Genomic DNA, 53,025 nt, shown 5'->3' on the forward strand with positions numbered 1-53,025 from the left:
CGAGCTCACCGATGCGGATGGCGGTGGCCGGGGAGACGACCGAGTCCATGGGAGCGGCCAGGAAGGGCAGCTCGAAGCGGTAGGCGTCGATCTGCCAGGCGATCGAGACCTCCTTCGGGTCCCGCGTACGGCGGCTGGGGACGACGGCGATGTCGTCGAAGGCGTACGCCCGGCGGCCGCGCTTGCCGCGCCCGATCTCGATCTCAGTCACGATGTGTGGCCTTTCCCTGATGCGTTTCAGCGCCTTCCAGTATCCCCGACGGGTACGGCGAAGGCGGCCCCGGACCGTTCCGGGGCCGCCTCCGTCTCATCGGCGTCTCACCGCTTGGCGCTGTAGTTCGGCGCCTCGACGGTCATCTGGATGTCGTGCGGGTGGCTCTCCTTCAGGCCCGCGGAGGTGATCCGGACGAACCGGCCGCGGTCCTGGAGCTCGGGGATGGTCCGGCCGCCGACGTAGAACATCGACTGGCGCAGGCCGCCGACGAGCTGGTGGACGACCGAGGAGAGCGGGCCGCGGTAGGGCACCTGGCCCTCGATGCCCTCGGGGACGAGCTGCTCGTCGGAGGCGACGCCCTCCTGGAAGTAGCGGTCCTTGGAGAACGACTTGCGGTCGCCGCGGGACTGCATGGCGCCCAGCGAGCCCATGCCGCGGTACGACTTGAACTGCTTGCCGTTGATGAACATCAGCTCGCCCGGCGACTCCTCGCAGCCCGCGAGCAGCGAGCCCAGCATCACCGTGTCGGCGCCCGCGACCAGGGCCTTGGCGATGTCGCCGGAGTACTGGAGGCCGCCGTCGCCGATGACCGGGACGCCGGCCTCCTTGGCGGCGAGCGCGGCCTCGTAGATCGCGGTGACCTGCGGGACGCCGACGCCGGCGACGACGCGGGTGGTGCAGATGGAGCCGGGGCCGACACCGACCTTGATGCCGTCGGCGCCCGCGTCGACCAGCGCCTGGGCGCCGTCACGCGTGGCGATGTTGCCGCCGATGACGTCGACGCCGGAGGAGTTCGACTTGATCTTGGCGACCATGTCGCCGACCAGGCGGGAGTGGCCGTGGGCGGTGTCGACGACGATGAAGTCGACGCCCTTCTCGATCAGGGCCTGGGCGCGCTCGAAGGCGTCCCCGGCGACACCGACCGCGGCGCCGACCAGCAGGCGGCCCTCGGCGTCCTTGGCGGCGTTGGGGTACTTCTCCGCCTTCACGAAGTCCTTGACCGTGATCAGGCCCTTGAGGACGCCGTCGTCGTCGACGAGCGGCAGCTTCTCGATCTTGTGCTTGCGCAGCAGCTCCACGGCCTCGTGGCCGGAGATGCCGACCTTGCCGGTGACCAGCGGCATCGGCGTCATGACCTCGCGCACCCGGCGGGCGCGGTCGGTCTCGAAGGCCATGTCGCGGTTGGTGACGATGCCGAGCAGCTTGCCCGCCGGGTCGGTGACCGGGACGCCGCTGATGCGGAACCGGGCGCACAGCGCGTCGGCCTCGGCGAGGGTCGCGTCCGGGTGAATGGTGATCGGGTTGGCCACCATGCCGGACTCGGAGCGCTTGACCAGGTCGACCTGGTTGGCCTGGTCCTCGATGGACAGGTTGCGGTGCAGCACGCCGACGCCGCCCTGGCGGGCCATCGCGATCGCCATGCGCGACTCGGTGACCTTGTCCATGGCGGCGGACAGCAGCGGGATGTTCACCCGCACGTTCTTGGAGACGTACGAGGCGGTGTCGATCTCGTCGGGTGCCATGTCCGACGGGCCCGGCAGCAGCAGCACGTCGTCGTAGGTCAGCCCGAGTGTCGCGAATTTTCCGGGCACTCCGTCGACGTTGGCAGTCATGACACCTTCCCCAAATGGCCTTGATCGGTGCGGATGTCCATGCTAACGGGAAGTGGACGTGTCTCATTCCACGATCATGGACACGCATCGGTCTCGTATGTTCGTACGAGACCGGTCGCGGCGCCCGCCCGTCGGAAGGGCAGGGGCCTTGGGGCTACTGCTCGGCGAGGGCCCGCAGCCGGCTCAGCGCCCGGTGCTGGGCCACCCGGACCGCGCCGGGTGACATTCCCAACATCCGGCCGGTCTCCTCGGCCGTGAGGCCCACCGCGATGCGCAGCAGGAGCAGCTCCCGCTGACTCTCGGGCAGGTTGGCCAGGAGTTTCTTGGCCCATTCGGCGTCGCTGCTGAGCAGTGCCCGCTCCTCCGGGCCGAGGGAGTCGTCGGGCCGCTCGGGCATCTCGTCGGACGGGACGGCCGTCGAGCCGGGGTGGCGCATCGCCGAGCGCTGGAGGTCGGCGACCTTGTGGGCGGCGATGGCGAAGACGAACGCCTCGAAGGGGCGCCCGGTGTCCTTGTACCGGGGCAGGGCGAGCAGCACCGCGACACAGACCTCCTGGGCGAGGTCCTCGACGAAGTGGCGGGCGTCACCCGGCAGGCGGGACAGGCGCGTGCGGCAGTAGCGCAGCGCGAGGGGGTGGACGTGGGCGAGCAGGTCGTGCGTGGCCTGCTGGTCCCCGTCGACGGCGCGGTGGACGAGCGCACCGATGGTCCCTTCCGCGGGTACCGCATCGTCGTCGCGCATCGGTCCATGGTGCCCTGCGGCCGTCCGGTCCGCGGCACCGCGCCCGTTGTTGTGCACCGAAGCGTTATGAGCAGGTGCGCCGGAACTCATCCCCTGCGCCCTCCCCTTCCGCTCGACCGACTCGTCCCCGAGGAACTCCACACCTCAAGGATGCGGCATCGGCGCCGAAACGAGCAGCGGGCACCCGGCGGGCCCCCTTGCCGTCCCCGCCCACCGTGTGGCAGGCGGGGTTCCGGTTGCCCCCGTCAGAGCTCACGACGGGCCTAGCGGACCAGGCCCCACCGGAAGCCGAGCGCCACGGCGTGTGCCCGGTCCGAGGCGCCGAGCTTCTTGAACAGCCGCCGGGCGTGGGTCTTGACGGTGTCCTCGGAGAGGAACAGCTCGCGGCCGATCTCGGCGTTGGAGCGGCCGTGGCTCATGCCCTCCAGGACCTGGATCTCACGCGCGGTGAGCGTGGGCGCGGCGCCCATCTCGGCGGAGCGCAGCCGGCGCGGGGCGAGCCGCCAGGTCGGGTCGGCCAGGGCCTGCGTGACCGTGGCGCGCAGCTCGGCGCGCGAGGCGTCCTTGTGGAGGTAGCCCCGGGCACCGGCGGCGACCGCGAGGGCCACGCCGTCCAGGTCCTCGGCGACGGTGAGCATGATGATGCGCGCGCCGGGGTCGGCGGACAGCAGCCGCCGGACGGTCTCGACGCCGCCCAGACCGGGCATGCGTACGTCCATCAGAATCAGGTCCGAGCGGTCGGCGCCCCAGCGGCGGAGGACTTCCTCGCCGTTGGCCGCCGTCGTCACGCGCTCGACGCCGGGCACGGTCGCCACCGCGCGGCGGAGCGCCTCTCGGGCAAGCGGGGAGTCGTCGCAGACGAGGACGGATGTCATGGCCGTCCTCCGCAGCTGATGCACGTCACCTTGAGCCTCCAGGCTGGTACGAAATCGTCACCTGTGCGGTCGACCGTCTCGGACGCCCGCCCGAGCGCTTGTTCCTTCAACCGCCTCCGCACACTCAACGACGGTCACTCGAAAGAGTTACGGGGCCGTATGCCATTTTCGGCACTCTACGTGAGGGTGCGAACACGGTGCAGACATGCGCGCCAGACCCGCCACCTTTCATCACAAGCTATGCCCCATTTAGACCCTTTTCTTCCGCTTCGCCAGTGTCTGCGGCTAGATTCGCAATGAGTCATATTTTCATCTCCTTAGATCGTAGTTGTACGGTCTTGGACACCGTATCCGCCCAGATCGGCTACAAGGGGTCACGCAATGGCAGATTTCTCCCGCCTTCCCGGACCGAACGCGGACCTGTGGGACTGGCAGCTCCTGGCTGCGTGCCGCGGGGTGGACAGCTCGCTCTTCTTCCACCCGGAGGGCGAGCGCGGTGCGGCCCGAAGCGCTCGCGAGAACTCGGCCAAGGAGGTCTGCATGAGGTGCCCGGTCCGCGCCGAGTGCGCGGCGCACGCGCTGGCGGTGAGAGAGCCGTACGGCGTGTGGGGCGGGCTGACCGAGGACGAGCGCGAAGAGCTCATGGGACGGGCCCGTCACCGGCTGGTGTCGGCCTCGGCCACCGGCGGGGACGCCGCTTCGAACGACTGACCGCGACGAGTAGTTAAAGGAACGTTTCTTCAACACCCCTCGGGCACGCCCACGCGTGCCCTGATCTCTGTGCTCCCTGCGGGGAACTACCGCGCCGCCGCCCGCGCGAGCTCCTCCAGCGTCGCCGCCACCGCCGGGACCTGGGCCAGGTCGGGCAGGGTGAGCGCGACGATCTGCCGCTCGACCGCCGGCTCCAGCGCGACCGTGCACGCCCCGCGCGGCCGTACGGACTCGACGGCGAGCTGGGGCAGGACGGCCACGCCGAGACCGGCGCCGACCAGGCCGACGACGGCCGGGTAGTCGTCGGTCGCGAAGTCGATGCGGGGGGTGAAACCGGCCCCTTCGCACACCTCGACCAGCTGGCTCCGGCAGCGCGGGCAGCCCGCGATCCACGGCTCCTGGGCGAGCTCCCCGATGGCGACGGACCGCGCCCGCGCGAGACGGTGCCGCTCCGGTACGAGCGCCACGAGCCGGTCGGTCAGCAGCGGCCGTACGACGAGGTCCTCCCACTCCTCGGCGCCCGCCGCGCCCGCGTAGCGGAAGGCGAGCGCCACGTCGCAGTCGCCTTCGCGCAGCAGTTCGACGGACTTGGGGGGCTCGGCCTCCTCCAGGGAGACCCGGGTGCCGGGGTGCGCGGCGCGCAGCGCGGCGAGGGCGGTGGGGACGAGGGCGGAGCTGCCGCTGGGGAAGGAGACCAGCCGGACCCGGCCCGCCCGCAGCCCGGCGATGGCGGCGACCTCCTCCTCGGCCGCCGTCAGCCCGGCGAGAATCCCGGCGGCGTGCCGCACCAGCGCCTCGCCGGCCTGGGTCAGCCGCATCTCGCGTCCGCTGCGGACCAGCAGCGGCGTGCCCACGGATGCCTCCAGGGCCTTCATCTGCTGGCTGACGGCGGGCTGGGTGCACCCCAGTTCGCGCCCGGCCGCCGAGAAGGAGCCGGTGGCGGCGACGGCGCGCAGGACGCGGAGGTGACGGGCTTCGATCACACCCAAAGGATAAGGGAGCCTTTGGCGCGACCACGAATATTGCGTCGACGCTTTGGTACCCGGTCCCCTACCGTGCCGCCATGAAGCTTCTGACTGTGAACCTGGGCCGCCCGAAGGCCGTGCCGTACACGGATCAGCCGCAGGGCCTGACCGGGATCGACAAACGACCGGCCGACGGGCCGGTGCGGGTGGCGGCGCCGGGGCCGAAGGGCGTGGGCGCGAGCGGGCTGGCCGGGGACGCGGTGTGCGACACCCGCCATCACGGCGGCGACCACCAGGCGGTCTACGCGATGGCCCGCGAGGACCTGGACGACTGGGAGCGCGAGCTGGGCCGGACGCTGCCGAACGGATCGTTCGGCGAGAACCTCACCACCATGGGACTGGACATCTCCGGCGCGCGGATCGGCGAGCGCTGGCGCGTCGGGCCCCGGGTGGTGCTGGAGGTCACCTGCGGGCGGATTCCCTGCCGTACGTTCCAGGGCCATCTGGGTGAGAAGCAGTGGGTGAAGCGCTTCACCCGGAAGGGGGCGCCGGGCGCGTACCTGCGGGTGGTGGAGCCCGGCGAGATCCAGGCGGGCGACCCGGTCGAGATCGTGCACCGGCCGGAGCACGAGGTGACGGTGGCGTTGCAGTTCCGGGCCGTGACCACCGAGCGGGAGCTGCTGCCGCGGCTGCTCGCGGCGGGCGAGGCGCTGGACCCGGAGGCGCTGGCGGCGGCGCGCGCGTACGTGGACCGGCACGGAGCCTGACGGTCACTCAAGGGCCCTGCCTTTCACCCGTGCTTCACCGATCGGGAGGGACTGTGAGCAAACGGATGAACCCGGTCCGGGTCACTAATCTTGCGCCATGACAACGGCATTGATTACGGGATCGACGGCAGGCATCGGCGCCGCGTTCGCTCGGCGGCTGGCCGCCGACGGGCACGACCTGGTGCTGGTGGCCCGCGACACCGGCCGGCTGCGCGTGCAGGCGACCGAGCTGCACGACCGGCACGGCATCGAGGCGGAGGTCCTGACGGCCGACCTGGCGACCGACGACGGCATCGAGGCGGTGGCCACCCGGCTGGGCGACCGCAGGAACCCCGTCGACCTGCTGATCAACAACGCCGGCTTCGGCAACAAGGGCCGCTACCTCGACGTCCCCATGGCCGACGAGCTGCGGATGCTGAAGGTGCACATCGAGGCGGTACTGCGGCTGACCTCGGCGGCGGCGGAGGCGATGCGGGAGCGGGGCCGCGGCGGCGTGGTCAACGTGGCCTCCGTCGCCGCCTTCGTACCGCGCGGGACCTACGGCGCCTCCAAGGCGTGGGTCGTGCAGTTCACCCAGGGCGTGGCGCGGGACCTGGCGGGCAGCGGCGTACGGCTGATGGCGCTCTGCCCCGGCTTCGTGCGCACCGAGTTCCACCAGCGGGCCGGGATGGGCACGGACAACATCCCCGGCTGGCTGTGGCTGGACGCGGACAAGGTGGTGGCGGCGGCGCTCACCGACCTCGCCCGGGGCAGGACCGTGTCCGTCCCGGACCCGCGCTACAAGGCGCTGATGGGGGCGGCGAAGCTGGCGCCGCGCGGGCTGCTCGGCGGGATCACGTCGAAGACGGGGCGGAAGTACGGGCCGCGGTAGACGTTGCATGAGGGGCGGCCGGACGGACAGGCGTCCGGCCGCCCCTCTGCCGTGACGTCAGCGGCGCGCGGCCATCCGCACGAACGCGGACCACGACGCGGTACCGACGGAGAGGAACGCCTCCTTGGGCCGCTTGGAGTCGCGGACCAGTACGGCCGTACCGGCGTCCGCGATCTCGACGCAGTCGCCTCCGTTGCCCGCACTGTAGCTGCTCTTGAACCAGTGCAGTTCGCCGGTGGCAGGCTCGGGGCTGCTTGCCTTCATAGCTCTCCCAACAGTTTCTCGATGAAGACCAGCGACTCTCTGGGCGTCAACGCCTGCGCTCGCAGAACGCCGTACATCGCTTCGAGGGGGCTGACCTTCTTCGGCTCCGTGTACAGGGCGCTCACGTCCTGCACTTCCATGTAAGCCATCCTGCGCTGATCCTTTGAGTGGATCAATGTGATAGGCCCGGCCAGACCGGCGTGCTCCTCGCGTTCCGTCGGCATGACCTGCATCTCGACGTTGCGCTGATGCCCGTAGATCAGGAGTTGCTCCAGCTGGCCCCGCCAGACTTCCCGTCCGCCCAAGGGGCGTCGCAACACGTGTTCTTCGATGACGAAGCTCAGGAGCGGTGCCGGACGACGGGCGAAGAGCCGCTGCCGTTCGGTCCGCGCCGACACGCCTTGCTCGATCGCCTCATCGTCCAGCAGCGGGCGCCACATACGGAAGACCGCTCGCGCGTAATCCTCCGTCTGCAAGAGGCCCTTGATGACATGGGGGACGTAGGCGTGCAGCTCGATCGCCTCCGCCTCCGCCTGCACGTACCGCCGGAAGAACGACGGATACCGGGCCTTCGCCACCTCCTCCTTCATCGCCGCCAGCACGCCGCGGGCCGCCACCACCCGGTCCACCGCGTCGATCAGTTCCGGCTTCGGGATGCGCCGCCCCTGCTCCACCGCCGCGATCTGCGCCTCGCCGTACCCGACCCGCTCGCCCAGCTGCGCCTGCGTGATCCCCGCCGCCTCCCGGAGCAGTTTCATCTGACGCCCGAAGCAGCGCAGGAACTGCCCGCTGGGGTCTGGTTCCACCCCGCCCGTGCCCGAGTCCGCGCCCACGTCCATGCCGTCTCGTCCCCTTGCCGTCGGTCCAGCCACTCTCGGTGGCCGGAGCCTAGGACGCCCATGCGTCAATGGCCGCCAGGCTGGGGCAAGTTGATTCGTGTGAGTGAACGTTTTCAGCAAAAGCTTTCTTCACTCAACGCGTACGCGTGAACACGCCACGTGCGCTACCGTCGCCTCGACACCAGAACATGAATCGGCCCCCGCGACGGCTAGCACCCGTCCGCGAGGGCCTGGACCACCAGTGGAAGTCAGGAGCTCCCACAGTGATTTACCGGCACCATATCGCGCCTCCGCGCGCCTTCACCCAGCTCTCCCACGAGATCATCCGGCACCCTCGCCTCTCCTCCGACGCCGTCCGTCTGCTGACCTGGCAGCTCTCCCTCCCTCCGGGCGCGCGCGAACCCCTCTCCCGTACGGCTGAACGGGCCCGGATCGGTGCCTGCGCCTTCACCCGGGCCAAACGCCAGCTCAAGGAGGAGGGCTTCGTGCACGAGCGGCGCGTCCAGGGGCCGGGTGGGCACTGGGTCACCCAGCAGCTCGTGTCCAGTGTCCCGTTGAGCGCCGCCGAGGCCGTCAAGATCCTCGCGCGGATGCCCGTGGGGGCCGGGGACACCACCGCCGAGCGCGTATCGCCGCAGCTCGCACCGAGTGCCCGTATCCCGGCCGCCGGTGAGCCGACCGGCCCGTCCACCGGCGGTCATCCAGACAGAGATCCTGGGGAGAACACCTCCCACCAACCCCCCGAACCCCCCGCGGGGGAGCCCGGGCAGGAGCCCCCGCACCTCCTCGACGCGGCCCGCGCCCTCGTCGACGCCTTCCCCGGCCTCTCCCCCGACCTGCGCCACGTCCCCCGCGCCATGTGCGCCGAGCTGACCCGGCTCACCGCCCGCTGGCTGGCCGCCGGGCATCCGCCCGCCGCCGTCCGCACGCACATCCTGCGCGGCCTGCCCGACGACGGCACCCCCGTCCGCCGCCCCGGCGGCCTGCTGCGCCACCTGCTGCGCGAGGTGCCACCAGTGCCACCGGTGCCGACGACGCCCGTACCGTCCGTACCCGCGCCGCCTTCGGGCCCACGCCTGTCCGCCCGCCTGTCCGGCACCCGCGAGTGCACGGGCGACCACGTCCAGCCCACGCTCTTCCGGCCGGCCGGAGAGGAGACCCTGTGCCCGGACTGCATGATCCGCTCCGCCCTGCCCGCGTGAACCCGTCGGCCTTTGCCCTCGCTTCGGTCCCGGGCGCCCAGGACCGAAGCACTGATCCATGCCTGTGCTCCTCGATAGCCTCGATTCCACATGACAGATTCGGGGGAGGGGCACCAGCATGGTGGCAGGCTTCGCATACCGTGACGGCTTACGGCGAAAGCGACGGGAGGAGGCGCTGCATGCGGATTGAGCTGGCGCTGAGACTGCGCGGGCCCCATGCGGGCATGGACGCCCAGGACTCCCTCCGGACCATGCAGACCATGCTGTCCCTCCTGCGCGAGCTGGAGATCGCGGAGACCGCTCGGCCGAACGGCGAAGGTACCCGCTGGACCTTCAACGACCTGCGGCTCGGCAGCGTCGCCTGTGTGCTGGAACCACTGCGGATCGCCGAACACTCCACCTACGACGTCGTGGAACGCGTGGTACGCACCGCGGTGACAGGACTCTGCGAAGCAGAGTCCGAGGCGCGTATCCCCACCGGCTGGACCTTCCGGGCCGCGTCCCTCGGGCGGCGCATCGCCCGCTCCCTCGGAGCGTCTCCGGACGTCGGCATGTTCGTCGCGGCCAGAGGAGACGGGGAGGTGCTTCGCTCGGCGGAGGTCACTCAGCGAGCCGCACTGCATCTGGACGCCGCGACAAAGGCGCGTTTCCGCACCTTCGGTTCCCGGCGAGGACGCCTCAGCGGCTTGGAGGAGGGCAGGCGACAGCAGCATCCCCGGGCACTGCTGCGGACAGAGGTCGATGGAGAGGTGATCCCCGTTTACTTCTCCGACGATCTCGACCCCCAACTCCGGCGGGCGTGGCGGCGGGATCGTGTGGAGGTCACCGGAGAGATCACCGAGAACGCGCAGGGACAGAGCGTCCGCATGCGGGCAACCGACATCGAGCTACTGCCGACGGAGCCGCAGCTGTCGGATGACGAACTGCGGGCGGGGTTCTGGCCGGACATGACCGGCGGCCAGGACGCAGTGGATTATGTGGAGGCCCTGCGTGGGGAGAACTGACCGCCCTGACTCGGTGTACTTGGACACCAACTGCTTCATCGACTGGGCCCAGGGAACGGGGAGCGCGCGGGAGGCGGAGAGCGTGCTGCGTGCGGGCAGAGCAGGACACGTACGGCTCTACACCTCGACGCTCACCCTGGCGGAGGCCCGAGGAAGCAGTGACAGCGACCACCGGCTCCGCATCCGGACACTTCTCCAGGAGCCCTACATCACTCTCGTGGAAGTGACTCGGCGCGTCGGTCTCCTCGCGAACGACATCACGGCCGAACGACCGAAGATCAAGGGAGCCGACGCGGTACATCTGGCATGTGCGTGTTTCGTCAAGGCCGATGTCCTGATGACACGCAACTTCCGCGATTTCACGCCCGGTGACGTGTACCGGGGCGTGCTGCTGCGCATGCCCTTCGAGTTCGGGGGCGAAGGACTCTTCGCCACGTCGGACCCCACCTGACCCTGGCAGGAAACAAGGCCCGACAGCCCCCACAAGCCCCGCCCCCGCCTCCACAGAAGCCGTCCGTAGGCCCGGATTCCCTGGTCGGCGGCCCGTTCCGGCGGGATCTTCGGTACATGACCACCACTTTCACCACCGACACCTCTTTCACCCTCCGTTTCACCGCCACCCCGCGCGGCGCCCGTCTGGCCCGGCGGCTCGCCGCGCACCAGATGGACGCCTGGGGATGGCCGTACGGCTCCGTGGCCCACGACGCCGTGGAGCTGGTCGTCGCCGAGCTGGCCGCGAACGCCGTCACCCACGGGCGGGTGCCCGGACGGGACGCCGAGCTGCGGCTGATCAGGGACGGGGAGGTGCGGGTCAGGGTGGAGGTGAGCGACGTACGGGGGGAGCGGCTGCCCGGCCCCGCGCCGGAGGGAGCGCCCCTCGCGGACGGCGGGCGCGGGCTCGTCCTCGTGGCGGCGCTGGCCGAGGAGTGGGGGGTTGCCCGGCGGCCGGGGGCGCCCGGCAAGACGGTGTGGGCCGTCGTCGGCTGCCCCGTGTGAAGCGGCCATACGCGGCAGTCGTACGGAGCAAGGGCGAAGGCCCGGCACCCCAGGTGCCGGGCCTTCTGCGAGCTGCGAGCGATTCGCTCAGTGGGCGTGGCCGTGACCGTGGCCGTGGCCCGCGGCGGCCTCTTCCTCTTCCTTCTTCTCGACGACCAGGGTCTCGGTCGTGAGGAGGAGGGAGGCGATGGAGGCGGCGTTCTCCAGGGCGGAGCGGGTGACCTTGACCGGGTCGATGACGCCGGCCTTGATCAGGTCGCCGTACTCGCCGGAGGCGGCGTTGTAACCGCTGCCCTTCTCCAGCTCCTTGACCTTGGAGACGATGACGTAGCCCTCCAGGCCCGCGTTCTCCGCGATCCAGCGCAGCGGCTCGACGACGGCGCGCGCGACGACGGAGACACCGGTGGCCTCGTCGCCGGACTTGCCGAGGTTGCCCTCCAGGACCTTGGAGGCGTGGACCAGGGCGGAGCCACCACCGGAGACGATGCCCTCCTCGACCGCGGCGCGGGTCGCGGAGATGGCGTCCTCCAGACGGTGCTTGCGCTCCTTCAGCTCCACCTCGGTGGCGGCGCCGACCTTGATCACGCACACGCCGCCGGCCAGCTTCGCGAGGCGCTCCTGGAGCTTCTCGCGGTCCCAGTCGGAGTCGGTGGTCTCGATCTCGGCCTTGATCTGCGCGACGCGGCCCTGCACGTCCTCGGACTTGCCGGCGCCGTCGACGATCGTGGTGTCGTCCTTGGTGACGGTGACACGGCGGGCGGAGCCGAGCACGTCCAGGCCGACCTGGTCGAGCTTGAGGCCGACCTCCTCGGAGATGACGGTGGCGCCGGTGAGGACGGCCATGTCCTGGAGCATCGCCTTGCGGCGGTCGCCGAAGCCCGGGGCCTTCACCGCGACGGCGTTGAAGGTGCCGCGGATCTTGTTGACGACCAGGGTCGACAGGGCCTCGCCCTCGACGTCCTCGGCGATGATCAGCAGCGGCTTGGAGGAGTTGGCCTGGATGACCTTCTCCAGCAGCGGCAGCAGGTCCGCGATGGCGGAGATCTTGCCCTGGTGGATGAGGATGTACGGGTCCTCCAGGACGGCCTCCATGCGCTCCTGGTCCGTCACGAAGTACGGCGACAGGTAGCCCTTGTCGAAGGCCATGCCCTCGGTGAAGTCCAGCTCCAGGCCGAAGGTGTTGGACTCCTCGACGGTGATGACACCGTCCTTGCCGACCTTGTCCATCGCCTCGGCGATGAGCTCGCCGACCTGCTGGTCCTGGGCGGACAGCGCGGCGACGGCGGCGATGTCGGACTTCTCGTCGATCGGGCGGGCCGTGGCGAGCAGGTCGTCGGAGACGGCCTTGACCGCGGCGTCGATGCCCTTCTTCAGCAGCGCCGGGGAGGCACCGGCGGCGACGTTCTTCAGGCCCTCGCGGACCAGCGCCTGGGCCAGGACCGTGGCGGTGGTGGTGCCGTCACCAGCGATGTCGTTGGTCTTGGTCGCCACCTCCTTCACGAGCTGGGCGCCGAGGTTCTCGTACGGGTCCTCGATCTCGACCTCGCGGGCGATCGTGACACCGTCGTTGGTGATGGTGGGGGCGCCGAACTTCTTGTCGATGACGACGTTGCGGCCCTTGGGACCGATCGTCACCTTGACCGTGTCGGCAAGCTTGTTGACGCCGCGCTCGAGGGCGCGACGGGCGTCCTCGTCGAACTTCAGGATCTTCGCCATGGCAGCGGGAGCCCTCTCGGAAATCTGGGATGAAAAGCGACTGCGCCCCGGCGCCCGGCTTCGTTATCGGTCGCGGGGGGCCGGGGCGCAGCGTGAGCAGAAGTCGAGGTGAGGTCGACTTGGCGTCGACTTACTTCTCGACGATCGCGAGCACGTCGCGGGCCGAGAGGACGAGGTACTCCTCGTTGTTGTACTTCACCTCGGTGCCGCCGTACTTGCTGTAGAGCACGACGTCGCCGACCTTGACGTCGAGCGGAAGGCGGTTGCCGTCCTCGAAGCGGCCCGGGCCCACGGCCAGGACGACGCCCTCCTGGGGCTTCTCCTTGGCGGTGTCCGGAATGACCAGGCCCGAGGCCGTGGTCTGCTCGGCGTCCAGCGGCTGGACCACGATGCGGTCCTCGAGCGGCTTGATGGCAACCTTGGAGCTGGCGGTCGTCACGATCCGACCTCCCCCTTCGGAGATCTCACGGGGTTAACTGTCTGAGGTGGCGACCAGGTCGATCCGTCGTCGCGGGTGCCGGACCTGCCCGTCGCGTTGTTGGCACTCTCCCGGGGGGAGTGCCAGAGCCGAGACTATGACCGTCGTTAGCACTCGGTCAAGCGGAGTGCCAATTGCGGGCGGCGCGTCGGGGATCGCCGGGTCCTCGCCGGTGTGCGCGGGGGGTCAGAGGTAGTCCTCCAGCCGCCCCACCCGCAGGCCCCGCCGCTCGATCTCCCGCAGGACCCGTTCGGTGCGCTCGGCCAGGGAGCGGCCCGCGGGGCGGTCCGGGTCGACGGCGACGACGTCGCCGGGGTGCAGCCGGTGCGCCCCGCGGGTGTACGTCAGGTTCCCCTCGCCGTCGGCCGCCGCCCGCCACAGGACGACCGCCGCGAGACCGCAGTCGGCGGCGGCGCGCAGGGTCGCGGTGTCGTACCCGCCGTAGGGCGGGCGGAACAGGTGCGGGCGGACACCGAAGCGGGCCTTGAGCTTGCGCTGCTGGCCGCAGATCTCGGCGCGCTGCCCGGCATAGGGCAGGCCGCGCAGGGAGAGGTGGTCCAGGGTGTGGTTCTGCAGGCTCGCGCCGACCGCGCGCAGCCGCGCGAGGTGGCCGTAGCCCGGTCCGGCGACGCGGTCGGTGAGGAACAGGGTGACGGGCAGCCGCCGGGCGCGGATCAGGGCGAGGAAGCGCGGGTCGCGTTCGGCGCCGTCGTCGTAGGTGAGGAAGACGACCGGGTCGCGGGTGCGGACGTGGTCGACGACCGGCGGCAGCGGCCGGCCGTCCCGGCCGGTGCCGCGGGCCGCCTTCGCGCCCGGCCGCTGGGCGGACGGGGCGGGGTCGGCGAGGTGGGCGCAGCCGGTGAGCAGGACGGCGGTCAGGGCGGCCCCGGCCAGGCGCGCCCGCCGCCGCCTCACAGGTAGTCCTCCAGCCGGGCCACCGCGTATCCCTCGGCGGTGACCTTGTCCAGGAAGCGGCGGGCCATGTCGCGCATCGTGCCGTTCCAGTCGTCGCGGCCCCGGAAGTGGCTGAGGACGATGTCGCCGGGGTGCAGCGAGCGGTCCCACTCGCGGTACTCCCAGCGGTCGGCGAAGACCTCCTCGTTCCACAGCGGCACGTGCTTGATGCCGCAGCTCTTGGCGGCGCGCAGGGTGTCCTCGTCGTAGTTGCCGTAGGGCGGGCGGAAGACGGTGGGGCGCTTGCCGTACTGCTTGCGGATCACCCGCTGCATGCCGCAGATCTCGCGCTCCTGGCGGGCGTAGGACAGGGCGGGCAGGTAGGGGTGGTGCAGGGTGTGGTTGTTGAGGGTGACCCCCCGGTCCTGCATCTCCTTGAAGTAGCCGTAGTCCTCCTTGACCAGGTAGTCGCTGAGGAAGGCGGTGTACGGCACCTTCAGCTCGCTCATCATGCGCAGGAACGCCGGGTCCTTCTCGGCGCCGTCGTCGATGGTGAGGAAGACGATCTTCTCCTCGGTGGGGACGGTGGTGAAGACCGGCGGGAGGCCGCGTGCGGCGTGGTCGTCGACCTCGAAGCCCGCGCGGGTGGTGATCCGCGGCTTCTTCGCGGGCGGGGGCGGGGCCGTCAGCGGGACGCGTTTGAGGCCCCAGCGCCGCGCGGCGGCGGCCCGGACGGCGTGTTCCGCGTTCAGCCGGGAGGCGTAGGAGTCGAGCGCGCGGGCCGGGGGCGCCTGGAGCGGCTGCTGGCCGGAGGCGGGCCGCACCCCGAAGGCGCCCGGCGCGCAGCCCGCGGCCAGGGAGGCGACGGCGAGCACGGCGAAGCCCCCGCGGAGCCGCGTCCCCGGTGACGCCTTCCGAAACACCCCGCTTTTGTCATTTTGTACTACTACTCGCATGGTGCCGGATCCTCGCAGCCGCCGCCGTGGAACCCGGCCCGACACCGCGGCCGGAGACACACCGTCCACCGACTGGCCGACAATGGGCCGGTGAACGACCTCGACGCCCTCCTGCCCCTGCTCACCCCCGAGGGCCGCGCCCTCCTGGACGAGGTGCGCGGCACCGACCCCGCCCACGAGCTGGCGGTCGCCACCCGGCTGCGGCGCGAGCACCCCGCCGCCCTGGTGTCGGCGGCGCTCGGGCAGGCGCGGCTGCGGCAGCGGGCGGTGGCGAAGTTCGGCGCCGAGGACGCCCAGCGGATGTTCTTCACGCCGAACGGGGTGGAGCAGTCGACGCGGACGACGGTGGCTGCGTACCGGGCGGAGCGGCTGAGGGCGCTGGGGGTGACGTCCGTGGCCGACCTGTGCTGCGGGATCGGCGGGGACGCGATCGCGCTGGCCCGGGCCGGCATCCGGGTGCTGGCCGTGGACCGGGACCCGCTGACGGCGGCGGCGGCGCGGGCCAACGCCGACGCGCTCGGCCTCGCCGGCCTGATCGAGGTGCGGGAGGCGGACGTCACGGAGGTGGACACCGCCGGGTACGACGCCGTCTTCGTCGATCCGGCGCGGCGGGGCGGGCGGGGCCGCATTTTCGACCCGGAGGCGTACTCGCCGCCGCTGTCCTGGGCCGTGGCGGCCGCCCGTACGGCACCGCTCGCCGCCGCGCTGAAGGTCGCCCCCGGCATCCCCCACGAGGCCGTGCCCGACGGCGCCGAGGCCGAGTGGATCTCCGACGGCGGGGACGTGAAGGAGGCGGTGCTCTGGTTCGGCACCGAACCGGGCGCGGTGCGGGCGACGCTGCTGCCGGGGCCGCGCACCCTGCTCTCCCGGCACCTGCCCGACCCGGCGGTGCGTCCCGTGGGGCGGTACCTGTACGAGCCCGACGGCGCCGTCATCCGCGCCCATCTGGTCGCCGAGGTCGCCGAACGGGTCGGCGGCGGGCTGCTCGACGCGACCATCGCCTACGTCACGGCGGACGACCTGCGGCCCACGCCGTACGCCACCGCCTACGAGATCACCGACCACCTCCCCTTCAACGTCAAGAAGCTGAAGGCGCTGCTGCGGGAGCGGGGGGTCGGCACGCTGACCGTGAAGAAGCGCGGGTCGGCGGTGGAACCGGAGGAACTGCGCCGGAAGGTCAGGCCGCAGGGGCCGAACGCGGCGACGGTGTTCCTGACCCGGGTCGCGGGGGCGCCGGCGATGCTGGTCGGGCATCCGGTGCGCTAGACCCCGGCAGAACGGGTCAGCGCAGGGACGCCCACAGCCGTGTCGCCTCCGGCTCCTTCGCCACCACCCGGTCGGTGTCCCAGGGCGCCGGCACCACCGGCATGGTCACCGTCCGCACGGCGGTCGCCGACAGGCCCCGCAGGCTCCGGCCCAGGCCGACCAGTTCGCCGAGGGAGTCCAGGCCGGTGTCGGTGGTGAGGCTCTCGGTGGCGGCGTCGGCGACCCGGTACAGCCGGGCGGGGTCGGTGAGGAGGCCGGCGGAGGTGACCTGTTCCAGCAGCGCCGTGACCAGTTTGTGCTGGAGCTCTATGCGGGCGAGGTCGCTGCCCCCGGCGAGGCCGTGGCGGGTGCGGGCCAGGCCCAGGGCCCGGGTGCCGTCCAGGTGGTGGGTGCCCGCCGCCAGGCTCAGGTGGCTCTTGTCGTCGTCGATGTCCTCGTCGAGGGTGACCGTGACGCCGCCGAGCGCGTCCACGAGCCCGGCGAAACCGGCGAAGTCGATCTTCAGGTAGTGGTCCATGCGGAGGCCGGTGAGCGACTCGGCCGTCTTGACCGCGCACACCGGGCCGCCCACGGCGTACGCGGTGTTGAACATCACCTGGTGCGCCGCGCGCGTCGCGCCGCCGGTCGGCAGCGGGCAGGAGGGGCGCGTGACGAGCGTGTCGCGCGGGATGCTCACGACGGTGGCGCCGGTGCGGCCCGCGTCGAGGTGGACGACCATCGCGGTGTCGGAGCGGGCGCCCTCGCTGTCGCCGCCGCCCAGGCGCCGGTTCTCCTCGCCGCCGCGCGAGTCGGAGCCGAGGACGAGGATGTTCAGGGGCCCGGCCGGCAGCGGCTCGGCGGGGCCCGCGGCGGACGGCGCCGGTGCGGGCGCGGGCCGGACGGGGCGGTCGTCGCCGAGGGCGCCGTCGATGTCGACGCCGGTGATGTTGCCGCTCAGGTGCCGGTATGCCCACCCGGCCGCGGCGACGCCCAGCAGCAGCGCGCCCGCCAGGGCGAGGCCGGCGATCCTCACCACCCTCGACCGTCCGCTCATGGGCCCGTCCCCGTCCCCCCGCGTGCCGCGCGCCCCACCCGCGCGGCCCTCCCAGGCAGGAACGTACGTCCGAATTATGACGAGCGGACGTCCGGGACGGACTTTCTTGGGAATTTCTCAGACTTGCCGGTCACCCATGGCTCAGGAGGCCCCCTGGGCTCGGGAGGGACCCTGGGCTCGGGAGGGACCCTCTGCGCTCAGGAGGCCCCCTGGGCCACCGGCGGCGCTCCCGTGCTGCTGCGCACGACCAGGCTGGTCGCCAGTTCCACCCGGGTCGCCGCCGCGGAGCCGTCGCCGCGGCCGAGGTCGAGGACCAGACGGGCGGCGGCCTCGGCCATCTCGGTCAGCGGCTGCCGTACGGTCGTCAGCGGCGGCCCCACCCAGCGGGCCACCGGCAGGTCGTCGAAGCCCACCACGCTGAGGTCCTCCGGGATGCGCAGCCCCAGCTCGCGCGCGGCCTCGTACAGCCCGAGCGCCTGGAGGTCGTTGCCGGCGAAGACGGCGGTGGGCCGGTCGGGGCGGCGCAGCAGGGCGAGGCCCTCGCGGTAGCCGGCCTCGTGGTGGAAGTCGCCGGCCGTGATCAGGGCGGGGTCCACCGGCAGCCCGGCCGTCTCCAGGGCGGCCCGGTAGCCGTCGACGCGGGCGCGGGCGCACATCATCCGCGTCGGCCCGCTGATCGCGCCGATCCTGCGGTGTCCCAGCTCGATCAGGTGGCGGGTGGCCGCCAGTCCGCCCTGCCAGTTGGTGGCGCCGATCGACGGGACGTCGGCGCCCGGGTCGCCGGCCGGGTCCATCACCACGAACGGGATGGACCGGCTGGTCAGCAGGGCGCGCTGCGCCTCGTCGAGGCCGGACAGCACCAGCACCACGCCGTGCGGGCGGCGGGCGACGACCTGGTCGGCCCAGCTGCGCCCGGGGATCAGCCGTCCCGCGCTCTCGGAGAGGACGACGCTCAGTCCCGCGTCGCGCGCCACGTTCTCCACGCCCCGGATGACCTCCATCGCCCAGGCGCTCTCCAGTTCGTGGAAGACCAGGTCGATCAGGGGCGAGCGGGACGCCTCGGCCCGGCGGCGGCGGTAGCCGTGGACGCGCAGCAGCTCCTCCACCCGGCTGCGGGTGGCCGGGGCGACATCGGCACGGCCGTTGAGGACCTTCGAAACAGTCGGTGCCGACACGCCGGCCTCACGGGCGATCTCGGCGAGCGTCGCGGACTGCGCGGACCGCCCGTGCGTCCGGGTTTCAGCGGGCTGCGGGGATGTCATGGCGGCGATCGTATCCCCGCGGCCCTCGCCGATGAACCCATCGGAGGGCCACAGATTCCCGGAACATTCGATTGATCAACCGCAACATTCGGCAGTCTGCCCGCTCCGGCGGGGCGCCCGCCGTTCAGTCCGCGGCTGCGTCCACGGCCGCGTCCATGGCCCCGTCCACCGCCTCGAACCGCCACCGGTGCACCGCCCGCGTGACCAGATCCCCGTCCGGCTCGGGCAGTTCGGGGAGGTCGGCGTCGTACGGCGCGTCCCACCAGGTGATGACCAGGACCCGGTCCTGCGGGGCGCGGAAGGTCTCCCGGCGCAGCGGACGGGCCGGCAGCTCCTGCGCCCGGGCCCAGGCCAGCAGCTCCCCGCCGCGCCCGGCCGCGGCCCGCGCCTCCCACATCAGGGCCACCGTCATGAGTACAGGTTCTCCTTGCTCACCTCGTGCACGTGGTCGTGCCCGTGGCCCGGCACATGGGGGTCCGTCACCGGCAGCGAGGAGTCGGCGGACAGGTCCCAGTCGGAGGCGGCCCGGTTGCGGGCGACCATCTCCGCGCCGAGCGCCGCGACCATCGCGCCGTTGTCCGTGCACAGCTTCGGGCGCGGCACCCGCAGCCGGATGCCGGCGGCCTCGCACCGCTCCTGGGCCAGGGCGCGCAGGCGGGAGTTGGCGGCGACGCCGCCGCCGATCATCAGGTGGTCGACGCCCTCGTCCTTGCAGGCCCGCACGGCCTTGCGGGTGAGCACGTCCACGACCGCCTCCTGGAAGGAGGCCGCCACGTCCCGCACCGGCACCTCCTCGCCCGCCGCCCGCCTGGCCTCGATCCAGCGGGCCACGGCCGTCTTCAGGCCGGAGAAGGAGAAGTCGTACGCCGGGTCGCGCGGCCCGGTCAGCCCGCGCGGAAACGCGATCGCGTCCGGGTCGCCCTCGCGCGCGTACCGGTCGATGACCGGACCGCCGGGGAAGCCCAGGTTCAGCACGCGGGCGATCTTGTCGAACGCCTCGCCGGCCGCGTCGTCGATGGTGGCGCCCATGGGGCGCACGTCGGAGGTGATGTCGGCCGACAGCAGCAGGGAGGAGTGGCCGCCGGAGACCAGCAGCGCCATCGTCGGCTCGGGCAGCGGGCCGTGTTCGAGCTGGTCGACGCAGATGTGGGAGGCGAGGTGGTTGACGCCGTACAGGGGCTTGCCGAGCGCGTAGGCGTACGCCTTGGCCGCCGAGACGCCGACCAGCAGGGCGCCGGCGAGGCCGGGACCGGCGGTGACGGCGATGCCGTCCAGGTCCTTGGCGCTCACCCCCGCCTCCTTCAGCGCGCGGTCGATGGTGGGGACCATCGCCTCCAGGTGGGCGCGGCTCGCCACCTCCGGCACGACACCGCCGAAGCGGGCGTGCTCGTCGACGCTGGAGGCGACGGCGTCGGCCAGCAGGGTGGTGCCGCGGACGATGCCGACGCCGGTCTCGTCGCAGGAGGTCTCGATACCCAGGACGAGAGGCTCGTCGCGTGAGTCAGCCATTGATCTCGGTTCCTTGTACGCCGTTGAGGGAGGTTGCGGGGTCGGTCAGGCGCATCACCAGGGCATCCACGTTGCCCGGCTGGTAGTAGCCGCGTCTGAAACCGATGGGCTCGAAGCCGAAGCGCTCGTACAGCTTCTGGGCGCGGACGTTGTCGACGCGGCATTCGAGGAGCACCTCGGCACACTCGAAGGCGGTCGCGGCGCGCAGCAGTTCGGCCAGCAGCCGGCTGCCGAGTCCGGTGCCCCACTGGTCGCGGGCCACCGCGATGGTCTGGACGTCGCCGGTGTCGCCGGAGGCGGCCAGTCCCGCGTAGCCGACGATCCGGCCGTCCCGCTCGGCCACGAGGTAGCGGCGGGTGGCCCCAGGTCCGCGCGCGTGGGCCAGCTCGGACCAGAACATCCCCCGCGACCAGGCGTCCTCGGGGAACAGCTCCCGTTCCAGCTCCAGCACGGGGTCGATGTCCCACCAGCGCATCTCGCGCAGCGCGGCGGGCTCCGGCCCGGTCGTGCCTCCGGTCGTGCCTCCGGTCGTGCGTCCGGTCGTGCGTCCGGTCACTTCGGGGTGACCACCTTGTAGTTCTTGGGGACCTGGGCGTCGGGGCGGCGCAGGTACAGCGGCCGGGGCGCGGGCAGTTCCTCGCCCGCCGCGAGCCGCTCCGCGGCCAGCCGGGCCAGGGCGGCGGCCGAGACGTGCTCGGGTTCGTGGGCCCGGGGGAAGGTCTCCGGGTACAGCAGCGCGCCCGCGCCGACCGCGGGCAGGTCCCGGACCTGCTCGGCGATGTCGGCGGGCCGGTCGACGGCCGGGTCGGTGAGGCGGGTGCGGGAGTCGGCGTAGCGGGCCCAGTAGACCTCCTTGCGGCGGGCGTCGGTCGCCACGACGAAGGGGCCCGGCAGGTCGGCGGCGTACGCGAGTCCGTCCAGCGTGCACACACCGTGCACGGGCACGCCGAGCGCGAGGGAGAAGGTCTGCGCGGTCATCAGGCCGACGCGCAGGCCCGTGTACGGGCCGGGCCCGATGCCGGCGACGATGCCGGTGACGGCGTCGAGCTTCAGACCGGCCTCGGCGAGCACCCGGTCCACGGCCGGAAGCAGCAGCTCACCGTGGCGGCGCGCGTCCACCTGGCTCGACGAGGCGATGACGTCCGTACCGTCGTGCAGCGCGACGGTCACGGCGGGAGTGGCGGTATCCAGAGCGAGCAAGAGCACACGAACAGCCTACGGCTCCCTCGCCGGGCGCACGCCCGCCCCGGTCGGACGGTCACCTGCTGCTACCGTCGCCACGAAGCACGACGTACGACGACGAGGTGGTCGCCAGTGGCAAGCAGCAGCGCCGGGATCGTCGCCGGGCTCACCGCGGCGGCCCTCGCGACGGTGGGCGTCCTCGCCTACCAGGCGTCGGCCACGGTCCCGGCCGACCTGGGCAAGCCGCGGTCCGCCGCCGCTCCCGCCCCGGGGCCCGGCGCCACCGGGGCGCCCCGGGACGAGCGGGACCCCACCGCGCTGCCGGCCGATTCCGGGCAGGGCGAGCGGGTCGTGTACGCGCTGGGCGCCGACCGGGTGTGGCTGGTCGGCGCGGACAACCGGGTCCAGCGCACCTTCGAGGTCGCCCCCAGCTCGGTGGACCCGGCGCCGGGCAGCTACGCGGTCACGTCCCGCTCGAAGTCGGTCACCGGCTCCGACGGGGTCCCGGTCGAGCACGTCGTGCGCTTCACCAGCGTGGACGGCGTGGTCGTCGGCTTCAGCGCCGCCGTGGACGGCTCGATGCCGTCGCCCGACCCGGCTGTGCGCACGGGCGGCATCCGCGAGACCCGCGCGGACGGCGACGCGATGTGGCAGTTCGCGACCATCGGGCAGCGGGTCGTCGTCGTCCGCTGAGCCGGGCCGCGCGCCTCCGGCCCGCCCGCGCCGCCCGCCGGACCGGGGCCGCGAGCCGCGGCCTGCCCGTGGGGCTCAGGCGGCCTCGCGGTGCTCCCCGGCCGGCCGGGAGGCCGACACCGGAAGAGCCGGGTCCGAAAGGGCCGGGTCCGAAAGGGCCGGGTCCGAAAGGGCCGGGTCCGAAAGGGCCGGGTCCGGTAGGCGCGGCGGCGTGGAGAGGGCGGTGGCGGCGGCGCAGGCCGCCAGCAGGTCACGCATGGGCACCCCGGCCACTCCGGACACTCCGGCTGCTCCGGACGCTTCCGACGCTCCGGACACCGCGGACGCCTGTGCCTGTGACTGCGGCCGCGCGTTGGTCTCTGAAGCCGGCATGGACGCCTCCTGGGGCCGGGGGCGGACGTAGTTAGGTAGACCTAACTACGGACTGGATACCATGTGACCACGCGCGGCACGCCGAGCGCAACATCGTGCCGACACCTTGTCGGAACAATGTTCACGGGCGGGACGGAGCGCCGCCGCCGTCCGGCTCAGACGGCGAGCACGCTCAGGTCGGCCGCGGCCCAGCGCTCCCCGATGCCGGTCACCGTCACGTGCCGCACCTCGTCGGTGGTGTCGCCCACGGCCCGGTGGATGAGGATCTGGAGCCGGTCGTCGGTCAGCTCCTCGACCTTGCCCTCGCCCCACTCCACCACGACCACGGACTCGGGCAGGGAGACGTCGAGGTCGAGGTCCTCCATCTCGTCCAGGCCGCCGGACAGCCGGTAGGCGTCGACGTGGACGAGCGGCGGACCGTCGCCGAGGGAGGGGTGCACCCGGGCGATCACGAAGGTCGGGGAGGTGACGGCGCCGCGCACGCCGAGGCCCTCGCCCAGTCCGCGGGTCAACGTGGTCTTGCCGGCGCCCAGCTCCCCGGTGAGCATGACGAGGTCGCCGGCGCGCAGCAGCTTGGTGAGCCTGCGGCCCAGTTCCCGCATCTGGTCGGGGGAGGTGACGGTGATCTCGACGGCGGGCAGGGGCTCAGCCGGGCCCTGCGGTGCTGCTGGTGCTTCCATAGCCATCCACCGTAGCCCCTGCGGGCACCGCGCCCGCGCGGGCGAGCAGGTCGGCGAGGCGGTCGGTGACCTGGTCCGGGTGTTCCAGCATCACCAGGTGCCCGGCGTCCGGCACCAGGACCAGCTCGGCGTCCGGCAGCAGTCCGGCGATCGCCTCGCTGTGCTCGCTGGGCGTGACCATGTCCTGGGTGCCGGCCAGCACCAGCACCGGCAGGCCCGCGAAGTGGGCGAGCGCCTCCGTCTTGTCGTGGTCGTCGAAGGCCGGGTAGTACTCGGCGACGACGTCGATCGGCGTCGACTCGATCATCCGCTCGGCGAACCGGGCCACGGCCGGATCGACGTCCCGGGACGCGAACGAGTACCGCTTGACGATCCCGGCGAACAGGTCCGCGGTCGCCCGGCGCCCCTTCTCCACCAGTTCGGCCCGCTGCCCCAGCGCCTTCAGCACCCCCGGCAGCACCCGCCGCACCGCGTTGACCCCGGCGACGGGCAGCCCGAAGTTGACCTCGCCGAGCCGCCCGGAGGAGGTGCCGACCAGGGCGACGGCGGCGACCCGCTCCCGGATCAGCCCGGGGAACCGGTCGGCCAGCGCCATCACGGTCATGCCGCCCATGGAGTGGCCCACCAGCACGATCGGCCCCTCGGGCACGGCCGCGTCGATCACGGCCTTCAGGTCGCGGCCCAGCTCGTCGATGGTGACCGGCGCGCCGTCCTGGAGCTGCGCCACGCCCCGCCCGGACCGGCCGTGGCTGCGCTGGTCCCAGTACACGGCACGGACGACGCCCTGCAGGGCCGCCCGCTGGAAGTGCCAGGAGTCCTGGCTGAGGCAGTAGCCATGGCAGAAGACCACGGTGACCGGGGCGGGCTCCTTGCGGCCGAACAGCCGCCGGCGGCGCTGCGCCGGGCCGCCCTCGGGCTCGACGTCGTCGACCTCGTAGTACAGCTCGGTTCCGTCGTCGGCGTACGCCGTGCCGGGCGTGCCGCGCAGCGCGCCGTACGGCCCGGCCGCGTCCAGGACGAGCCGTGCCCGGCGGCGTATGGCGCGGCCGACGGTGAGCCGCTCCAGGGCGACGCCGGCCGCCGCGCCCGCCGCGACGACGCCCAGCGCGACGCCGGCGATGCCGGTGGCCCGGCGCCAGCCTCCGGCAGCCGCTTCCGTGGCGGAGGCGACGGCCGCCGCGGCGACGTCCGCGACGGCCTCCCCGCTGCTCTCGCTCACGTGCCGCTCCTCCTCGCCGGACTGGTGTCCGGCTCGTTCACCGGTGTGGGGCCTTGCCTGTGGACGGTGCCCGAAGTGCCGGGCCGCTCTTGTCGGTTACCCGGCTTGCCGCCCGTTCATCTGGGCGCCGGCCGCGGGGTCGTCGTCCACGTAGACGCGGGGGACGCGCGGGCCGATCCGGGTGACGATCTCGTACGCGATGGTGCCCGCGGCCTGCGCCCAGTCCTCGGCGGTGGGCTCGCCGTGGTCGCCGGGCCCGAACAGGACGGCCTCGGCGCCCGGTCCGGGCTCGTCCCCGCCGAGGTCGACGACGAACTGGTCCATCGCGATCCGCCCGGCGACCGTGCGCCACTTGCCGTCGACCAGGACGGGCCCGGCGGAGGAGGCGTGGCGCGGGATGCCGTCGGCGTACCCCAGCGGGACGAGGCCGAGGGTGGTCTCGCCGGGTGTGGTGTAGCGGTGCCCGTAGCTGACGCCGTGTCCGCCGGGCACGTGCTTGACCAGGGCGAGCGAGGCGGACAGCGTCATCACCGGGCGCAGCCCGAAGTCGGCGGGGGTGCCGATCTCGGGGCTGGGCGAGATGCCGTACATCGCGATGCCCGTCCGTACGAGGTCGAAGTGGGCCTCGGGCAGGGTGAGCGTGGCCGGCGAGTTGGCGATGTGCCGCACCTCGGGGCGGACGCCCTGCCGCTCGGCGTAGGCCACCATCTCCCGGAAGAGGGTGAGCTGGGCGGCGATGGAGGGGTGGCCCGGCTCGTCGGCGCAGGCGAAGTGCGACCACAGGCCGGTGATCTTCATCAGGCCCTCGCGCTCGGCCCGCAGGGCCTCCCGGACCAGTTCGGCCCAGTCCTCGCCGGGCTGGCAGCCGCCCCGTCCGAGCCCGGTGTCGGCCTTGAGCTGCACGCGCGCGGGGCGGCCCGCGAGACGGGCGGCGCCGACGACCTCCTCCAGGGCCCACAGGCCGCTGACGGACATGTCCAGGTCCGCCTCGACGCCCTCCCGCCAGGGCCCGCCCGGCGTCCACAGCCAGCACATGATCCGCACGTCGGCGGGGATGCCGTCCGCCGCCCGCAGCGCGAGCGCCTCCTGCGGTGTCGCCGCGCCCAGCCAGGTCGCGCCGGCCTCGACGGCCGCGCGGGCGCACGGGAGCGCGCCGTGGCCGTAGGCGTCGGCCTTCAGCACGGCCATGACGGCCGCGCCGCGCGCCCGCCGGCGAAGAGCGCGCACGTTGGCCCGCAGGGCGGCCAGATCGATCTCGGCGCGGGCCCGCAGGGGCGCGGTCCGCTGGGCTGCTGTCTCACTCATCGTGGCCCAGTGTCTCAGAGCGCCACGCCGGGCGGTCCGACCACACCGGCCCGGACCGCCCCCTGTGCCCCATCCGGTACGGCGCCCTGCCACGCCCCTCCCGGAACCGCCTCCGCCCCGCACTCCCCCTCACCGGCGTCCCCCGCGCCACCCGCCGGGCCTCCGCCCCGCCGCTCCCCGCACGCGGGCGACCGCCCCCGTACGGCATCCCGCCACGCCGTGCCCCTCACCCCACCACCCCGCCGGGCCTCCGCTCCGCCACTCCCCGCACGCACGGGCACCCGCCCCCGCGCCCGTACGGCATCCCGCCACGCCGTGCCCCTCACCCCACCACCCCGCCGGGCCTCCGCTCCGCCACTCCCCGCACGCACGGGCACCCGCCCCCGTACGGCATCCCGCCGGTCCCGGAGATGCGTTGATGTTTCCCGTGACCCGCACCCGCCCCCGTACGGCATCCCGCCACGCCGTGCCCCGCACACCCCCGCCGACGCCCCCCTCCCCCCCTCACCCCCTCACCCCGTCACCCAGCCCCCCTTCCCCCTCCTCGCTGCCGCTCCCCTACATCCGCTCCCGCGCCACGTCCCGCCACGCCCGCGGGATCGCCTCGGCCACGTCGTGCGCCCCCGCCGGTGCCCCGTCCGCCGCGAACCGTCCGGCCAGCCCGTGCAGGTACGCCGCCACGCTCGCCGCGTCCTGCGCCGGGAGCCCCGCCGCCAGCAGCGACCCCGCCAGCCCCGACAACACGTCCCCGCTCCCGGCCGTCGCCAGCCAGGACGTCCCCGTGGCGTTCACCCGTACCGGGCGCCCGCCCTCCGGGCCGGCCACCACCGTCGTGGAGCCCTTCAGCAGCACGGTCGCCCGGTAGCGGGCCGCCAGTTCCCGCGCCGAGGACAGCCGCGCCGCCTCGACCTCCTCGCGGCTCACGTCGAGCAGCGCGGCGGCCTCCCCGGCGTGCGGGGTCATCAGGGTCGGTGCGGTGCGGGCCCGGACGGCGTCCCGGTCGGCCAGCCGCAGCCCGTCCGCGTCGACCAGCACGGGAACGTCCGCCGCCAGCACCTCGGCCACGGTCGCCGCGTCGTCCCCGGCCCCCGGCCCGACGACCCACGCCTGCACGCGCCCCGCCCGCTTCGGCCCCTGGTCCGACACGAGCGTCTCGGGGAAGCGGGCGATCACGGCGTCCCCGGCGGGCCCGACGTACCGCACGGCCCCGGCTCCGCCCCGCAGCGCGCCGGACACGGCGAGGACGGCCGCCCCCGGATACCGCGCGGACCCGGCGGCGATGCCGACGACCCCGCGCCGGTACTTGTCGCTCTCGCTCGCCGGCACCGGCAGCAGCCGGGCCACGTCCGCGTGCTGCAACGCCTCCAGGGCGGGCTCGGCGGGCAGTCCGGGCCGCAGCCCGATGTCGACCAGCCGCACCGATCCGGCGTACTCCCGCGCGGGATCGACCAGCAGCCCCGGCTTGTGCGTCCCGAACGTCACCGTCACGTCGGCCCGTACGGCGGCCCCGTGCACCTCTCCCGTGTCGGCGTCGACGCCGCTCGGCAGGTCGACGGCGACGACGGCGGCCCGGGCCCGCCCGGCGGCGGTGGCGAGCGGCACGGCGTCCGGCCGCAGCCCGCCCTTGCCGCCGATGCCGACGATGCCGTCCACGACGAGGTCGGCCCGCTCGATCGCCCGCTCGCCCGCTCCGGCGTCCACGGCCCGCCCGCCGGCCCGGCGCAACGCGGCCAGCCCGGCGGCGTGCGCCCGCTCCGGCGCGAGGAGCACCGCCGTCACACCCGCGCCCCGCCGGGCGAGCCGCGCCCCGGCATACAGGGCGTCACCCCCGTTGTCACCGCTGCCGACGAGCAGCACGACCCGGCTGCCGTACACCCGCCCGAGCAGCTCCGCGCAGGCGGCGGCGAGCCCGGCCGCCGCCCGCTGCATCAACGCCCCGCCGGGGAGCCGCGCCATCAGCTCCCGCTCGGCCGCCCTGACCGTCTCCACGCTGTACGCAGTACGCATGCCGTCGAGTCTGCCCCGTGGGCCGCGGACCCTGCCGTATCCCGGGGAGGAAAACCCCCGCGCCTTCGCACCGGCCCCGCGACCGGCTCAGTCCGTCGCCGTACTGCTCCTGCGCGCCCGGATCGCCGACCGCGCCTCCGCCTGGGCGATGCGCGCCGGGAGCGGCCCCGTAGGGCCGGGGCCGGGCAGGGGAGGCGATACGAAGAACCCCGGCCCTGTGACACAGGACCGGGGTCTTCACCGAGCGCCGGGCAGGCCTTGCACCTGCATCTCCCCGCAGGAAGCGGGGCGTCTTTCCTTGGACCACCAACGCGGGCCGCATCGCCGCCGTCGCGGCGTGCGCTCAAGATCGATCTTACCGCATGCGGGGCGCGTCGCGCACGGCGCGTTCAGCCGGCGTCCCCCGACGGCACGGACCGCGCGAGGCGGAATCCCACGTCGTCGACCCGGAAGGACGGATGGCTGCGGCGCCGCACGGAAGCCCGGCAGCTCCAGTGCTCGTCGAACCAGCCCCCGCCGCGCAGCACCCGGTAGGTGCCGTAGACCTCGGCGTCGTAGACGTCCCAGCACCATTCCCAGACGTTGCCGAGCATGTCGTACAGCCCCCACGGGTTGGGCCGTCTGCCGCCCACCTCGTGGACCCGGCCGCCGGAGTTGCCGCGGTGCCAGGCGATCTCGTCGAGCGGCCCGTGGCGCGGACCCGAGGTCCCGGCGCGGCGGGCGTGTTCCCACTCGGCCTCGGTCGGCAGCCGGTACCCGTCGGCCGTGGTGTCCCACGCGACGTCGTCGTCCTCGTCGTCCTCGCCGTCGCCCCGGAGGAGGCAGGCAGGGCTGAGGCCCTCCTTGAGCGACAGGGCGTTGCAGAACCGGACCGCTTCCCTCCAGGAGATGCCCTCGACGGACAGCCGGCCTTCCCCGCCCCGGCCGGCCGGTCACCGGTGACCTGCACGTACCGGGCCCGGGTCACCTGATGCGCCGACAGGAGGCAGGAGGCGACGGCGTCCTCCCAACTGCGCCGCGTCCGCCGGTCCGTCAGCGTCACCCGGCCCGACGGAACGCGGACCATCCCGCTTTCCCCGCTCGTGTCCATGACCGGATGATCCCCTCACTCGTCTCGCGGTCGTCAGCCCTCCGCGACGACCACCGCGGACGCCACCCCCGCGTCATGGCTGAGCGACACGTGCCACGACCGCACCCCCAGCTCGGCCGCCCGCGCCGCCACCGTGCCGGTCACCCGCAGCCTGGGCTGCCCGCTGTCCTCGACGTACACCTCTGCGTCCGTCCAGTGCAGCCCCGCGGGCGCACCGAGCGCCTTGGCCAGGGCCTCCTTCGCCGCGAAACGGGCGGCGAGGGAGGCGACACCCCGGCGCTCCCCACTGGGCAACAGCAACTCGTCGGTGAGGAAAAGCCGTTGGGCCAGCCCGGGCGTACGCTCCAGCGACGCCGCGAACCGGTCGATCTCGGCCACGTCGATACCGACCCCGATGATGCTCATGCCCAGCACCTTACGAGGCGCCGCCCAGGGCCCCTTCCCCTTCCCCTTCCCCTTCCTCACCGACGAACAGGTCTTCCGCGCGCTCGGCCGTCACGGCCCTGGCGAGCCAGTCGTCGAGACGGTCGAGGTCCGTGCACCCGCTGATGCGGGCACGCACGTCATCGGTGACGGCCAGCCCGCGCACGTCCAGGACGCGCAGGACACCCTCGGCCTTGCCCCTGGCCTCGCCCTTGGCCTCGCCCTTGGCCTCGCCCTCCAGGTACGCCTCTTCGAAAACCGTGCCCCTGCCCGGGAAGTAACTGACGACCATTTTCTCCAGCTCTCTCCACGTCTCCTTGGCCGGAGTGTCCTCCAGGCCGATTTCCAGCAGTTCCGACCAGTACTTGGCGGTGGGCTTGTCGAACGACCGCATTCCGCGGGCCAGCACATTCAGTATGGCGGCGATTCCCTCGCTTTCGCTGTGCACGATGGCGCTGAACGTCGCCAGCGCCGGCTGCCGGGCCACCACCGCCTCATCGGTGACCTTCGGGACACTGTCCGGGCCCAGTACGAAGGGACGGGTGGTCTGGGTCGTCCAGGGGCCGACGCGGCACACGAAAGGCCCGGCCGCCCAGGCGGCGGTGGACCGGTTCCGGCAGACCGTGACGAGCAGCACCGGCAGGCCGAACTTGGCTTGCAGGTACGCCACGTAGTACGCCCAGCTGCTCCCCTTGTCCGGAGCCCGCCGGGTCTGGGCCTCGATGGCGAGCAGGAAGCTCTCCCCTTCCGAGGGCTCGACCCTCAGCACCGTGTCCACCCGGCGCTCCACGGGTTTCAGTTCCGTGGCGTCGGGCGTGACGGGCTCGATGGCCGCCTTCGCGGGAAGCGGGAGACCCAGCACCTCGAAGATCGGGGCCAGGACCTCTGGGTGATCCTGGAAGATCCGGTGCGAGGCCTCATGGGTGGATGTGACCATGCGGGCAACGTAGGCGGACGGAAAGCCGGTTCGCCCGGGAGACCGGAGAACGTTCACTCTTTCGAGAATTGAAAAGACGTTTACGCCCCCGTTCCTCCGAAGACCCGGCCGAGGAAGCCCCACCCCCGGCCGGGAACCCCATCGCTCCCTCCGGCTTCAGGAGAACCGGGGAAACCTCACTCCACCGTCACCGACTTCGCCAGGTTCCGGGGCTGGTCCACCTCGTTGCCCCGCGCCGTCGCCAGTTCGCACGCGAAGACCTGCAGCGGCACCGTCGCCACCAGCGGCTGGAGCAGCGTCGGCGTGGCGGGGATGCGGATGAGGTGGTCGGCGTAGGGGACGACCGCGTCGTCGCCCTCCTCCGCGATGACGATGGTGCGCGCGCCCCGGGCCCGGATCTCCTGGATGTTGGAGACGATCTTGTCGTGGAGGACGGACCGCCCGCGCGGCGAGGGCACCACCACGACGACCGGCAGGTCCTCCTCGATCAGCGCGATCGGCCCGTGCTTCAGCTCGCCCGCCGCGAAGCCCTCGGCGTGCATGTAGGCGAGTTCCTTGAGCTTGAGGGCGCCTTCGAGCGCGACCGGGTAGCCCACGTGCCGCCCCAGGAACAGCACGGTGTTCTTGTCGGCGAGGGAGCGCGCGAGCTCCCGTACGGGCTCCATGGTCTCCAGCACCCGCTCCACCGCGCCGCCGATCTGCGCCAGGTCGCGGATGACGTCCCGGATCTCGTCGCCCCACTTGGTGCCCCGCACCTGGCCCAGGTACAGCGCCACCAGGTAGCACGCCACCAGCTGCGTCAGGAACGCCTTCGTCGAGGCGACCGCGACCTCCGGCCCGGCGTGCGTGTACAGCACCGCGTCCGACTCCCGCGGGATCGTGGAGCCGTTGGTGTTGCAGATGGCCAGCACCTTGGCGCCCTGTTCGCGGGCGTGGCGCAGCGCCATCAGGGTGTCCATGGTCTCGCCGGACTGGGAGATCGCGACGACCAGCGTCTGGTGGTCGAGGATCGGGTCGCGGTAGCGGAACTCGCTGGCGAGCTCGACCTCGCAGGGGATGCGGGTCCAGTGCTCGATGGCGTACTTCGCGATCAGCCCGGCGTGGAAGGCCGTACCGCACGCGACGATGACGACCTTGTCCATCTCGCGCAGCTCCGGGGCGGAGATCCGCACCTCGTCCAGCGTCAGGGAGCCCGACGCGTCGATGCGGCCGAGCAGGGTGTCGGCGACCGCCTTGGGCTGCTCGGCGATCTCCTTCAGCATGAAGTAGTCGTAGCCGCCCTTCTCGGCGGCGGAGGCGTCCCAGTCGACGTGGTACGAGCGGACCTGTGCCGGGCTACCGTCGAACCCGGTCACCGTCACGCCGTCCCGGCGCAGTTCGACGACCTGGTCCTGGCCCAGCTCGATCGCCTCCCGGGTGTGGGCGATGAACGCGGCGACGTCGGAGGCGAGGAAGGACTCGCCCTCCCCCACGCCCACCACCAGCGGCGAGTTGCGGCGCGCGCCCACGACCACGTCCGGCTCGTCGGCGTGCACGGCCACCAGCGTGAACGCGCCCTCCAGCCGCCGGCACACCAGCCGCATCGCCTCCGCCAGGTCGGCGCAGGAGGAGAACTCCTCGGCGAGCAGGTGGGCGACGACCTCGGTGTCGGTCTCGGAGGTCAGCTCGTGCCCGCGTTCGGCCAGCTCGGCCCGGAGCGCGGCGAAGTTCTCGATGATGCCGTTGTGGACGACGGCGACCCGGCCGGCGTTGTCCAGGTGCGGGTGGGCGTTGGCGTCGGTGGGGCCGCCGTGGGTGGCCCAGCGGGTGTGGCCGATGCCGGTCGTGCCGGCGGGCAGGGGCCGTTCCGCCAGCTCCTTCTCCAGGTTGACGAGCTTGCCGGCGCGCTTGGCGGGGGCGAGCCCGCCGTCCGCGAGCACGGCGACGCCCGCCGAGTCGTATCCCCGGTACTCCAGCCGCTTCAGCCCGGCCATCACGACATCGAGCGCCGACTGCGACCCCACGTAACCCACGATTCCGCACATGAGCGGCAGCCTACGGCGGGATCACGCCCCGAACCCGCCTCCGCGTGCCCGAAATCGGAAATTCCCACCGGTGTACGAGGCGCTGACGGGGTCGGAACCACCGGACGGCCGGGAGACGGGGCCGACCCGGCCGACGCCCGGACGTGACCCACCCCACCTGCCGTCCCCTGCGGACTCCGTTAACAATGGACTGTGATCTCTCCGGCTCCCTCGATGCCCCGGAGCGCCCACCGGCACAGGCCGGAGGCGACTCCCTACGTCGACCTCACCCGCGCCGAGTGGAGCGCGCTGCGTGACAAGACGCCGCTGCCGCTGACCGCCGAGGAGGTCGAGAAACTGCGCGGCCTCGGTGACGTCATCGACCTCGACGAGGTGCGGGACATCTACCTGCCGCTGTCCCGGCTGCTCAACCTCTACGTCGGCGCCACGGACGGCCTGCGCGGCGCGCTCAACACCTTCCTCGGCGAACAGGGCTCCCAGTCCGGCACCCCGTTCGTCATAGGGGTCGCGGGTTCCGTCGCCGTCGGCAAGTCCACCGTCGCCCGCCTCCTCCAGGCCCTGCTGCGGCGCTGGCCCGAGCACCCGCGCGTGGAGCTGGTGACCACGGACGGCTTCCTGCTGCCGACCAAGGAGCTCCAGGCGCGCGGCCTGATGTCGCGGAAAGGTTTCCCCGAGTCCTACGACCGCCGCGCGCTGACCCGCTTCGTCGCCGACATCAAGGCGGGCAAGGACGAGGTGACCGCCCCGGTCTACTCCCACCTCATCTACGACATCGTCCCCGGCGAGAAGCTCGTCGTGCGCCGCCCCGACATCCTCATCGTCGAGGGCCTCAACGTCCTCCAGCCCGCCCTGCCCGGCAAGGACGGCCGCACCCGGGTCGGCCTCGCCGACTACTTCGACTTCAGCGTGTACGTCGACGCCCGCCCCGAGGACATCGAGCGCTGGTACCTGAACCGCTTCAAGAAGCTGCGCCAGACCGCCTTCCAGAACCCGTCCTCGTACTTCCGCAAGTACACCCAGGTGTCGGAGGAGGAGGCCCTCGACTACGCCCGCACCACCTGGCGGACCATCAACAAGCCCAACCTGATCGAGAACGTCGCTCCCACCCGCGGCCGGGCCACCCTGATCCTGCGCAAGGGCCCGGACCACAAGGTGCAGCGGCTGAGCCTGCGCAAACTGTGACCGCTACGCTGCCGCCATGCTGCACCTGCGCCTGATCTGCCCGGCCGACCGGACCGACGAGGTGGTCCGCGTGATCGAGCGGACGGTCGGCACCACGCACCTCGTCGTCCTGCCGGGCGCCGCCCGGGTCCCGTCCGGGGACCTCGTGCTGTGCGACGTGGCCCGCGAGGCGGGCGACGAGCTCATCGGCGAACTGCGGACGCTGGGCCTGGACCGGACGGGCTCGATCGCCGTGGAGAACATCGACCTGTCGCTGTCGAAGCGGGCCGAGAGGGCCGAGGAGGAGGCGCCGGGCGAGGCCGCGGACGCGGTCCTGTGGGAGCACCTCACGGACGCCACGCACGAGGAGTCGACGCTCTCCATCACCTACGTCGCCTTCATCACGCTGGCCACGGTGATCGCGGCCTGCGGTGTGGTGCTGGACAACGCCATCCTGATCGTGGGCGCGATGGCGGTCGGCCCGGAGTTCGGGCCGCTGGCCGGCTTCTGCACGGCCCTGGTGCAGCGGGCCTCCCGCCTCGCGCTGCGGTCGCTGACCGCGCTGCTGGTGGGCTTCGCGGTGGCGATGGCGGTGACGGTCGTCTTCAGCTGGTTCATGGACGCCGTCGGCCTGTTCACCGAGGCGAAACTGGAGGGCGAACGGCCGCAGACGGGCTTCGTCTACGCCCCCGACTGGTTCTCGTTCGTCGTGGCGGTCCTCGCCGGCATGGCGGGCACCCTCTCCCTGACGTCCGCGAAGTCCGGCGCCCTGGTCGGCGTCGCCATCTCCGTCACCACGGTCCCGGCCGCCGCCAACGCGGCCGTCGCCCTCTCCTACGGCGACATGAAGCAGACGGTGGGCTCCACCGAGCAGCTCCTGCTGAACCTGCTCGGCATCGTCCTCGCCGGCACGCTGACGCTGCTCGCCCAGAAGGCCCTCTGGGCGAGCCAGCGCCCGCGCATGACGAAATCCGGCTGAGCCCTTTCCCCCAGATCACCGGATCACCGGTCCGGGCGGCGAGCGCGCGTGCCGGGCGTCGCGACGCCGCGGAGATCCACCGGAAGCCCTCTACGGCGAGCGGGCCCTGTCCCGCTCCACCCGCGACGCCCTGGACCGGACCGGCGGCGCGACCGGACCGGAGGCACGACCGGACCAGCGGCGCGGCCGGCCGATCCGGACGGGACCGCCCGGCCCGCTCCCCTCAGCCGAGCGCCGACTTCACCACGTCGGCCAGCCGCCCGGCCACCTTCCGCGCCTGCTCGATGTCGGCGGCCTCGACCATCACCCGCACCAGCGGCTCGGTGCCGGAGGGACGCAGCAGCACCCGCCCCGTGGAGCCGAGTTCGCCCTCGGCCTCGGCGACCGCGGCGGCCAGCTCGGCGGAGGTGCCGACCCGGGACTTGTCGACGTCCGGCACGTTGACGAGCACCTGCGGCAGCCGCTCCATGACGGAGGCGAGCTCCTTGAGCGTACGGCCGCTCTCGGCGACCCGCGCCGCCAGCAGCAGGCCGGTCAGCGTGCCGTCACCGGTCGTGGCGTGGTCGAGGACGATGACGTGACCGGACTGCTCGCCGCCCAGGGCGTAGCCCTTGTCCTTCATCTCCTCCAGGACGTACCGGTCGCCGACCGCGGTCTGCACCAGGTGGATGCCCGCGCGCTCCATGGCCAGCTTGAAGCCCAGGTTGGACATGACGGTCGCGACGACGGTGTCGGCGCGCAGGGCGGAACGCTCCCGCATCGCCAGCGCCAGCACGGACAGGATCTGGTCGCCGTCCACCTCGCTGCCGGTGTGGTCCACGGCCAGGCACCGGTCGGCGTCGCCGTCGTGCGCGATGCCGAGGTCGGCGCCGTGCTCGACGACGGCGGCCTTCAGCAGGTTCAGGTGGGTCGAGCCGCAGCCGTCGTTGATGTTGAGGCCGTCCGGCTCGGCGCCGATGGTGACCACCTCGGCGCCGGCCCGCGCGAACGCCGTCGGCGAGACCCGCGAGGCCGCGCCGTGCGCCTCGTCCAGGACGATCTTCAGCCCGTCCAGGCGGTTGGGGAGGGCGTCGAGCAGGTGGGCGACGTACTGGTCGAAGCCCTCGTCGTACTCCCGCACCCGGCCCACGCCGGCGCCGGTCGGGCGGTCCCAGGGCGCGCCGGTGCGGTGCTCCGCGTAGACGGCCTCGATCCGGTCCTCCAGCTCGTCGGCGAGCTTGTGACCGCCGCGGGCGAAGAACTTGATGCCGTTGTCCGGCATGGCGTTGTGGCTGGCGGAGAGCATCACGCCGAGGTCGGCGCCGAGCGCGCCGGTGAGGTGGGCCACCGCGGGCGTCGGCAGCACGCCGACCCGCAGCACGTCCACGCCGGCGCTGGCCAGGCCCGCGACCACGGCCGCCTCCAGGAACTCCCCGGACGCCCGCGGGTCACGTCCGACCACCGCGGTCGGCCGGTGTCCTTCGAACGTGCCCGCCTCGGCCAGCACGTGCGCCGCGGCGACGGAGAGGCCGAGCGCCATCTCGGCCGTCAGATCCGCGTTGGCGACACCGCGCACGCCGTCCGTGCCGAAGAGTCGTCCCACTTGTCCTCCTGAGGAAGCATCAGTTCCGAAAAGCCGTGCCGGTGCGGCCCACGCACGCGCCTTCCGCATCCCGGGCGGGTGACGGCATCGCCCCGCGATGCCCTTGCGACGCCCGGCCATCCGATCGCACAAGCCTATGAGCACCTTGTGCCGTTATACGCCCACCGGCGGTGATAGACGAACGCCCCGGCGGCACTGTGGCGTGCCGCCGGGGCGTTCGGAGTACGAGCAGGCGACTGCGATTAGCGCTTGCTGTACTGCGGGGCCTTGCGGGCCTTCTTCAGACCGGCCTTCTTCCGCTCGACCGCGCGGTCGTCGCGGCGCAGGAAGCCGGCCTTCTTCAGCGGGCCGCGGTTGTTGTCGACGTCCGCCTCGTTCAGCGCACGGGCGACACCCAGACGGAGCGCACCGGCCTGACCGGAGACACCGCCACCCGCGATGCGGGCGATGACGTCGTAACGGCCCTCGAGCTCGAGCACCTTGAAGGGCTCGTTGACTTCCTGCTGGTGCACCTTGTTCGGGAAGTAGTCCTCGAGGGTGCGACCGTTGATCTTCCACTTGCCGGTGCCCGGAACGATCCGGACGCGGGCGATGGCGTTCTTGCGGCGGCCCAGACCGGCGGCGGGCTGGGGCTCACCGAAGCGCGAGGCGAGGGACTCGGAGGTGTACTCACCCTCCACCGGAACCTCGGTCTCGGTGGTGTAGCTGTCGATGTCAAGCTCTTCGAGCGGCTGCTCGGCAGTGGTCTCGGCCACGATTCTCCTCAGATTCTCTTCAGTCTTAGGGGGTGGCCGGACTTACTGCGCGACCTGGGTGATCTCGAACGGCACCGGCTGCTGGGCAGCGTGCGGGTGCTGGTCGCCCGAGTAGACCTTCAGCTTCGAGAGCATCTGACGGCCCAGGGTGTTCTTGGGGAGCATGCCCTTGACGGCCTTCTCGATGGCCTTCTCGGGGTTCTTGGCCAGCAGCTCGTCGTAGCGGACGGAGCGCAGACCACCCGGGTAGCCGGAGTGACGGTAGGCCATCTTCTGGGTCCGCTTGTTGCCGGACAGGTGCACCTTGTCGGCGTTGATGATGATGACGAAGTCACCAGCGTCGACGTGCGGCGCGTAGATCGGCTTGTGCTTGCCCCGCAGAAGGGTGGCGGCGGTGGAGGCGAGACGGCCCAGGACAACGTCCTGAGCGTCGATGACGTGCCACTGGCGCGTCACATCGCCGGGCTTGGGGCTGTACGTACGCACGGTTCGTAGCCTTCGCTTCTTCAGTGAATGGTCCTGACAAGGTCACCGAAGACGATCACGACAGCCTAGACCGCACAGCGGTGACGCAAGCCGCGTGCCTGGTCGCTGGTCATCGGCCCGGTGGACCGGTGTAAGGGCCCCTCACGTGAGAATGAGCAAGCCAATACACATAACGAAAGTGCAGGATACCTGCGGCGCGGCAGCCGGGTCAAAACGGGGCCGTGGGCACCCGCGCCGACCGGTCGGCCCCCTCAGTGTAGGCGGGCGGCCTCCCCTCCGCTCCCGTCCCGTCCCCTCCCCCGCCCCGGCCCCGCACCGCCTGGCGCGCCACCACCCAGGCCAGCGCGCACAGGGTGGCCGCGTCCTTGAACGCCCGGCGCCGCCCCGTCTCCAGATACGGCCAGGTCAGCCCGGGCAGCTGCGGCACGAGGGAGAGCCAGAACCAGGGCCGCCGGGCCGCCGAGCCGCCCTGCGGCAGCCCGGCCAGCAGCACCGGCAGCACGACCAGCAGGTAGTGGTCGTAGGAGGGCCGGGAGACGAGGAACGCCGCGAGCATCAGGCCGGCGGCGGTCTCGGCGAGCCGCAGCGGACCGGGCCCCGCACGGCGCCAGCGCCGGTACGCGCACCCCACCCCGAGGGCCGCCGCGAGCGCCGCGGCGCCCTCGGCGAGCGGGCGCGGCACCCCCAGGCGCGGCAGCACGGCCGCCGGGGACGCCTCGTACAGCCGTACGAAGCCGTCGTCGCCGTGGAGCAGGAAGGGCAGGGTGCGGGTGAAGAAGCCGGCCGGGTCGGGCATCAGCAGCGCCGCCCCGGCGGACGCCAGCGCGGGCACCAGCAGCACCGCGCCGAGGGCCCGCCGGCGCCCGGCGAAGAGGAACAGCAGCACCAGCGGCGCCAGCAGCGGCTTCAGCGCGACGGCGGCGCCCACCACCACCCCCGCGGCGGTCCACCGGCCCCGGCTCGCCAGCAGCAGGCACAGCGGCAGCGCCACCGCCGCGGTCACCGTCCAGTTGCCCAGCCGCACCAGATGCCCGAACGGCGCGAAACCCGCCGCCAGCCCGATCAGGCCGAGGGCGGCGAAGCGGCTGCCCAGCGGGACGCGGTACAGCCTCAGGGCGCAGGCCCAGCCCAGCGCCAGCAGGCCCGTGACCGCGAGCGGCACCAGCACCCGCAGCACCGCCGCGGGCAGCAGGGCCTGCGGCGCGGCGGCCAGGACCGCGCCCGGGAGGTACAGGAAGTGGGGGTCGTCATAGGGGTCGCCGCCCGCCAGCCAGGTCCGGGCGGCCCGCACCACGATCGCGTTGTCCATCCCCCCGTCCGGGGTCGCGCGCGCCGCGTACACCGCCGGCGCGCCCAGCACCGCCGCGAGCGCCGCCCACAGGTACCGGCCCGCCGGCCGCCCCAACCACCCGGAGATGTCGCTTTTGCCCGTCCGCATGGGAGGAACGCTAGGGGCTGCGGGGGCCCCGGGGGCGGACCAGCACGCCTCATGTCCCGTCTAAGATGCGCCCCATGAGCTTTGGGCAGGGGGGACCCGACTCCCAGTGGGATCCCTGGACACCGCAATCCCAGCAGTCCCAGCAGCCCCAGCAGCCCTGGAACGGCGGCGGCGGCGACAGCCCGGACTGGGAGGCGCTCGCCGCGGCCTCCGAGGCCCGCGCCAAGCGCCGCCGGCTGCTGTTCATCGGCGGCGGCGCGCTGGCCACCGTGGCGGTCGCGGCGGCCGTCGCCGTGGCCGTGGTCTCGGCCAACGGCTCCGGCACGCGTGCGGGCGGCCCCTCCGGTTCCCCCACCACGGCCGACATTCCCAGCGAATCGGCCTCGGCCCCGTCCTTCGCCCCGACCAGCGCCCCGCCGCCGCTGGACCCGAAGGACTTCATCTCCAGCAAGAAGAAGGACACGGCCCCGCTCGGCGCGGAGATCTTCTTCCCGGGCACGCAGCTGACCATGGGCGAGACGGTGTACAAGAAAGGCCCGCTGGCCGACACCCGCGCCTGCGCCTCCGCCGCCCAGAAGACCCTGCCCGCGGTCCTCACCGGCAACGGCTGCACCCGCCTGATGCGCGTCACCTACACCAAGGGCGACGTCGCCGTGACGCTCGGCGTGGCCGTCTTCGACACCGAGGCGCAGGCGAAGGCCGCCAAGGGCCAGGCCGACACCAAGAGCATCGTGAGCCCGCTGACCGGCGACGGCGTGACGTCCTTCTGCACCGGCGCCGTGTGCCGCTCCACCACCAACGCCTACGGCCGCTACGCCTACTTCACGATCGCCGGCTTCACCACCGGCAAGGACGTGACGACCAAGGACACCGAGGTCTTCAAGGCCGGTGACGACCTGGCCGAGTTCGCCTTCCGCCAGATCCTGCGGCGCGGCGAGGCCCAGGCGTCGGCCGCGGCGGTGGCCGGATAGCGCCGGCGACCGACGACAACGCCGCAGCTGCGCGTGCCAGGCCCCGCGTCCGCGGCGTGATCCGGACGACAGGCCCCGGCCCGCCCCGCGCCGCCGCTCAGCAGCATCCGGCGGCGGGCAGCGTCCGCTTCCGCCGCGCCTGAAGGTTCCGCGCCGCCAGCAGCTCGTCCGCCGGGTAGCCGACCTCCTCCAGGGTCAGCCCGTGCGGCCGTACGACGTGCACGGCCGAGTCCCGTACGCCCGCCGCCAGCACCTTGGCGGGCCACTCGGGCGGCCGGTGGCCGTCGCCGACGAACAGCAGGGCGCCGATCAGCGAGCGCACCATGTTGTGGCAGAACGCGTCGGCCCGCACGGTGGCCGTGACGATCCCGTCCTCGCCGCGCACCAGGCTCAGCTCCTGGAGCCGGCGGATGGTGGTGGCGCCCTCGCGCCGCTTGCAGTAGGCGGCGAAGTCGTGCTCGCCCAGCAGCCCCCGCGCGGCCTCGTTCATGGCGTCGACGTCGAGCGGCCAGTCGTGCCACAGGACGTGCCCGCGCAGCAGCGGGTCCACCCCGCCCGGGTTGTCGGTGACGCGGTAGGCGTACCGGCGCCAGATCGCGGAGAACCGGGCGTCGAACCCGGCGGGCGCCTCGGTGAGCGACCACACGCGCACGTCCTTGGGCAGCCGCCCGGCGAGCCGCTTGAGCAGCTTGTCCTTCTGCTCGCTCCACAGCTCCTCGGGCAGGTCCACATGGGCCACCTGGCCCCGCGCGTGCACCCCGGCGTCCGTGCGCCCGGCCACGGTCAGCTCGTACGTCGTGTCCCCGGACCGCGTGACCGTGCGCAGCGCGTCCTCGATCTCGCCCTGCACGGTCCGCTTGCCGCCGGCCTGCTTGGCCCAGCCGTGGAAGCCGGTTCCGTCGTAGGACAGGTCGAGGCGGATGCGGACGTAACCGGGCTGTACTTCGTCACTCACGTGCAGATCCTCTCAGGTACGCGAAAGCGGGCCCGCCCCGCGAAGGGCGGACCCGCTCAGCGCGAGGCAGTGCCTCAGGCGTCCTTCGACTCCTCGGCCGGAGCCTCGGCGGCCTCGTCGGCCTTGGTCTCCTCGGCCTTGGCCTCCTCGGCCTCCTTGACCGCGCGCTTGGTCGCGGCCTCGGCCTCGCCGGTCGCCTGCTGCGCGACCGTCAGCGCCTCGACCAGCTCGATGACGGCCATGGGCGCGTTGTCACCACGGCGGTTGCCGATCTTGGTGATACGGGTGTAGCCACCCGGGCGGTTCTCGTACCGCGGGCCGATCTCGGTGAAGAGCGTGTGGACGATGCTCTTGTCCGTGATGACCTGGAGCACCTGACGGCGGTTGTGAAGGTCGCCCTTCTTCGCCTTGGTGATCAGACGCTCGGCGTAGGGCCGCAGACGGCGGGCCTTGGCCTCGGTCGTGGTGATCTTGCCGTGCTCGAAGAGCGACTTCGCGAGGTTCGCGAGCAGCAGCTTCTCGTGCGCGGCGCTGCCGCCCAGACGGGCACCCTTGGTGGGCTTCGGCATCGTGTTTCTCCTAGGTGTCTGCCCCGGCCGTATCAGGTACCGGGGTCAGTATCCGAGCAGGCGGTCGCCTGTCGGAGATCCGGACGCCCTCTCGGACGCCCGGAAGGTCCCGCGCCCTCGAAGGGGCGCGGGGAACTGCGCGACCGGCCACGGCCGGCCGGCAGTCGGAATCCGGCCGCCGGTTCCGAGCTCAGTACTGCTCGGTCTCGACGAACCCGGCGTCCGCGTCGTCGTCGGCGCCGAAGGCGTCGGCGGCGGCGGTCGGGTCGAATCCGGGCGGGCTGTCCTTCAGGGCCAGGCCCATGCCGGCCAGCTTCGCCTTGACCTCGTCGATCGACTTCGCACCGAAGTTGCGGATGTCGAGCAGGTCGGCCTCGGAGCGGGCGACGAGCTCACCCACGGAGTGGATGCCCTCGCGCTTGAGGCAGTTGTAGGAGCGGACCGTGAGCTCCAGCTCCTCGATCGGCAGCGCCAGGTCGGCGGCGAGCGCGGCGTCCGTCGGGGACGGACCCATGTCGATGCCCTCGGCGTCGACGTTCAGCTCGCGGGCCAGACCGAACAGCTCGACCAGGGTCTTGCCGGCCGACGCCATGGCGTCACGCGGACGCATGGCCTGCTTGGTCTCGACGTCGACGATCAGCTTGTCGAAGTCGGTGCGCTGCTCGACTCGGGTCGCCTCGACCTTGTACGTGACCTTCAGCACGGGGCTGTAGATGGAGTCGACCGGGATACGGCCGATCTCCTGGCCCGCCTGCTTGTTCTGCACGGCGGAGACGTAGCCGCGACCGCGCTCGACGGTCAGCTCCATCTCCAGCTTGCCCTTGCCGTTGAGCGTGGCGAGGACGAGGTCGGGGTTGTGCACCTCGACACCGGCCGGGGGCGCGATGTCGGCGGCGGTGACCAGACCCGGGCCCTGCTTGCGCAGGTACATCACGACCGGCTCGTCGTGCTCCGAGGAGACGACCAGCTGCTTGATGTTGAGGATCAGGTCGGTGACGTCCTCCTTGACGCCCGGCACGGTGGTGAACTCGTGCAGGACGCCGTCGATCCGGATCGAGGTGACGGCGGCACCCGGGATCGAGGAGAGGAGGGTACGGCGGAGGGAGTTGCCGAGGGTGTAGCCGAAGCCCGGCTCCAGCGGCTCGATCACGAACCGGGAGCGGAACTCGTCGACGACCTCTTCGGTCAACGAGGGGCGCTGAGCGATCAGCATGTGGGGATCAGATCCTTCAGTCGGGGGCGCCCGCTATATGACGCCCGACTCAGCCGCACCCGGGAGAGTGCGGGTAGTGCAAGGGTACGGGCGGCACGGCCCTTTTACGGAGCCGTACCGCCCGGAAACCACAGGCCGTGAAGCGGCAGCGTCAGACGCGGCGGCGCGGACCACCCCGCGTGTGCGGGGACTGCCGCCGCACCTGGTCAGACGCGGCGGCGCTTCGGCGGACGGCAGCCGTTGTGCGGGGTCGGGGTGACGTCCTGGATGGAGCCGACCTCGAGACCGGTCGCCTGGAGCGAACGGATGGCGGTCTCACGACCGGAACCCGGGCCCTTGACGAACACGTCGACCTTGCGCATGCCGTGCTCCTGGGCGCGGCGGGCGGCCGACTCGGCGGCCATCTGCGCGGCGAACGGCGTGGACTTCCGGGAGCCCTTGAAGCCGACGTGGCCGGCGGAGGCCCAGGAGATCACGTTGCCGGACGGGTCCGTGATCGAGACGATCGTGTTGTTGAACGTGCTCTTGATGTGCGCGTGGCCGTGAGCGACGTTCTTCTTTTCCTTGCGGCGCACCTTCTTGGCAGCGCCCTGACGTCCCTTGGGGGGCATCTCTTACTCCTACGGAGGTGGTCGGTCCTACAGCGAAGACCGTGGACAGGCGTCCGCTGCGGACTACTTCTTGCCCGGCTTCTTCTTGCCGGCGATGGCGCGACGCGGGCCCTTGCGGGTGCGGGCGTTGGTGCTGGTGCGCTGGCCGCGGACGGGCAGACCGCGGCGGTGCCGCAGACCCTGGTACGTGCCGATCTCGACCTTGCGGCGGATGTCGGCCTGGATCTCGCGACGGAGGTCACCCTCGGTCTTGATGTTGTTGTCGACGTACTCGCGGATCGCGACGAGCTGCTCTTCGGTCAGGTCGCGAACGCGGGTGTTCGGGTCGACGCCGGTCGCCGCCAGCGTCTGCTGCGAAAGGGTCCGGCCGATGCCGAACACGTAGGTGAGGGCGATCTCCACGCGCTTGTCGCGCGGGATGTCAACACCGGAAACGCGTGCCATTCAATGGCTCCTGGTGATCTTCGGAGGTCTTCCACAGAGCCGGTTCCCGGCCGCCGTATCAGGTACGAACCGGGTCCCCGGCCTCCGAACCGGGGGTGTCAAACCGCGGTGTGCGGCTTGGGCCCTGCGTATGAACAATTCAGCTCGCGTCGCGCGAATCTCTGCGATAGCGGTGCAGAGGGTGCGGTCGGTCGTGCGTCAGCCCTGGCGCTGCTTGTGGCGCGGGTTCTCGCAGATGACCATGACCCGGCCGTGACGGCGGATCACCCTGCACTTGTCGCAGATCTTCTTGACGCTCGGCTTGACCTTCATGGGATGTGAGGTTCTCCGGGTCAGTTGCCGGCGACCCCGCACACAGGGAGAGTGCGGGGCGTGGGCAAGATCTACTTGTACCGGTAGACGATCCGGCCACGCGTCAGGTCGTACGGAGACAGCTCCACCACGACCCGGTCGTCAGGGAGGATGCGGATGTAGTGCATACGCATCTTGCCGCTGATGTGTGCCAGGACCTGGTGGCCGTTCTGGAGCTCGACCTTGAACATGGCGTTCGGCAGAGACTCGACGACAGTGCCCTCGATCTCGATGGCACCTTGCTTCTTGGCCACGCTTTGCCCTTCGAATCGACTACCTTGATCGACTCCGGCGTGCACCACTTCGAGCGCATGCAGGCATGCGGGTGCACTAGAGCCGACGAGTCAGTCTACGTCAGTCGGCCCCGAAAGGCGAAACGAGGAAGTCTGCCCCATGGCCGGGGCCATCATGCGAGGGGGTCGGGGGCGGCGGTGACGCCGTACTCGGCGAGCTTGGCCTTGCCGCCGTCGGGGGCCGTCAGGACCAGCGGGCCGTCCTCCGTCAGGGCCACGGAGTGCTCCCAGTGGGAGGACCAGGTGCCGTCGGTGGTGACCACCGTCCAGTCGTCCTCCAGGACCGCCGTCTTCGGCGTGCCCAGCGACACCATCGGCTCGATGGCCAGGCAGAAGCCGGGGACCAGCTTCGGGCCCTTGCCGCGGCGCCGGTCGACGTAGTTCAGCAGGTGCGGGTCCATGTGCATCTCGGTGCCGATGCCGTGGCCGCCGTAGTCCTCGATGATCCCGTACCGGCCGCCGCCCGGCTTGGGCTGGCGGCGGATGTACGTCTCGATGGCCTTGGAGATGTCGACGAGCCGGTTGCCCTGCTTCATGGCGGCGATGCCGGCCCACATCGACTCCTCGGTCACCCGGGAGAGCTCGACCAGCTCCGGGGCGTGACCGGAGCCCACGAAGGCCGTGTAGGCGGCGTCGCCGTGCCAGCCGTCGATGATCGCGCCGCAGTCGATGGAGATGATGTCCCCGTCCTTGAGGACGACCTCGTCGGAGGGGATGCCGTGGACGACGACCTCGTTCACGGAGGTGCAGATGGTGGCGGGGAAGCCGCCGTAGCCGAGGAAGTTCGGCTTGGCGTTGTGCTCCGCGAGCACCTTGCGGGCGACCTGGTCCAGGTCCTTGGTCGTGGCGCCGGGCACGGCGGCCTCGCGCGTGGCCGCGTGGATGGCGGCGACGACCAGCCCCGCCTCACGCATCTTGGCGATCTGCTCGGGGCTCTTGATCTGCACCATGGGGACTGCGGCCTTTCTGGGGACCGGGGAAGACGGACGTTTCCAACGATACGGGGAGACCGGCGCCACCCCGCACGCCGCAGCCGCGGCCCCGTCAGGGACCGCGGCTGCGGGCGGACGCACCGTGGGGCTACTGGCCGCGCTTGAGCGCCTCCAGCGCGCGGCCGGTGACCTCGTCCACGGCCCCGGTGGCCGCGATCGTCACGACCAGGTCCTGGGCCTTGTAGTAGTCGATGATCGGCTCGGTCTGCGTGTGGTAGACCTCCAGCCGCTTGCGGACCGTCTCCTCGGTGTCGTCGTCGCGCTGGTACAGCTCGCCGCCGCAGACGTCGCAGACGCCCTCCTTGGCCGACGGCTTGTACGTCACGTGGAAGACGTGGGACGAGTCGTTGCGGCAGATGCGCCGGCCGGCGATCCGCTTGACGACCTCGTCCTCGGGGGCCTCCAGGTCGAGCACGGCGTCCAGCGTGATGCCCTCGGTCCGCAGCAGCTCGTCCAGCGCCTCGGCCTGCGAGACGTTGCGCGGGAAGCCGTCCAGCAGGAAGCCGTTCTCGGCGTCCGGCTGCTCCATGCGGTCCTTGGCCATCGCGATCGTGACCTCGTCCGGCACGAGGTTGCCGGCGTCCATGTAGGACTTCGCCAGCTTCCCCAGCTCCGTCTGCTGGCTGATGTTGGCGCGGAACAGGTCGCCCGTGGAGATGTGCGGAACGCTCAGCTTCTCGGCAAGCCGTGTGGCCTGCGTTCCCTTACCGGCACCCGGCGGCCCGACGAGGACGATTCGCATCAGCGGAGGAACCCTTCGTAATTGCGCTGCTGGAGCTGGCTCTCGATCTGCTTCACCGTCTCGAGGCCGACACCCACGATGATCAGGATGCTGGTGCCACCGAACGGGAAGTTCTGGTTTGCTCCGAAACCAACCAACGCCATCGTCGGTACGAGAGCGATCAGACCCAGATACAGCGAACCCGGCCAGGTGATCCGGTTGAGTACGTAGCCGAGGTACTCAGCGGTCGGTCGGCCAGCCCGGATGCCCGGGATGAAGCCACCATACTTCTTCATGTTGTCGGCGACTTCCTCGGGGTTGAAGGAGATCGCCACGTAGAAGAACGCGAAGAAGACGATGAGCAGGAAGTACAGGGTGACGTAGATCGGGTGGTTGCCCGTCACGAGGTGGGACTCGATCCAGGTCTTCCACCCGGAGGTGCCGCTGGAGAACTGCGCGATCAGTGCCGGGATGTACAGCAGCGACGACGCGAAGATGACGGGGATCACACCCGCCTGGTTCACCTTGAGCGGGATGTAGGTGGACGTGCCGCCGTACGAGCGACGGCCGATCATGCGCTTGGCGTACTGCACGGGGATGCGGCGCTGGGCCTGCTCGACGAAGACCACCAGGCCGACCATGACCAGGCCGACGGCGATGACGGTGCCGAACTCGATCCAGCCGCCCGCCAGGTCGCCCTGGGTCTTGATCGCCCACAGGGCGGACGGGAAGGTGGCGGCGATCGAGATGAACATCAGGATCGACATGCCGTTGCCGATGCCGCGGTCGGTGATCAGCTCACCGAGCCACATCACGACGGCCGTGCCGGCGGTCATGCAGATCACCATGACGATGGTGGTGAAGATCGCGCGGTCCGGGACGATCTGGGACGCGACCGTGCAGCCGGAGAAGAGCGCGCCGCTGCGGGCGGTGGCCACCAGGCCGGTGCCCTGGAGGATGGCCAGCGCGATGGTGAGGTAGCGGGTGTACTGCGTGATCTTCGCCGTACCGGTCTGGCCCTCCTTCTTCAGGGCCTCCAGGCGCGGGATCACCACGGTGAGCAGCTGCAGAATGATGCTCGCGGTGATGTACGGCATGATGCCGAGCGCGAAGACCGTGATCTGCAGCAGGGCGCCGCCGCTGAACATGTTGACCAGACCGAAGAGGCCCTGGTTGCCGGACGCCTGGTCCACACACTCCTGGACGCTCTTGTAGTCCACGCCCGGGATGGGGATGTGGGTGCCCACCCGGTAGACCACGATGATGCCGAGCGTGAAGAGCAGCTTCTTGCGCAGGTCGGGCGTCTTGAACGCCCGGGCGAACGCGGTGAGCACGGTGCCTCCTGCGACCCCCGCGCAACTGCGTCAAGGGTGACGGTCTTGAGGTTCGACTGACGACTTAATAGCTAACGGTCAACTGCCGCTCAGGGTGCCCCATGTGTGACACCCGTGAAAGAGGGCAGTGCAGGTCACCTTACCGGCGGGACCACTGCCCTAGGAACGACCAACCGGGGATACCCCATTTGTGGGGTATCCCCGGTCGGGATCGCTCAAGTCATCGAGGCGCCTGAAGGGATCAGACGAGCTCGGTGACGCTGCCGCCGGCGGCGGCGATCTTCTCCTTGGCGGAGGCGGAGGCCTTGTCGACCTTCACCGTCAGCGCCACGGAGATCTCGCCCTCGCCGAGGACCTTGACCAGGCTGTTCTTGCGAACGGCGCCCTTGGCCACCAGGTCCTCGACCGTGACCTCGCCACCCTGCGGGTAGAGCGCGGCCAGCTTGTCGAGGTTCACGACCTGGTACTCGGTCTTGAACGGGTTCTTGAAGCCCTTCAGCTTCGGGAGACGCATGTGGAGCGGCATCTGGCCACCCTCGAAGCTCTCCGGAACCTGGTAGCGGGCCTTGGTGCCCTTGGTACCACGACCGGCCGTCTTACCCTTCGACGCCTCACCACGACCGACACGGGTCTTGGCGGTCTTGGCGCCCGGGGCGGGACGGAGGTTGTGGATCTTGAGCGGGTTGTTCTCCGCCATGATCAGTCGACCTCCTCGACCGTCACGAGGTGGCGGACGGTGTGCACCATGCCGCGGAACTCGGGGCGGTCCTCCTTGACGACCACGTCGTTGACCTTCTTCAGGCCAAGCGAACGCAGGGTGTCACGGTGGTTCTGCTTGCTGCCGATGTAGGACTTGACCTGCGTGATCTTGAGCTGAGCCATGATTACGCACCCGCCCCGGCACGCGCACGGAGAAGAGCCGCGGGGGCGACGTCCTCGAGCGGCAGACCGCGGCGGGCCGCGATCTCCTCGGGACGCTGCAGGCCCTTCAGGGCCTCCACGGTCGCGTGCACGATGTTGATGGCGTTGTCGGAGCCGAGCGACTTCGACAGCACGTCGTGGATACCGGCGCACTCGAGCACGGCGCGCACCGGACCACCGGCGATCACACCGGTACCGGGCGACGCGGGCTTGAGCAGCACGACGCCGGCAGCCTTCTCACCCTGGATCGGGTGCGGGATGGTGCCCTGGATCCGGGGGACCTTGAAGAAGTGCTTCTTGGCCTCCTCAACGCCCTTGGCGATGGCGGCCGGCACCTCCTTGGCCTTGCCGTATCCGACACCCACGGTGCCGTCACCGTCGCCCACCACGACCAGCGCGGTGAAGCTGAAGCGACGACCACCCTTCACAACCTTGGCGACGCGGTTGATCGCGACGACGCGCTCAACGTACGCGGTCTTCTCGGCGGCAGCTGCGCCGCCGTCACGGCCCTTCCGGTCCCGCCGCTCGCCGCCACCGGCACCGCCACCGCGGCGCTGGGGTCCAGCCATTGGAATTACCTCTCTCTGTCTCCGCTAGCTACGGAACCGACTCAGAACTTGAGTCCGGCCTCGCGGGCGGCGTCCGCCAGGGCGGCGATGCGCCCGGCGTACTGGTTACCACCACGGTCGAACACGACGGCCTCGACACCGGCGGCCTTGGCACGCTCGGCGACCAGAGCGCCGACCTGCTTGGCCTGCGCGGACTTGTCGCCCTCGCCACCGCGGATCGAAGCGTCCAGGGTGGACGCCGACGCCAGGGTGTGGCCCTTGAGGTCGTCGATCACCTGCGCCACGATGTGGCGGTTGGAGCGGGTCACGACCAGACGGGGACGCTCGGCGGTACCCGAGACCTTCTTGCGGATCCGGATGTGGCGACGCTTGATAGCGGCACGCTTGTAGGCGTCGCCCTTGAGGATCTTCTGCCCGTATGCCATGGCTTACTTACCCGCCTTTCCGACCTTGCGGCGGATGACTTCGCCCTCGTACTTGACGCCCTTGGCCTTGTACGGGTCGGGCTTGCGCAGCTTGCGGATGTTGGCCGCAACCTCGCCGACCTTCTGCTTGTCGATGCCCTCGACCGAGAAACGGGTGGGGGTCTCCACCTTGAAGGTGATGCCCTCGGGGGCCTCGACCAGGATCGGGTGGCTGTAGCCCAGGGAGAACTCCAGGTTGGAGCCCTTCGCCTGGACGCGGTAACCGACACCGCTGATCTCGAGCTTCTTGACGTATCCCTGGGTCACACCGGTGATCATGTTCGCCACCAGCGTGCGGGACAGGCCGTGCAGGGCCTTGCTCTGCCGCTCGTCGTTCGGGCGGGTCACCGCGAGGGTGCCGTCTTCGCCCTTAGCGATCTCGATCGGCGCGGCAACGGTGTGCGAGAGGGTGCCCTTGGGGCCCTTCACGGAAACCGTACGGCCGTCGATGGTGACGTCCACGCCGGCGGGAACCTGGATGGGGAGCTTGCCGATACGCGACATTGGCTTTTCCTCCGTTCCCGACTACCAGACGTAGGCGAGGACTTCCCCACCCACGCCCTTCTTCTGCGCCTGCTTGTCGGTCAGGAGACCGTGGGACGTGGAGATGATCGCCACGCCCAGGCCGCCGAGGACCTTCGGCAGGTTGGTGGACTTCGCGTACACCCGGAGACCGGGCTTGGAGATCCGCTTGATGCCCGCGATGGAGCGCTCACGGTTCGGGCCGAACTTCAGCTCGAGGACGAGGTTCTTGCCGACCTCGGCGTCCTCGACGCGCCAGCCCGTGATGAAGCCCTCCTGCTGGAGGATCTCCGCGATGTGCGACTTGATCTTGGAGTGCGGCATCGACACCGAGTCGTGGTATGCCGAGTTCGCGTTCCGCAGACGCGTCAGCATGTCTGCGATCGGATCAGTCATGGTCATGAATTGGCCTTCGGCCTCTCTCGCCGGGGTTTCCTGGTGCGCCATCCCTCTCCCCGATCCGAGACGGGACGGGTGCGGCGCGGTGGACCTACGGCGTAGTAAGTCGTAAGGGCGGCGGCAGACGCCCAACCCCACAAGCCTAAGGCATGCGGGCTGGGCGTCCTGCCGCCCCGGTTGCTTACCGAGAGCTTCAGGAATCCCTGCGTACGGGGATTACCAGGAGCTCTTGGTCACGCCCGGCAGCTCGCCGCGGTGAGCCATCTCACGAAGGCACACACGGCACAGGCCGAACTTGCGGTAGACGGAGTGCGGGCGGCCGCAGCGCTGGCAGCGGGTGTACGCACGCACACCGAACTTGGGCTTGCGAGCAGCCTTCGCGATCAGAGCCTTCTTCGCCATCTCGCTCACGCCTCCTTGAACGGGAAGCCGAGGTGACGGAGAAGGGCGCGGCCCTCTTCGTCGTTGGTCGCCGTGGTGACCACGGTGATGTCCATACCCCGGACGCGGTCGATCTTGTCCTGGTCGATCTCGTGGAACATGACCTGCTCCGTGAGACCGAAGGTGTAGTTGCCACGGCCGTCGAACTGCTTGGGGGACAGGCCGCGGAAGTCGCGGATGCGCGGGAGCGCCAGCGACAGGGTGCGGTCCAGGAACTCCCACATGCGGTCGCCACGGAGCGTGACGTGGGCACCGATCGGCTGACCCTCACGCAGCTTGAACTGCGCGATGGACTTGCGGGCCTTGGTCACGGCCGGCTTCTGACCGGTGATCGTGGTGAGGTCGCGCACGGCGCCCTCGATCAGCTTGGAGTCGCGGGCGGCGTCGCCCACACCCATGTTGACCACGATCTTGACGAGGCCCGGCACCTGCATGACGTTCTCGTACTTGAACTCGTCACGCAGCTTGCCGATGATCTCCTCGCGGTACTTCGTCTTGAGACGCGGAGTCACGGTGGTCGTCATCAGATGTCCTCACCCGTCCGCTTGGCAACGCGGATCTTGTTGCCCTCGTCGTCGAAGCGGTAGCCGACGCGGGTCGGGACCTTCTGGCCGTCCTTCTCCACGACCAGCATGACGTTGCTGACGTGGATGGGGGCCTCGGTGGTCACGATGCCGCCGGCCTGCGAACCGCGGGCGGTCGGCCCGGCCTTCGTGTGCTTCTTGACCCGGTTGACACCCTCGACCAGGACACGGTCCTCGCGGGGGAAGGCCGCGATGACCTTGCCCTGCTTGCCCTTGTCCTTGCCGGTGATGACCTGGACCAGGTCGCCCTTCTTGATCTTCATGCTCACAGCACCTCCGGCGCGAGGGAGATGATCTTCATGAACTTCTTCTCGCGCAGCTCACGGCCGACGGGGCCGAAGATACGGGTGCCGCGAGGGTCGCCGTCGTTCTTCAGAATGACGGCGGCGTTCTCGTCGAAGCGGATGTACGAGCCGTCCGGACGGCGGCGCTCCTTCACGGTGCGAACGATGACCGCCTTGACGACGTCACCCTTCTTCACGTTGCCACCGGGGATCGCGTCCTTGACGGTGGCGACGATGACGTCACCGATACCCGCGTAGCGGCGACCGGAGCCACCGAGCACACGGATGCAGAGGATCTCCTTCGCACCCGTGTTGTCGGCGACACGCAGTCGCGACTCCTGCTGGATCACGTCTATCTCCTGGATGTCTGCCGGTTCCCGGCGGGGTCCGTAAATCGCTTTACGGACCCCGCCGAGCCTGGCGGAACTGTCCTGCGGGTTACTCCCGCAGGAATTACGGGGCCTTCCGACGAGCTCCGTAAAACGACTCACGCAGTCAGCGTGAGTGATTCACGCAGCTCGGCCGGTTCCCGGCGGAGTTCCGTGAGTCGTTTCACGGAACTCCGCCGGGCTGGCGGTTCTGTCCTGGGGGGAAGCCCCGCAGGGATTACTTGGCCTTCTCGAGGATCTCGACGACGCGCCAGCGCTTGGTCGCGGACAGCGGCCGGGTCTCCATGAGGAGGACGCGGTCGCCGACACCCGCGGCGTTCTGCTCGTCGTGCGCCTTGAGCTTGTTCGTACGGCGGATGACCTTGCCGTACAGCGCGTGCTTGACGCGGTCCTCGACGGCGACGACGACGGTCTTGTCCATCTTGTCGCTGACGACGTAGCCCTCGCGGGTCTTACGGAAGCCGCGCGCTTCGGTCTTCTGCTCAGTCACGTTGTTCTCGCTCATCAGGCGTTCTCCACCTGCTCGATGCCGAGCTCACGCTCACGCATGAGGGTGTAGATCCGGGCGATGTCCTTGCGGACCGCCTTCAGACGGCCGTGGTTCTCGAGCTGGCCCGTCGCCGCCTGGAAGCGGAGGTTGAACAGCTCTTCCTTGGCCTCGCGGAGCTTGTTCAGCAGCTCCTCGTTGCCCAGCTCGCGCAGCTCGGACGCCTTGGTACCGGCCGACATCACGCTTCACCTGCCTCGCGCTTGACGATCCGGCACTTCATCGGCAGCTTGTGGGCCGCACGGGTCAGCGCCTCACGGGCGATCTTCTCGTTGGGGTACGACAGCTCGAACATGACGCGTCCGGGCTTGACGTTCGCGACCCACCACTCCGGAGAACCCTTACCGGAACCCATGCGGGTCTCGGCCGGCTTCTTCGTCAGCGGACGGTCCGGGTAGATGTTGATCCAGACCTTGCCGCCACGCTTGATGTGACGGGTCATGGCGATACGAGCCGCCTCGATCTGGCGGTTCGTGACGTAGGCCGGGGTCAGCGCCTGGATGCCGTACTCGCCGAACGCAACCTGCGTGCCACCCTTGGACATGCCGTTGCGCTTGGGGTGGTGCTGCTTGCGGTGCTTGACCCTACGGGGGATCAGCATGGTGGTCAGGCCTCCGTTCCGGTGCTCTCAGCCGGAGCGGCGGCGGCGGGCGCCTCGGCCTTGGGGGCCTCGGCAGCCGGAGCCGACTGCTGCTGCGGCTTGCGACCGCGACCGCCACGCTCGCCACCGCGGCCACCACGGGCCGGGCGGTCGTTGCCACCACGGGCCGGGCGGTTGCCGGCGCGGGCAGCGGCGTTCTCGGCGCGGACCTCGGCGATGTTCTTGACGTCGCCCTTGTAGATCCAGACCTTCACACCGATGCGGCCGAAGGTCGTCTTGGCCTCGAAGAAGCCGTAGTCCACGTTCGCGCGGAGCGTGTGCAGGGGCACACGGCCCTCGC

General features: G+C 71.4%; 65 protein-coding genes and 1 pseudogene (2 of these 66 running past the window's edge). 12 read left to right on the forward strand and 54 right to left on the reverse strand.

Annotated features, from left to right (window positions below):
• The 4 genes from ABZ340_RS16710 to ABZ340_RS16725 all read right to left on the reverse strand — a co-directional run.
• Positions 1 to 211 carry the start of a GuaB3 family IMP dehydrogenase-related protein gene (locus tag ABZ340_RS16710; protein WP_358782514.1) on the reverse strand. The gene continues 914 nt to the left of window position 1, outside the view, so only the first 211 of its 1,125 coding nucleotides appear in the window; the start codon lies at positions 209 to 211; the stop codon falls past the left edge of the window.
• 107 nt (positions 212 to 318) lie between these two features.
• The gene (gene guaB, locus ABZ340_RS16715; protein ID WP_358782515.1) at positions 319 to 1,827 is read right to left on the reverse strand and encodes an IMP dehydrogenase; all 1,509 of its coding nucleotides are present in this window, start codon (positions 1,825 to 1,827) and stop codon (positions 319 to 321) included.
• Positions 1,828 to 1,981: 154 nt separating this feature from the next.
• Positions 1,982 to 2,569: a sigma-70 family RNA polymerase sigma factor gene (locus ABZ340_RS16720; RefSeq protein ID WP_358782516.1), complete on the reverse strand. Its 588-nt coding sequence runs from the start codon at positions 2,567 to 2,569 to the stop codon at positions 1,982 to 1,984.
• Positions 2,570 to 2,832: 263 nt separating this feature from the next.
• The gene (locus ABZ340_RS16725; protein ID WP_003948568.1) at positions 2,833 to 3,444 is read right to left on the reverse strand and encodes a response regulator transcription factor; all 612 of its coding nucleotides are present in this window, start codon (positions 3,442 to 3,444) and stop codon (positions 2,833 to 2,835) included.
• A gap of 381 nt (positions 3,445 to 3,825) precedes the next feature.
• Between ABZ340_RS16725 and ABZ340_RS16730 the strand changes: the two genes are divergently transcribed.
• Entirely contained in the window at positions 3,826 to 4,155 is a 330-nt protein-coding gene (locus tag ABZ340_RS16730) for a WhiB family transcriptional regulator (protein ID WP_358782517.1), read from the forward strand.
• A gap of 86 nt (positions 4,156 to 4,241) precedes the next feature.
• Here ABZ340_RS16730 and ABZ340_RS16735 read toward each other — a convergent pair whose 3' ends face one another.
• Positions 4,242 to 5,138 carry a LysR family transcriptional regulator gene (locus ABZ340_RS16735; RefSeq protein WP_358782518.1) on the reverse strand — a complete coding sequence of 299 codons (897 nt, stop codon included), beginning with the start codon at positions 5,136 to 5,138 and terminating at the stop codon, positions 4,242 to 4,244.
• Positions 5,139 to 5,218: 80 nt separating this feature from the next.
• On the opposite strand from ABZ340_RS16735, the gene ABZ340_RS16740 reads away from it, so the two are divergent.
• Together ABZ340_RS16740 and ABZ340_RS16745 are read left to right on the forward strand one after the other, a co-directional pair.
• Positions 5,219 to 5,887, forward strand: coding sequence for an MOSC domain-containing protein (locus ABZ340_RS16740; protein ID WP_358782519.1), 669 nt, complete (start codon positions 5,219 to 5,221; stop codon positions 5,885 to 5,887).
• 97 nt (positions 5,888 to 5,984) lie between these two features.
• On the forward strand, positions 5,985 to 6,758 hold the full coding sequence (locus ABZ340_RS16745) for an SDR family oxidoreductase (RefSeq protein WP_358782520.1): 774 nt from the start codon (positions 5,985 to 5,987) through the stop codon (positions 6,756 to 6,758).
• 57 nt (positions 6,759 to 6,815) lie between these two features.
• Here ABZ340_RS16745 and ABZ340_RS16750 read toward each other — a convergent pair whose 3' ends face one another.
• Together ABZ340_RS16750 and ABZ340_RS16755 are read right to left on the reverse strand one after the other, a co-directional pair.
• A complete protein-coding gene (locus ABZ340_RS16750; RefSeq protein ID WP_358782521.1) occupies positions 6,816 to 7,022 on the reverse strand; it encodes a DUF397 domain-containing protein in 207 nt (68 codons plus the stop codon).
• The gene (locus ABZ340_RS16755) at positions 7,019 to 7,861 is read right to left on the reverse strand and encodes a helix-turn-helix transcriptional regulator (RefSeq protein ID WP_358782522.1); all 843 of its coding nucleotides are present in this window, start codon (positions 7,859 to 7,861) and stop codon (positions 7,019 to 7,021) included. Before ABZ340_RS16755 ends, ABZ340_RS16750 begins: the two co-directional genes overlap by 4 nt.
• A 263-nt stretch (positions 7,862 to 8,124) precedes the next feature.
• Between ABZ340_RS16755 and ABZ340_RS16760 the strand changes: the two genes are divergently transcribed.
• The 4 genes from ABZ340_RS16760 (at position 8,125) to ABZ340_RS16775 (ending at position 11,063) form a co-directional block, all read left to right on the forward strand.
• Entirely contained in the window at positions 8,125 to 9,063 is a 939-nt protein-coding gene (locus ABZ340_RS16760; RefSeq protein WP_358782523.1) for a hypothetical protein, read from the forward strand.
• A 251-nt stretch (positions 9,064 to 9,314) separates the two neighbouring features.
• Positions 9,315 to 10,067, forward strand: coding sequence for a hypothetical protein (locus tag ABZ340_RS16765; protein ID WP_358782524.1), 753 nt, complete (start codon positions 9,315 to 9,317; stop codon positions 10,065 to 10,067).
• A 13-nt stretch (positions 10,068 to 10,080) separates the two neighbouring features.
• Entirely contained in the window at positions 10,081 to 10,518 is a 438-nt protein-coding gene (locus ABZ340_RS16770) for a PIN domain-containing protein (RefSeq protein ID WP_358782525.1), read from the forward strand.
• 116 nt (positions 10,519 to 10,634) lie between these two features.
• Positions 10,635 to 11,063: an ATP-binding protein gene (locus ABZ340_RS16775; protein ID WP_358782526.1), complete on the forward strand. Its 429-nt coding sequence runs from the start codon at positions 10,635 to 10,637 to the stop codon at positions 11,061 to 11,063.
• Positions 11,064 to 11,150: 87 nt separating this feature from the next.
• On the opposite strand, the gene groL is transcribed toward ABZ340_RS16775, so the two are convergent.
• The 4 genes from groL to ABZ340_RS16795 form a co-directional block, all read right to left on the reverse strand.
• Positions 11,151 to 12,779, reverse strand: a complete 1,629-nt coding sequence (gene groL, locus ABZ340_RS16780; RefSeq protein WP_358782527.1) for a chaperonin GroEL — start codon at positions 12,777 to 12,779, stop codon at positions 11,151 to 11,153.
• Positions 12,780 to 12,909: 130 nt separating this feature from the next.
• Positions 12,910 to 13,218 carry a co-chaperone GroES gene (gene groES / locus ABZ340_RS16785; protein ID WP_190206047.1) on the reverse strand — a complete coding sequence of 103 codons (309 nt, stop codon included), beginning with the start codon at positions 13,216 to 13,218 and terminating at the stop codon, positions 12,910 to 12,912.
• A gap of 225 nt (positions 13,219 to 13,443) precedes the next feature.
• Positions 13,444 to 14,172, reverse strand: a complete 729-nt coding sequence (locus ABZ340_RS16790; RefSeq protein ID WP_358782528.1) for a polysaccharide deacetylase family protein — start codon at positions 14,170 to 14,172, stop codon at positions 13,444 to 13,446.
• Positions 14,169 to 15,107, reverse strand: coding sequence for a polysaccharide deacetylase family protein (locus ABZ340_RS16795; protein WP_358782529.1), 939 nt, complete (start codon positions 15,105 to 15,107; stop codon positions 14,169 to 14,171). Before ABZ340_RS16795 ends, ABZ340_RS16790 begins: the two co-directional genes overlap by 4 nt.
• Between ABZ340_RS16795 and ABZ340_RS16800 the strand changes: the two genes are divergently transcribed.
• Entirely contained in the window at positions 15,090 to 16,373 is a 1,284-nt protein-coding gene (locus tag ABZ340_RS16800; protein ID WP_358782530.1) for a methyltransferase domain-containing protein, read from the forward strand. The genes ABZ340_RS16795 and ABZ340_RS16800 overlap by 18 nt on opposite strands.
• 16 nt (positions 16,374 to 16,389) lie before the next feature.
• Here ABZ340_RS16800 and ABZ340_RS16805 read toward each other — a convergent pair whose 3' ends face one another.
• The 6 genes from ABZ340_RS16805 to tsaB form a co-directional block, all read right to left on the reverse strand.
• A complete protein-coding gene (locus ABZ340_RS16805) occupies positions 16,390 to 17,406 on the reverse strand; it encodes an LCP family protein (RefSeq protein ID WP_358782531.1) in 1,017 nt (338 codons plus the stop codon).
• 197 nt (positions 17,407 to 17,603) lie between these two features.
• A complete protein-coding gene (locus tag ABZ340_RS16810; protein ID WP_358782532.1) occupies positions 17,604 to 18,668 on the reverse strand; it encodes a LacI family DNA-binding transcriptional regulator in 1,065 nt (354 codons plus the stop codon).
• 124 nt (positions 18,669 to 18,792) lie between these two features.
• Positions 18,793 to 19,080 (reverse strand): hypothetical protein, encoded by a 288-nt coding sequence (locus ABZ340_RS16815; RefSeq protein ID WP_358782533.1) that lies wholly within the window; start codon positions 19,078 to 19,080, stop codon positions 18,793 to 18,795.
• Entirely contained in the window at positions 19,077 to 20,177 is a 1,101-nt protein-coding gene (tsaD, locus tag ABZ340_RS16820; protein ID WP_358782534.1) for a tRNA (adenosine(37)-N6)-threonylcarbamoyltransferase complex transferase subunit TsaD, read from the reverse strand. The genes ABZ340_RS16815 and tsaD overlap by 4 nt, the downstream gene beginning before the upstream one ends.
• Positions 20,170 to 20,652: a ribosomal protein S18-alanine N-acetyltransferase gene (gene rimI / locus ABZ340_RS16825; protein WP_358782565.1), complete on the reverse strand. Its 483-nt coding sequence runs from the start codon at positions 20,650 to 20,652 to the stop codon at positions 20,170 to 20,172. Before rimI ends, tsaD begins: the two co-directional genes overlap by 8 nt.
• Positions 20,653 to 20,729: 77 nt before the next feature.
• Entirely contained in the window at positions 20,730 to 21,383 is a 654-nt protein-coding gene (tsaB, locus tag ABZ340_RS16830) for a tRNA (adenosine(37)-N6)-threonylcarbamoyltransferase complex dimerization subunit type 1 TsaB (protein ID WP_358782535.1), read from the reverse strand.
• A 108-nt stretch (positions 21,384 to 21,491) separates the two neighbouring features.
• Here tsaB and ABZ340_RS16835 point away from each other — a divergent pair, with 108 nt between their 5' ends.
• On the forward strand, positions 21,492 to 22,052 hold the full coding sequence (locus ABZ340_RS16835) for a hypothetical protein (RefSeq protein ID WP_358782536.1): 561 nt from the start codon (positions 21,492 to 21,494) through the stop codon (positions 22,050 to 22,052).
• A 75-nt stretch (positions 22,053 to 22,127) separates the two neighbouring features.
• Here the strand turns inward: ABZ340_RS16835 and ABZ340_RS16840 are convergent, their stop codons facing one another.
• From ABZ340_RS16840 to glmS, 9 genes and pseudogenes are all read right to left on the reverse strand, one after another.
• Positions 22,128 to 22,310, reverse strand: coding sequence for a hypothetical protein (locus ABZ340_RS16840; protein WP_358782537.1), 183 nt, complete (start codon positions 22,308 to 22,310; stop codon positions 22,128 to 22,130).
• A gap of 269 nt (positions 22,311 to 22,579) precedes the next feature.
• Positions 22,580 to 23,104 (reverse strand): tRNA (adenosine(37)-N6)-threonylcarbamoyltransferase complex ATPase subunit type 1 TsaE, encoded by a 525-nt coding sequence (gene tsaE, locus ABZ340_RS16845; protein WP_358782538.1) that lies wholly within the window; start codon positions 23,102 to 23,104, stop codon positions 22,580 to 22,582.
• The gene (locus ABZ340_RS16850; RefSeq protein ID WP_358782539.1) at positions 23,070 to 24,323 is read right to left on the reverse strand and encodes an alpha/beta hydrolase; all 1,254 of its coding nucleotides are present in this window, start codon (positions 24,321 to 24,323) and stop codon (positions 23,070 to 23,072) included. Before ABZ340_RS16850 ends, tsaE begins: the two co-directional genes overlap by 35 nt.
• 96 nt (positions 24,324 to 24,419) lie before the next feature.
• Entirely contained in the window at positions 24,420 to 25,628 is a 1,209-nt protein-coding gene (gene alr, locus ABZ340_RS16855; RefSeq protein WP_358782540.1) for an alanine racemase, read from the reverse strand.
• A gap of 558 nt (positions 25,629 to 26,186) precedes the next feature.
• Complete coding sequence (locus ABZ340_RS16860; RefSeq protein ID WP_358782541.1) at positions 26,187 to 27,635, reverse strand: NAD(P)H-hydrate dehydratase; 1,449 nt, start codon at positions 27,633 to 27,635, stop codon at positions 26,187 to 26,189.
• Between the two features lie 389 nt (positions 27,636 to 28,024).
• Positions 28,025 to 28,725 (reverse strand): annotated as a pseudogene (locus ABZ340_RS16865) (formylglycine-generating enzyme family protein).
• 33 nt (positions 28,726 to 28,758) lie between these two features.
• Positions 28,759 to 29,130 (reverse strand): holo-ACP synthase, encoded by a 372-nt coding sequence (locus ABZ340_RS16870; RefSeq protein WP_358782542.1) that lies wholly within the window; start codon positions 29,128 to 29,130, stop codon positions 28,759 to 28,761.
• 10 nt (positions 29,131 to 29,140) lie between these two features.
• On the reverse strand, positions 29,141 to 30,085 hold the full coding sequence (locus tag ABZ340_RS16875; protein WP_358782543.1) for a hypothetical protein: 945 nt from the start codon (positions 30,083 to 30,085) through the stop codon (positions 29,141 to 29,143).
• 176 nt (positions 30,086 to 30,261) lie between these two features.
• Positions 30,262 to 32,109, reverse strand: a complete 1,848-nt coding sequence (gene glmS, locus ABZ340_RS16880; protein ID WP_358782544.1) for a glutamine--fructose-6-phosphate transaminase (isomerizing) — start codon at positions 32,107 to 32,109, stop codon at positions 30,262 to 30,264.
• A gap of 213 nt (positions 32,110 to 32,322) precedes the next feature.
• Here glmS and coaA point away from each other — a divergent pair, with 213 nt between their 5' ends.
• The gene (gene coaA, locus ABZ340_RS16885; RefSeq protein WP_358782545.1) at positions 32,323 to 33,291 is read left to right on the forward strand and encodes a type I pantothenate kinase; all 969 of its coding nucleotides are present in this window, start codon (positions 32,323 to 32,325) and stop codon (positions 33,289 to 33,291) included.
• Between the two features lie 16 nt (positions 33,292 to 33,307).
• Positions 33,308 to 34,249: a DUF389 domain-containing protein gene (locus ABZ340_RS16890; RefSeq protein ID WP_358782546.1), complete on the forward strand. Its 942-nt coding sequence runs from the start codon at positions 33,308 to 33,310 to the stop codon at positions 34,247 to 34,249.
• 223 nt (positions 34,250 to 34,472) lie between these two features.
• Here the strand turns inward: ABZ340_RS16890 and glmM are convergent, their stop codons facing one another.
• The 4 genes from glmM to ABZ340_RS16910 form a co-directional block, all read right to left on the reverse strand.
• Positions 34,473 to 35,831 carry a phosphoglucosamine mutase gene (gene glmM, locus ABZ340_RS16895; RefSeq protein WP_358782547.1) on the reverse strand — a complete coding sequence of 453 codons (1,359 nt, stop codon included), beginning with the start codon at positions 35,829 to 35,831 and terminating at the stop codon, positions 34,473 to 34,475.
• Positions 35,832 to 36,073: 242 nt separating this feature from the next.
• On the reverse strand, positions 36,074 to 36,586 hold the full coding sequence (gene rpsI / locus ABZ340_RS16900) for a 30S ribosomal protein S9 (protein WP_358782548.1): 513 nt from the start codon (positions 36,584 to 36,586) through the stop codon (positions 36,074 to 36,076).
• A 42-nt stretch (positions 36,587 to 36,628) separates the two neighbouring features.
• Entirely contained in the window at positions 36,629 to 37,072 is a 444-nt protein-coding gene (gene rplM / locus ABZ340_RS16905) for a 50S ribosomal protein L13 (protein WP_044383243.1), read from the reverse strand.
• Positions 37,073 to 37,280: 208 nt separating this feature from the next.
• Positions 37,281 to 38,510: a glycosyltransferase 87 family protein gene (locus ABZ340_RS16910; RefSeq protein WP_358782549.1), complete on the reverse strand. Its 1,230-nt coding sequence runs from the start codon at positions 38,508 to 38,510 to the stop codon at positions 37,281 to 37,283.
• Between the two features lie 74 nt (positions 38,511 to 38,584).
• Here ABZ340_RS16910 and ABZ340_RS16915 point away from each other — a divergent pair, with 74 nt between their 5' ends.
• Complete coding sequence (locus ABZ340_RS16915) at positions 38,585 to 39,481, forward strand: hypothetical protein (RefSeq protein WP_358782550.1); 897 nt, start codon at positions 38,585 to 38,587, stop codon at positions 39,479 to 39,481.
• A gap of 97 nt (positions 39,482 to 39,578) precedes the next feature.
• On the opposite strand, the gene truA is transcribed toward ABZ340_RS16915, so the two are convergent.
• The 24 genes from truA to rpsC form a co-directional block, all read right to left on the reverse strand.
• Complete coding sequence (gene truA, locus ABZ340_RS16920; protein WP_358782551.1) at positions 39,579 to 40,436, reverse strand: tRNA pseudouridine(38-40) synthase TruA; 858 nt, start codon at positions 40,434 to 40,436, stop codon at positions 39,579 to 39,581.
• 74 nt (positions 40,437 to 40,510) lie between these two features.
• On the reverse strand, positions 40,511 to 41,005 hold the full coding sequence (gene rplQ, locus ABZ340_RS16925) for a 50S ribosomal protein L17 (RefSeq protein ID WP_358782552.1): 495 nt from the start codon (positions 41,003 to 41,005) through the stop codon (positions 40,511 to 40,513).
• 190 nt (positions 41,006 to 41,195) lie between these two features.
• Positions 41,196 to 42,218, reverse strand: coding sequence for a DNA-directed RNA polymerase subunit alpha (locus ABZ340_RS16930; protein ID WP_355940334.1), 1,023 nt, complete (start codon positions 42,216 to 42,218; stop codon positions 41,196 to 41,198).
• 206 nt (positions 42,219 to 42,424) lie between these two features.
• Positions 42,425 to 42,829 carry a 30S ribosomal protein S11 gene (rpsK, locus tag ABZ340_RS16935; protein ID WP_003956432.1) on the reverse strand — a complete coding sequence of 135 codons (405 nt, stop codon included), beginning with the start codon at positions 42,827 to 42,829 and terminating at the stop codon, positions 42,425 to 42,427.
• Positions 42,830 to 42,892: 63 nt separating this feature from the next.
• Complete coding sequence (gene rpsM, locus ABZ340_RS16940) at positions 42,893 to 43,273, reverse strand: 30S ribosomal protein S13 (protein ID WP_019526959.1); 381 nt, start codon at positions 43,271 to 43,273, stop codon at positions 42,893 to 42,895.
• A gap of 198 nt (positions 43,274 to 43,471) precedes the next feature.
• The gene (gene rpmJ, locus ABZ340_RS16945; RefSeq protein ID WP_003998809.1) at positions 43,472 to 43,585 is read right to left on the reverse strand and encodes a 50S ribosomal protein L36; all 114 of its coding nucleotides are present in this window, start codon (positions 43,583 to 43,585) and stop codon (positions 43,472 to 43,474) included.
• Between the two features lie 71 nt (positions 43,586 to 43,656).
• Positions 43,657 to 43,878 carry a translation initiation factor IF-1 gene (gene infA / locus ABZ340_RS16950; protein ID WP_003948620.1) on the reverse strand — a complete coding sequence of 74 codons (222 nt, stop codon included), beginning with the start codon at positions 43,876 to 43,878 and terminating at the stop codon, positions 43,657 to 43,659.
• Between the two features lie 152 nt (positions 43,879 to 44,030).
• On the reverse strand, positions 44,031 to 44,867 hold the full coding sequence (map, locus tag ABZ340_RS16955) for a type I methionyl aminopeptidase (protein WP_358782553.1): 837 nt from the start codon (positions 44,865 to 44,867) through the stop codon (positions 44,031 to 44,033).
• Positions 44,868 to 44,997: 130 nt separating this feature from the next.
• Positions 44,998 to 45,651 (reverse strand): adenylate kinase, encoded by a 654-nt coding sequence (locus tag ABZ340_RS16960; RefSeq protein ID WP_358782554.1) that lies wholly within the window; start codon positions 45,649 to 45,651, stop codon positions 44,998 to 45,000.
• Positions 45,651 to 46,964 (reverse strand): preprotein translocase subunit SecY, encoded by a 1,314-nt coding sequence (gene secY / locus ABZ340_RS16965; protein ID WP_358782555.1) that lies wholly within the window; start codon positions 46,962 to 46,964, stop codon positions 45,651 to 45,653. The genes ABZ340_RS16960 and secY overlap by 1 nt, the downstream gene beginning before the upstream one ends.
• Positions 46,965 to 47,205: 241 nt before the next feature.
• A complete protein-coding gene (gene rplO / locus ABZ340_RS16970; protein ID WP_358782556.1) occupies positions 47,206 to 47,661 on the reverse strand; it encodes a 50S ribosomal protein L15 in 456 nt (151 codons plus the stop codon).
• A gap of 2 nt (positions 47,662 to 47,663) precedes the next feature.
• Complete coding sequence (rpmD, locus tag ABZ340_RS16975; RefSeq protein WP_004984515.1) at positions 47,664 to 47,846, reverse strand: 50S ribosomal protein L30; 183 nt, start codon at positions 47,844 to 47,846, stop codon at positions 47,664 to 47,666.
• A 2-nt stretch (positions 47,847 to 47,848) separates the two neighbouring features.
• A complete protein-coding gene (rpsE, locus tag ABZ340_RS16980) occupies positions 47,849 to 48,454 on the reverse strand; it encodes a 30S ribosomal protein S5 (protein WP_009190144.1) in 606 nt (201 codons plus the stop codon).
• A 41-nt stretch (positions 48,455 to 48,495) separates the two neighbouring features.
• Complete coding sequence (gene rplR / locus ABZ340_RS16985; RefSeq protein WP_029380981.1) at positions 48,496 to 48,879, reverse strand: 50S ribosomal protein L18; 384 nt, start codon at positions 48,877 to 48,879, stop codon at positions 48,496 to 48,498.
• A gap of 3 nt (positions 48,880 to 48,882) precedes the next feature.
• Positions 48,883 to 49,422: a 50S ribosomal protein L6 gene (gene rplF, locus ABZ340_RS16990; protein ID WP_358782557.1), complete on the reverse strand. Its 540-nt coding sequence runs from the start codon at positions 49,420 to 49,422 to the stop codon at positions 48,883 to 48,885.
• A gap of 21 nt (positions 49,423 to 49,443) precedes the next feature.
• Positions 49,444 to 49,842 (reverse strand): 30S ribosomal protein S8, encoded by a 399-nt coding sequence (gene rpsH / locus ABZ340_RS16995; RefSeq protein WP_029380979.1) that lies wholly within the window; start codon positions 49,840 to 49,842, stop codon positions 49,444 to 49,446.
• A 213-nt stretch (positions 49,843 to 50,055) separates the two neighbouring features.
• Positions 50,056 to 50,241 (reverse strand): type Z 30S ribosomal protein S14, encoded by a 186-nt coding sequence (locus tag ABZ340_RS17000; protein WP_003956452.1) that lies wholly within the window; start codon positions 50,239 to 50,241, stop codon positions 50,056 to 50,058.
• 5 nt (positions 50,242 to 50,246) lie between these two features.
• Positions 50,247 to 50,804: a 50S ribosomal protein L5 gene (gene rplE / locus ABZ340_RS17005; protein WP_358782558.1), complete on the reverse strand. Its 558-nt coding sequence runs from the start codon at positions 50,802 to 50,804 to the stop codon at positions 50,247 to 50,249.
• Positions 50,804 to 51,127: a 50S ribosomal protein L24 gene (gene rplX / locus ABZ340_RS17010; RefSeq protein ID WP_029380977.1), complete on the reverse strand. Its 324-nt coding sequence runs from the start codon at positions 51,125 to 51,127 to the stop codon at positions 50,804 to 50,806. Before rplX ends, rplE begins: the two co-directional genes overlap by 1 nt.
• Before the next feature lie 2 nt (positions 51,128 to 51,129).
• Positions 51,130 to 51,498 carry a 50S ribosomal protein L14 gene (rplN, locus tag ABZ340_RS17015; protein WP_003998823.1) on the reverse strand — a complete coding sequence of 123 codons (369 nt, stop codon included), beginning with the start codon at positions 51,496 to 51,498 and terminating at the stop codon, positions 51,130 to 51,132.
• Positions 51,499 to 51,754: 256 nt separating this feature from the next.
• A complete protein-coding gene (rpsQ, locus tag ABZ340_RS17020) occupies positions 51,755 to 52,042 on the reverse strand; it encodes a 30S ribosomal protein S17 (protein WP_044383233.1) in 288 nt (95 codons plus the stop codon).
• Positions 52,042 to 52,266 (reverse strand): 50S ribosomal protein L29, encoded by a 225-nt coding sequence (gene rpmC, locus ABZ340_RS17025; protein ID WP_029380976.1) that lies wholly within the window; start codon positions 52,264 to 52,266, stop codon positions 52,042 to 52,044. The genes rpsQ and rpmC overlap by 1 nt, the downstream gene beginning before the upstream one ends.
• Positions 52,266 to 52,685 carry a 50S ribosomal protein L16 gene (gene rplP / locus ABZ340_RS17030; protein ID WP_029380975.1) on the reverse strand — a complete coding sequence of 140 codons (420 nt, stop codon included), beginning with the start codon at positions 52,683 to 52,685 and terminating at the stop codon, positions 52,266 to 52,268. The genes rpmC and rplP overlap by 1 nt, the downstream gene beginning before the upstream one ends.
• A gap of 5 nt (positions 52,686 to 52,690) precedes the next feature.
• A protein-coding gene (gene rpsC / locus ABZ340_RS17035) for a 30S ribosomal protein S3 (RefSeq protein WP_190134826.1) crosses the window boundary here: on the reverse strand, positions 52,691 to 53,025 show its 3' end. It continues 502 nt past the right edge of the window; only the last 335 of its 837 coding nucleotides appear in the window; its start codon lies off the right edge, out of view — the gene reads right to left on this strand; its stop codon occupies positions 52,691 to 52,693.

Origin of the sequence: Streptomyces sp. NPDC006134 (assembly GCF_040628835.1) — a bacterium.
Lineage (GTDB): Bacteria > Actinomycetota > Actinomycetes > Streptomycetales > Streptomycetaceae > Streptomyces.

Bases quoted from the DNA above. Each gene is read 5' to 3' on its own strand.
- alr (WP_358782540.1), bottom strand. From the start codon at position 25,628: ATGAGTGAGACAGCAGCCCAGCGGACCGCGCCCCTGCGGGCCCGCGCC.
- ABZ340_RS16730 (WP_358782517.1), top strand. From the start codon at position 3,826: ATGGCAGATTTCTCCCGCCTTCCCGGACCGAACGCGGACCTGTGGGAC.
- ABZ340_RS16765 (WP_358782524.1), top strand. From the start codon at position 9,315: ATGCAGACCATGCTGTCCCTCCTGCGCGAGCTGGAGATCGCGGAGACC.
- rplX (WP_029380977.1), bottom strand. From the start codon at position 51,127: ATGAAGATCAAGAAGGGCGACCTGGTCCAGGTCATCACCGGCAAGGAC.
- ABZ340_RS16875 (WP_358782543.1), bottom strand. From the start codon at position 30,085: ATGGTCACATCCACCCATGAGGCCTCGCACCGGATCTTCCAGGATCAC.
- ABZ340_RS16870 (WP_358782542.1), bottom strand. From the start codon at position 29,130: ATGAGCATCATCGGGGTCGGTATCGACGTGGCCGAGATCGACCGGTTC.
- rplE (WP_358782558.1), bottom strand. From the start codon at position 50,804: ATGACGACCACCGTGACTCCGCGTCTCAAGACGAAGTACCGCGAGGAG.
- ABZ340_RS16740 (WP_358782519.1), top strand. From the start codon at position 5,219: ATGAAGCTTCTGACTGTGAACCTGGGCCGCCCGAAGGCCGTGCCGTAC.
- map (WP_358782553.1), bottom strand. From the start codon at position 44,867: ATGGTGCAGATCAAGAGCCCCGAGCAGATCGCCAAGATGCGTGAGGCG.
- rimI (WP_358782565.1), bottom strand. From the start codon at position 20,652: ATGCGCTGGTGGGACATCGACCCCGTGCTGGAGCTGGAACGGGAGCTG.
- rpsK (WP_003956432.1), bottom strand. From the start codon at position 42,829: ATGCCCCCCAAGGGACGTCAGGGCGCTGCCAAGAAGGTGCGCCGCAAG.
- ABZ340_RS16805 (WP_358782531.1), bottom strand. From the start codon at position 17,406: ATGAGCGGACGGTCGAGGGTGGTGAGGATCGCCGGCCTCGCCCTGGCG.
- rpmC (WP_029380976.1), bottom strand. From the start codon at position 52,266: ATGTCGGCCGGTACCAAGGCGTCCGAGCTGCGCGAGCTGGGCAACGAG.
- ABZ340_RS16815 (WP_358782533.1), bottom strand. From the start codon at position 19,080: ATGACGGTGGCCCTGATGTGGGAGGCGCGGGCCGCGGCCGGGCGCGGC.
- ABZ340_RS16930 (WP_355940334.1), bottom strand. From the start codon at position 42,218: ATGCTGATCGCTCAGCGCCCCTCGTTGACCGAAGAGGTCGTCGACGAG.
- rpsH (WP_029380979.1), bottom strand. From the start codon at position 49,842: ATGACCATGACTGATCCGATCGCAGACATGCTGACGCGTCTGCGGAAC.
- ABZ340_RS16915 (WP_358782550.1), top strand. From the start codon at position 38,585: ATGAGCTTTGGGCAGGGGGGACCCGACTCCCAGTGGGATCCCTGGACA.
- ABZ340_RS16910 (WP_358782549.1), bottom strand. From the start codon at position 38,510: ATGCGGACGGGCAAAAGCGACATCTCCGGGTGGTTGGGGCGGCCGGCG.
- ABZ340_RS16745 (WP_358782520.1), top strand. From the start codon at position 5,985: ATGACAACGGCATTGATTACGGGATCGACGGCAGGCATCGGCGCCGCG.
- rplP (WP_029380975.1), bottom strand. From the start codon at position 52,685: ATGCTGATCCCCCGTAGGGTCAAGCACCGCAAGCAGCACCACCCCAAG.
- rpsE (WP_009190144.1), bottom strand. From the start codon at position 48,454: ATGGCTGGACCCCAGCGCCGCGGTGGCGGTGCCGGTGGCGGCGAGCGG.
- ABZ340_RS16725 (WP_003948568.1), bottom strand. From the start codon at position 3,444: ATGACATCCGTCCTCGTCTGCGACGACTCCCCGCTTGCCCGAGAGGCG.
- ABZ340_RS16860 (WP_358782541.1), bottom strand. From the start codon at position 27,635: ATGCGTACTGCGTACAGCGTGGAGACGGTCAGGGCGGCCGAGCGGGAG.
- tsaD (WP_358782534.1), bottom strand. From the start codon at position 20,177: ATGGCTGACTCACGCGACGAGCCTCTCGTCCTGGGTATCGAGACCTCC.
- ABZ340_RS16750 (WP_358782521.1), bottom strand. From the start codon at position 7,022: ATGAAGGCAAGCAGCCCCGAGCCTGCCACCGGCGAACTGCACTGGTTC.
- ABZ340_RS16795 (WP_358782529.1), bottom strand. From the start codon at position 15,107: ATGCGAGTAGTAGTACAAAATGACAAAAGCGGGGTGTTTCGGAAGGCG.
- ABZ340_RS16890 (WP_358782546.1), top strand. From the start codon at position 33,308: ATGCTGCACCTGCGCCTGATCTGCCCGGCCGACCGGACCGACGAGGTG.
- rpmJ (WP_003998809.1), bottom strand. From the start codon at position 43,585: ATGAAGGTCAAGCCGAGCGTCAAGAAGATCTGCGACAAGTGCAGGGTG.
- groL (WP_358782527.1), bottom strand. From the start codon at position 12,779: ATGGCGAAGATCCTGAAGTTCGACGAGGACGCCCGTCGCGCCCTCGAG.
- ABZ340_RS16810 (WP_358782532.1), bottom strand. From the start codon at position 18,668: ATGACATCCCCGCAGCCCGCTGAAACCCGGACGCACGGGCGGTCCGCG.
- rplR (WP_029380981.1), bottom strand. From the start codon at position 48,879: ATGGCATACGGGCAGAAGATCCTCAAGGGCGACGCCTACAAGCGTGCC.
- ABZ340_RS16840 (WP_358782537.1), bottom strand. From the start codon at position 22,310: ATGCGTGACCTGCTGGCGGCCTGCGCCGCCGCCACCGCCCTCTCCACG.
- coaA (WP_358782545.1), top strand. From the start codon at position 32,323: ATGCCCCGGAGCGCCCACCGGCACAGGCCGGAGGCGACTCCCTACGTC.
- rpsM (WP_019526959.1), bottom strand. From the start codon at position 43,273: ATGGCACGCGTTTCCGGTGTTGACATCCCGCGCGACAAGCGCGTGGAG.
- rplO (WP_358782556.1), bottom strand. From the start codon at position 47,661: ATGGCGGAGAACAACCCGCTCAAGATCCACAACCTCCGTCCCGCCCCG.
- ABZ340_RS17000 (WP_003956452.1), bottom strand. From the start codon at position 50,241: ATGGCGAAGAAGGCTCTGATCGCGAAGGCTGCTCGCAAGCCCAAGTTC.
- rpmD (WP_004984515.1), bottom strand. From the start codon at position 47,846: ATGGCTCAGCTCAAGATCACGCAGGTCAAGTCCTACATCGGCAGCAAG.
- ABZ340_RS16755 (WP_358782522.1), bottom strand. From the start codon at position 7,861: ATGGACGTGGGCGCGGACTCGGGCACGGGCGGGGTGGAACCAGACCCC.
- guaB (WP_358782515.1), bottom strand. From the start codon at position 1,827: ATGACTGCCAACGTCGACGGAGTGCCCGGAAAATTCGCGACACTCGGG.
- rpsQ (WP_044383233.1), bottom strand. From the start codon at position 52,042: ATGAGCGAGAACAACGTGACTGAGCAGAAGACCGAAGCGCGCGGCTTC.
- ABZ340_RS16720 (WP_358782516.1), bottom strand. From the start codon at position 2,569: ATGCGCGACGACGATGCGGTACCCGCGGAAGGGACCATCGGTGCGCTC.
- ABZ340_RS16775 (WP_358782526.1), top strand. From the start codon at position 10,635: ATGACCACCACTTTCACCACCGACACCTCTTTCACCCTCCGTTTCACC.
- tsaE (WP_358782538.1), bottom strand. From the start codon at position 23,104: ATGGAAGCACCAGCAGCACCGCAGGGCCCGGCTGAGCCCCTGCCCGCC.
- rplF (WP_358782557.1), bottom strand. From the start codon at position 49,422: ATGTCGCGTATCGGCAAGCTCCCCATCCAGGTTCCCGCCGGCGTGGAC.
- glmS (WP_358782544.1), bottom strand. From the start codon at position 32,109: ATGTGCGGAATCGTGGGTTACGTGGGGTCGCAGTCGGCGCTCGATGTC.
- rplQ (WP_358782552.1), bottom strand. From the start codon at position 41,005: ATGCCGAAGCCCACCAAGGGTGCCCGTCTGGGCGGCAGCGCCGCGCAC.
- ABZ340_RS16960 (WP_358782554.1), bottom strand. From the start codon at position 45,651: ATGCGAATCGTCCTCGTCGGGCCGCCGGGTGCCGGTAAGGGAACGCAG.